Here is a 53,828-nt window from a genome sequence, read left to right as displayed (position 1 = left end):
AGCAACACGGTGAACATCGCCTGCACCGCGAGCGTCAGGCCCAAGGTGCCGGGCAGCGCCGACAGGAGGGTACGGCGGGACGCGCGCTGAAGGTCCTGCAGCGAGTCGTCGAGCAACGTGAACCGTTCGCCAGTCCGGCCGCCGGCCCGCAGCACCGGCTGGGCCTGGAGATATTCGATGACTCGCCCGGTGGCTTCCTTGTCGCGTTCGTGCCGCTCGGTATCGGTGGCGGCCACCGAGCGTGCCGTCCAGGCCATGATCGCCGCCACGACGGGTGCGGCCAGCAGCGCGGCCAGCCCCAGTTGCCAGTTGAAGGCGAGCAGCACGGCGACGATCGTCACGGGAGTCACGAGGGCGGAGATGAACGGCGCCAGCAGGTGCGCCGCCACGCCCATCGCCTGCAGGAGGCCGCGGCTGGCCATGACGGACACCTCGCCGACCCGCCCGGTGTTGTACCAGCCGATGGGCAGTCGGGCTAGGTGCTCGCCGAGCCGGTGGTACATGCCACGCAGCATGGTGGTCCCCACGCGCATACCGGATAGATCGCTGAAGTAGCGCAGAACGGCGTAGGCCGCGACCGCGGTGCCGAACGCGATCAGCCACGGCCCGGCATCGGCTGGCGTGCTGTCGAGCAGTGCCCGCAGTACCGGGACCAGCAGTGCGTAGGACAGGCCCTCGGCGATCGCGGTCGTCGTCATGAGGGCCACGGTGCGGCGCATGGCCCTGGCGTACTGGTGTCCCAGCACGCGCAGCAGCATTCGAATCATCGGGGCTGGTCTCCTTGGATCGCGGATTGGTGGGATTGCCAGAGCGCGGCGAACCTGCCGTTCTGTGCCAGCAGGTCGGCGGGCCTGCCGCGCTCGACGATCGACCCGTTCTCCAGCACCACGACGGTGTCGGCGTCGGCGACCGTCTCCAGGCGATGCGCGATGACCAGAAGGGTCCGATCACCCGCCGACGTCGCCAGGGCCCGGCGCACCGCCTGTTCGGTCCGCGGGTCGGCGAAGGCGGTCGCCTCATCCAGCACCAGAACGGGCGCGTCGGCAAGCAGCGCGCGGGCGAGCGAGATCCGCTGTGCCTCGCCACCCGAGAGCCGGGCCTCTCGGCCGATCACCGTGTCGTATCCGCGCGGCAGCTCAAGAATTCGATCATGAATGTTGGCCAGCCGGGCGGCGCGTACCACGTCGTCACGGTCGGCATGCGGTACCGCCAGCGCGATGTTGTCGGCGACCGAGGCGCGCAGCAGGCGAACGTCCTGGAAGACGAAGGAGACCGTCCGGTAGAGGTCCCGGCTGCCGATCTCGCGCAAGTCGACACCGCCCAGCCGTACCGAGCCGTGGGTCGGGTCGAAGAACCGCGGCAACAACTGGACCAGCGTGGACTTCCCGCTTCCCGACGGGCCGACGACCGCGGTGACCGTCCCGGGCTCGAGCACCAGGTCGATCCCGCGCAGCACCTCGTGACCGGCCTCGTAAGCGAAGCGGACGCCGCTCAGTTCCACCCGGTGCCCCCGTGGCGCGACCGGGTGCGCGGGCTCCGGCAGCGGCGGCACCACGAGCACGTCGCGGATCCGGCCGACCGCGCGCCGGGCGGCCTGCATGTCGTCGAAGCCATGGCCGAGGGCCGCCACCGGCGCGGTCAGGCCCAGTCCGAGCAGCAGGAAGGGCAGCAGGTCCGCGGGGGCCAGGGAACCGCCCGTGATCAGAGCCGCGCCGCCGATCAGCACGACCAGCAGCACGAACGGCGGCGACAGCGCCAGCTGCATCCCGGCGGCGACCAGGGACATGCCACGCACCCACCGGGAGAAGACGCTGACGAAATCGTCGGCGGCCGAGAGGAACTTGCGGTGGGCGCGCTCGGATCCGCCGAACACCTTGACCACCGCGATGCCCTGCACGAACTCGACGACCGAACTCGAGATCCGGCCCATCGCCGCATCGAACGCCTCCTGCTCCCGCTGCCGCGCGGGGAGCATCAGCAGCGGGACCAGCAGTATCGCCATCACCACCGGGATCAGCGTGATCAGCGTGAGCCGCCAGTCGACGGCGAACAGGTAGATCAGCGACACCAGCGGCACCACGAACGCGGCGACGAACTCACCGGGAGCGTGGGCGATGAACGGGTGCACGGCACTGACGTCCTCACCCACCACCTTGGCCAGTTCGCCGGTCCGGCGCTGGAAGAACCAGCCAATCGGCACCCGACCCAGCCGCGCGGCCAACTGCCGCCGCAACGACAGCTGCACCCGGCCGTCGAGAAGATGCCCGACGCCGGACGACGCGGCCGTGAACACCAGCCGGACCAGCAAGCCGACCGCACCCCCGATCACCACCGGCCACACATGACCGTGGTCGACCGGGCCGGGGGCCAACAGGGCACGACCCAGCTCGACGACCGCCAGCAGCGGCGCCAAACCCGCAAGAGCGCCGATCATCTGCAGGATGACAACGAGCGCGAAACGCCATCCATACGGACGCAACAGCCGCGTCATGCTCTGTCCCGTCTCGGGGTCGGCATCTGATGGCGGTGTGGACTGTTCCCTGGCCTGGGCGAAGCCGGTGGCGGTCATCGCTCGCCTTTCTTCGTCGAACTCATGGGGAGGGCGAGGATGTCCACGCCGTCCGGTGTGCGGGATGCGGGCCTATCGAGCGCGGAAGCGTGCCCGTGACCGACAGATGCTGGCGGTGACTGTCGCGGTGTGCGGACGGGTGAGGCGCGGGCGCTCGGGCCGTGACCTACGCGGCCGCGGCGATGGCGGCGGCGATGAACAGTACTTGCAGGGCGGTGCGGGCGGGCAGTGGGGTCACGGGCTTGCCGGCCAGGGTGAGGCCGCGGCGGGCGGCCGAGACGTTGGCCGGGAACATGGCGGCCATGAGCAGCGCGAGCCCGATCGCGGCCCAGGGCGCCAGGGGCGGGACCAGCAACCCGGCGGCGCCGGCCAGTTCCAGCACTCCGGTGATGGTGACCAGCAGCGCCGGATGCGGGAACACCGTGGGGATCATTGCGATGAAGTCCCGGCGCCACGAGGGCAGGAAGTGCGGCACGCCGGTGACGACGAACATCAAGGCGAGAGCTCCCCGTAGAGCGGGCTGCCAGCCGTCCAGTATGTCGATGCCGGCCAGGCCGATCAGCCGCAAGACGGCAAAACCGCCGATCAGGGCGATGAAAGGAACCATCCCTCCTCCAATCTTGTCATCGGAAAGATTGGAGGAGACTCGCTATCTTGTCAACGCCAAGATAGGGTGAGCGTGGCACGCATCGATCACGGAAAGCGCGGAGGTGAGGCAGATCAACCAGACCGCCTACCACCACGGCAACCTGCGGCGCGCCATCATCGACGCCGCTCTCGAGGCCATCACGGAATCCGGCCCGGCCGGATGGAGCCTGCGCGAGCTGGCCCGACGCGCGGGCGTCTCGCACGCTGCCCCCGCCCACCACTTCGGCGACAAGGCGGGACTGCTGACGGCCGTGGCTGCCGAGGGGTTCGAGGTGTTCGCCGACACCTTGGAGCGAGCGGCCGATGACGTGCTGGAGGTCGGAGTTGCCTATGTCCGTTTCGCCATCGGCCATCGGCCCTACTTCGAGGTGATGTTCCGGCCGGAGTTGTACCGAGTGGATGACCCCAGCCTGGAAACGGCGCGTGAGCGCGCGGCTCATGTGCTCGTCACCAGCGGCGGCAGGCTGTCGCCGAGTCCGGGGCAAGACCGCTTGACCACCATCGCCGGCTGGTCTCTGGCCCACGGCTTTGCCAGCCTGTGGCTGAGCGGCGCCCTGCCCGAAACCGCCCACAGTGATCCAGAGGCCCTGGCCCGGTCGGTGATCCGGTTCCTCTTCGGCACGACGCATTGATCAAGGGAATTGTCTCAGGTTCATCGGGACGCAACAGCAACCACGGCGTGCCGCCGAAGTGATCCACGGGTGAGCCGCCGCGACATCACGGCGATCGCGGGCCAGATGATGTGCGCCTGGTCTCGATGATCCAAAGCTCGCCGGAGCCTGGCGGCCTCTTGCGATCACGAAACAACGGTCATCGCCCTGGGATGGCCCCCGAGGTGGTGGAGGCCGGGCCCGGTCCTCAGCCGCCAACTAGCGACGCGGTCCTGTTCTCGGAAGTGTCGAGCTGGGGTTTCGCATCTGGGCCATGCATGTTCCCGGAAGCCGGGGCCGTCTCCGCTTCCGAGAACATGATCTTCTTAAGACTCCGATGACCTGCGCAGATCTGCTCACCTTGGGGCTGGGGCCGCGTTCGGGAGGAGGACGCCGACTCAGCAGGAGGACAGGATGTCCTTCATCGCGGTCTTCTCCGCCTCGGTGACCCACAGCGCGTACTTCGTCTTGACCTTGACCTGGCGGACGATGTAGGCGCACCTGTACGCCTTGCGCGGCGGCAGCCATGTCGCCGCGTCGGCGTCGCTCTTCTGACCGTTGAGCGGCCCGTCGACCGCCAGCAGGTTCAGCGGGTCGTTGGCGAACTCCTTGCGCTTGTCCTTCGTCCACTGCTGGGCGCCCTTCTGCCAGGCGTCCGACAGCGGGATCAGGTGGTCGATCTGCACGGCCGAGCTGGTGTCCTGGCCGCGCTTGAAGTGGATGGTCTTACCCGAGTACGGGTCGTCGAGGACGCCGGTCAGCACGACGCAGTCGTGCGTGCCCGCCTTGAAGGTCTCGTCGCGCAGGTCCCGCTTGAGGATGTCGTCGCGGGTGCCGCACCCGTTGTGGTCGACGTCCGCCCACGCGGGCCCGAACTTCTCCCGCTCGAACCCCGTCTTCGGCGCACGCCCCTTGACCTCGAGCTTGTCCAGATCCTTGCGCGCCCCTCCGACGTCGGCCGACGGCGCCTTCTGCGGATCGGTGTCGATGTCGGCCGCCTGTAACCCCCCGCACCCCGTCACTAGCGCCATCGAAGCCAGAGCGCCCGCCAACATCCTCTTCATTCGTAAAATTCTAGGACTAATTCGGTCAAAGCATCGACTATCCGGTCAGCCACGTATGAAGCACAGCCCATGGGACGGTCAGCGGGTGGAGGGCCGAAGAGCGCCCGCCACCCGCCTACGCTGGCCCGTCAGCTCTGGCAGGTCACCGGATAGACACCTTCCGTGGACGGCTTGTTGTGGTTCATCACTTCAAGACGGACGGTTCCACTGGTCTTCGAGTGCCGATGCCAGTAGAAGGCCTGCACCCACGCCCGGCCGCCGCCTTCGACGGTGACGGTATGGGTGGTCGTCGGGGTTCCGTCGATCACCCAGCGGTAGGTGATCTCGGTGCCTGGACTGGCCGCGAACCCGCCGTGGGCGGTCACGTACGGCGATTCGACGCAGTCGCCGTAGTAGGCCACCGGCCAGAACTCGCTGATGCGCACGACTCCGGGTGAGGGATCCACCGGCACGCATGTCCAGCTGTAGCTCTCCTCCTTGACCGGCTTGTTCTGGTTCAGCACCTCGATGCGCACCCGGCCCGTGCCGCTGCTTCTCGCGGAGCTGTACCAGAAGTCGCCGATCGACTGGACCCGGTCAGGCCTGAGCCGCTCCGTCCTGATCGGGCCCGGCTTGCCGTCGACGACGACGCGATACTTGATCTCTGTCTCGCGGTCCGTCGTGACCAGTCCGTCCGCTCTGAGACCGAAGGAACCGGTGCAGTCACCCTTGTAGAGAGGTGTGTGCAGGTAACGGAAGGTCAGCTTGGCCGTCGGGGGCTCGGCGACGCAGGTGACGGTGAACCGGCGCTCGACCGGTTCGGCGGGACCGCCTTCGGCCATGAGGCCGAGCGTGTGGCTGCCGCTCACGGCGGGGTCGAGGCTCCAGGTGGCGGAGACGTCCTGGGCTCGCGGCTGGTCACCGGCGGGGAAGTCCAGCGTCTGGCGCTGCCATGGGGCGCCGTCGAGTGTCCACCAGTAGGTGACCCTCCTCGCCGGTCCGGCGGGAAGGGCGATCCGGCCGGTGGCCTGGTAGGCGATGGGCTCGACGCAACTGCCCTCGTAGTCGCCGGGCGTGACGCTGACGATCCGCGGCTCCGGCTTCTGCGCCGGCGGCTGGGTGGGCGGAGGCGAGGACGGCGGAGGCGAGGACGGCGGGGGCGAGGACGGCGGGGGCGAGGACGGCGGGGGCGAGGACGGCGGAGGCGAGGACGGCGGGGTGGTCTTGCAGGTCACCCGGAAAGCGGCCGGCCCCGAGTCGTGGCCGCCGGGACTGAGAACATGGATGGACTTCCAGCCGCTGGTGGAACTGCCCACGCCCAGCGGCAGGACGACCTGCCTGCTGTTGCCCCCGCCTGCGGGGAAGAGCACCGATTCGGTCCTGCCCTCTCCCATGGCGCTGTCGATCCACTGGTAGTCGACCTTGGCGGGGGTGCGCGACACCTGGATGGTCGCCGTGAACGTCACCGTCGTGGGACAGGTGCCGCTGTAGGACGGCGGGCTGACATCGACGTCGGCGGCGGAGACCAGCGGCCTGCCCGGCTGGGCGGGCAGCGGGTTGGTGACGTCCCAGAGCTTCGCGGCGCCCGCGCAGGTGACGCTGAAGCGGGCCTTGGCGGACAGGGCCCGCTTGCCGAGGATCTCCACGGCCTGCCAGCCGGAGGTGGTGCGATCGAAGGTCTGACGATCCTTCACGGTGACCCTGCTGGCACCGCTGACGTGAAAACTCTTGATCGCGCCCTTGCTGCCGTCGCCGCGTACCCATCGGTAGCGAACGGCGCCCCGGCCATGGGCCGCCACGACGGCCGAGAAGCCGACCGTGGTCGGGCAGTCGCCTGACTGTTTGGCGGGGCCGGCCTTGACCTGGGTCACGGCTGTGCTGACGGCGGGAGCGGCGTGCGCGGGAGGAGCGGCCAGCAGCCCGCCGAGCATCAGGGCGCTCAGCAGCAACGCTGTCCTTTTCATGAGGATCCCTTTCTCAACTGCGTAAGGGAATCCATGATCGGGAGTGCTACTTGTGCGTCACTTGGATCTCTCTGGTATCACCCGGCACACAGGTGGTCAGGTGATGAGGAGCCCGCCGTCGACCGGCAGCGTCACGCCGGTGATGTAGGAGGAGGCGTCGCTGGCCAGGAAGATCGCCGCGGCGACCAGCTCGGAGGCGTCGCCCACCCGCTTCATCGGCACGCGGATCTCGATCATCGTCTCCAGGTAGTCCTGCTGGTAGCCCTCGGTCATCTCCGAGTGGAAGAAACCCGGCTCCAGGCAGTTGACCCTGATGCCCTTGCGACCCGTCCACTGCTGGGCCAGGTCCCTGGTCAGCCCGACGACCGCCGCCTTGGACGCGCTGTAGGCCGCCTGCGGCAGCCCCGCGGTCGTCTCGCCGAGGACGCTGCCGACGTTGATGATCGACGATCCGGGCCGCATGACCCGTCCGCACGCCTGCGCCATCCAGTACGTGCCGTGCAGGTTGATGTCGACGACCTGGCGGAACTGCTCGGGCGTCTCCCGGGTGGCGGGCACCGCGCTGCCCACGCCCGCGTTGTTGACCAGCACGTCGACGGCCCCGAAGGCGGACACGGCGGCGTCGACCAGCGCGTCGCAGTCGGCGACGACGGTCACGTCGGCCGGTACGGCCACGCACCGCCTGCCCGTCTCCTCGACCAGCCGCCGCGTGTCCTCCAGCCGGTCCTTGCGACGGGCGCCGATCACGATGTCGGCGCCCGCCTCGGCCAGCCCCCGCGCGAAAGCCACGCCCAGCCCCGAAGAGGCTCCGGTGACGATGGCGACCTTGCCCTGAAGGCTGAACCTGTCGAGCATCTAGAGTCCGTACTCCTTCACGATCCGCTCGTGGCGCTCCACCTCGACGTCGACCTCCCTGGCCAGGTCGAGCCAGGCCAGCGGGTGCACCCACCGCTCGGTGGCGTCGTCGAGCAGGGCGTCGACCTCGACGGCCGACACGTTCGGCGGCACCGCGATCCAGCCGAACACGCCGGGCAGCTGCTCACCGCTGGTCGGGTGGGCGACCCGGTAGTTCTCGTCGCTGTAGACCCACATGGGCCAGCCGCGCTCGGCCATGACCTCGGTGAACTCGGCCCAGTCCTCCTCGCTCGGCGCGGCGCCGTCGAAGAAGTAGCTGGTGTAGCCGCCCGGGCGGAGCATGCGGACCGCGGCGAACGGCGGCACGAAGTTCTGCTGCTCCTGCGGGTCCTCAGGGACGGGCTCGAGCAGCTGCGGGTCAAAGACGACCAGGTCGCCCGCGTTGTACTCCATGCCGCGCGGCTGCGGCAGGGCGAGCCTGGCGGTGGCGGGTCCTGTGCGGATGGAGAGCACCTGGCGCTGGCCGCCGTCGGGCGCGGGCAGGATGATCCTGACCAGGCCCATCTCCTCCTCGATCGGCCCCTCGCCCGGCTTGACCGGCATGCCGATCTTCTTGGCGCCGACGCGGACGGTCTCCCACTCCTCGGCCGAGGTCGCCAGCACGATCATGCGCCAGACGTCCTCGTCGGTGATGTCGTCGCCGCCGAGGGCCTCACGCAGCACCTGGGCGCCCTTGGCGTCCTGGTCGAGCTGCTGGCTGGCGCTCGCGAACGCGCGCCTGGCGTCGATGCCCGCGCCGGCCTCCAGCGCCCGCTCGGACTCGGTGACGGCCTGCTCCCACCGCTCGCGAGCGAGGTGGAGCCTGGCCAGCGCGAGGTGCTTGGCCTTGGCGGGCAGCAGCTCGGCCAGCTGCTCGAGCCGCTCGTCCTGGCGGGCCTCGACGAGGAGGTTGGTCAGGAAGTCGACGTCCTGGGCGTCGGCGGCGGCGACCTGGCCGCCGTCGACGAGCATCTTCCAGTAGATGTCGGCGCCCGTGGCGGGGTAGCCGAGGAAGCCGAGCGTGGTGGTGTGGCGGCGCGTCGCCTCGATGTCCGTGCCCGACAGCGGGGCCAGCCAGCCGACCCACTCCTCGGGGTTGGCGTTAATGCCGTCGGCGGCGTCGAAGTAGGCGACGCGCTCCTCCAGCGGGCTGCGCGCCTCGGGCGCGGTGGTCGCCGCGGCGGCGGCCCGCAGGGCGGCGACCCGCTCGGCCACGCCCTCTGCGGAGCGCAGCTCGGTCGCGGCCTGCTCGGCCAGGTCGGCCAGCAGCTCGGCCTGCCAGACGCCCTGCCTGGCGACGGCGAGGTCACCGGCGACCAGGGCGAGCTCGACGCGGGCGCGGTAGCCGCCCATCATGCCGAAGTAGTCGATCCACTGGCGCAGGACGCGCCCCAGCTGCCAGGTGTTGGTGATCTGCGCGGAGCCCGCCAGCTTCTCGACGGCCTGCGCCCACTCCGCGAAGTCACGAGGGTGGTCGCCGACGATGTCGAGGTCGGGCAGCGCGTCGACGGCCTCGGTCGTGCGCCCCAGCGTGGCGAGGATGAGCGCGCGGCGCACGCCCTCGCGGTGGGGCTTGGCGACGGGGTCGTCCGGCTTGAAGTCGGCGGCGGCCTGGATGGCGGTGAGCGCGTCGTCGGCGCGGCCGGCGGCCAGCAGGGCGCGCGAGCTCTCCGCACCGAGCTCCCAGCTGGCCACGCGGCTGACCGCACCCAGGCGCTGGATGGCGGCCTCGGCGTACGCGACGGCCTCGTCGGCGCGGCCGGCGTCGGTCAGCGCCGAGACGTACTGCGTGACCAGGCCACCGTAGGAGGGGTCGGTCGGCTCGACCGCCTCGATGGCGGGGCCGAGCAGGGCCAGGCGGTCGGCGGCGTAGCCGGGGCCGTCGGCGTTGGCCTGCGCGATCGCGAGCGCCTCGACAGCCGCGGGGGCCGAGGGGCAGTCGCGCACGTCTTCGCGCTGGGCGAAGGCCAGGAGCTCCTCCGCGTCGCCGATCGCGACCGCGCCCTGCGCCCTGTCGCCGACGCGGCCGATCAGGTGCCAGTAGCGGGCGTAGAACTCGAGCCATGGCAGGCCGAGACTCTCCGCCTGCTGCGCGATGGCCGGGGCCATCACGTCGAGCTGCGGGTATCGACCCTCGTAGGCCTGAGCCGGCAGGTCGCCAAGCGCCATGGCGAACGGGGCGTTACCCGCCTCGGAAAGCTGCTGCTGGGTTTCGCCGACCCAGGCCCAGATGTCCACGTCCATGGGCAGTCAGTCTGCCAGGTCAATGGACGTGCCCCAAACGCATCAAGGTGATGAGCTCGTCGCGTTCCGCTTCGGTGAGCACGGCGAAGGCGGGTGCCATCAGCTCGTCGGTCAGCTCCTCCGCCTGCCGCCTGCGCGCCACCGTCTCCTCTGGAATGGCGTCGTACGGCTCGGGCCAGGTGAAGAAGCGCGCCATGTCCACGCCGGACGAGAGGCCGAGGGGCGTGCCCTCGTGGTCGGCGGCGAGCATCGCGGTCAGCGGGTCGAGCCCCATCGACAGGATCGCGATCGCGTGCAGGCCGCCGCGCAGCTCCCTGACCACGTGCATGAGCTGGGTGGCCCTGGCCACGGGATCGTCGGGCAGCGGTACGGCCCGCCAGCCGGCGAACAGCGGCGAGCCGAGCACGGAGGCGGCGCCCGCTACCTTCTCCAGGAGGTCGGCGATGCGGTCGCAGCCCTCTACGGCGCCGAGCTTGCGGTGGCCCCACGCGTGGCAGGCGGTGGTGTAGAGCTCGACGGCCTCCTCGACGGCGAGCTTGCGTCCGCCCTCCCAGCTCTCGCGGACGTGGTCCGGAGGGAAGAAGACGGCCACCGAGATGACGACGTCGGCGTCCACCTCGCCGAGGACGCCGCATCTGCCTCTGAAGTAGAGTTCGCGCGGGCCCAGCCCGGTTCGCGCGCACAGCTCCTTGGCCTCGCGGGAGACCATGAAGCCGCCGCCCAGCCTGCCGATCGTGCCCTTGACCGCCGCCGCGGTGCTCTTGGAGTCGACCATGCGGCCAGCATCGCCCACCAGAACATCATTCTGCAAGGGGTCTGGATGCCCGGGGAGGACGACCCGGTTTCCCGGGGATCAGATCGTCAGCTCTCCCGACGCGATGATCACCGCTGGCCCCGCCAGGTAGCTGGTCCGCTCGTCGAGGGTGACCGTCAGGATCCCGCCCGGCACCTCCACCGTCCACGTGCCCGTGGTCTCGCCCGCCAGGTGCGCCGCCGCGACCGCCGTGGCGACCGCGCCCGTGCCGCACGACCGGGTCTCGCCGGAGCCCCGCTCGTAGACCCGCATCAGCGCCCGGTGGGGCCCGACCGCGTTCAGCAGCTCGATGTTGACCCCGTTGGGAAAGACCGCGGGGTCGAAGGCGGGCTGGTGGGTGAGGTCGAGGTGCGCGACGGGGTCGCCGATGGCGCACGCCAGGTGCGGGTTGCCCATGTCGACGTGCAGGCCCGTGTACTCCTGGCCGCTCACCGTGGTGGTGCTCGACCCGAGCACGACGGGCTTGCCCATGTCGACGGTCACGTCTCCGTCGGCGGCCAGCCGTACGAGCTTGGGCCCTCCCCTGGTGGCCACGGCGAACTCGCCCGGCTCGGCCAGGCCCGCGTCGACCAGATAGCGGGCGAAGACGCGCAAGCCGTTGCCGCACATCTCGGCGAGGCTGCCGTCGGCGTTGCGGTAGTCCATGAACCACTCGGCGCGGTCGGCCTGGTCGGCGACCTCCTGGCTGAGCTTGGTCCTGACCACGTGGAGCACGCCGTCCGCGCCGATGCCCGCCCTGCGGTCGCACACCGCGGCCACCGTGGCGGGTGACAGGTCGAGCTCGCCGTCGGGATCGGGGAGGATGACGAAGTCGTTCTCGGTGCTGTGCCCCTTGAGAAATCTCATGACTCAACCCTATCCAGGGCCTGCCGTAGCAGGTCCGGTGCGTCGAAGGGCAGCCAGACCACCCTGGGGTCGCGGCGGAACCACGACTCCTGGCGCCTGGCGAACCTGCGCGTGGCCCTGACCGTCTCCTCGAAGGCCTGCTCCTCGCTCCACTCCCCGTCCAGGAAGCGCAGGACCTGCGCGTAGCCCAGAGCCCTGCTCGCCGTACGGCCCTCCGCCAGGCCGAGCGGGAGCAGCCCGCGCACCTCGTCGACCAGCCCCGCCTCCCACATGCGCCGGACGCGCAGCTCGATGCGCTCGTCGAGCACGGGCCGCGGCACCTCGACCCCGAGCTGGACGCTGGGGTAGACGGCGTCATAGGAGGGCATGTTGGCCGAGAAGGGGCGCCCCGTGAGCTCGATGACCTCAAGGGCGCGCACGATCCTGCGCCCGTTGCTCGGCAGGATGGCCGCGGCCGCGGTGGGGTCCTTCTCGCGCAGCCGCGCGTGCAGCACCCCTGATCCCCGCTCGGCCAGCTCGGCCTCGAGGCCGGCCCTGATGGCGGCGTCCGTGCCGGGGAACTCCAGGTCGTCCAGCGCCGCCCTGACGTACAGGCCGGAGCCGCCCACCAGGATGGGCACGTCGATGGCGTCCATCAGCGGCCTGACCAGCCGCTGGTACTCGGCGACGCTCGCCGTGACCGTGACATCCCATATGTCCAGAAGGTGGTGTTTGACCCCACGACGCTCGGCTTCATCCAGTTTCGCCGTACCGATGTCCATTCCTCGGTAAAGCTGCATGGAGTCGGTGTTGATGCATTCCCCGCCCAGCCGGAGCGCCAGATCCACGGCGAGATCGGACTTTCCGGCCGCGGTCGGTCCGACGACGGCGATCACTGGCTGTTTCCCCACACGGATAAGTGTGACAAGCCGATGGGTATGAACGGTCCGCAGTATCGGCACACGAATCGGGGGAAAGTATGTCGATCTTCGACAAGGTCAAGGAGATGCTGGGCGAAAAACACAAGAACGTCCCTGAGCAGGGCGGGCCAGCGGCCGACGACACCACAGCTCAGGCCGGCGAGGTGATGAGCGAGTTCAAGAACAAGGCCGAGGAAGCGGCCAAGAGTGGCATCGACGCGGCCGCCCAGAGCGTCGACGAGTCCACAGGAGGCAAGTTCACCGACCAGATCAACCAGGGGGCGGAAAAAGCGAAGGACATCGCCGACAGGATCGACGGCGAGCAGGGTTGACACCGGGTGCGAGTGCGGGGCGGGCCCGTGAGCCCGTCCCGCTTGGAGCCTCCGCCTAGAGGTCGAGGAGCGTCGGCTGCAGGTAGCCCTCGTGGGTGAGCAGCCATCGTTTGGTCTCGACGCCCTCTCCCCCGCTGAACCCGCCGAGCCCGTTGCCCGCCACCACCCGGTGGCACGGCACCACGATCGGGATGGGGTTGGCTCCCATGATCGATCCGATGCCCCGCGCGGGAACCCTGGACTCCGCCTTGCGCGCGAGCTCGCCGTAGGTGACGACCGTGCCGAAGGGCACCTTGTGCAGCGTCTGGAGCACCTGCCGAGGAGTCGGGGGGATGAACCGCCAGTCGATGGGCGTCTCGAACACGCGGCGCCGTCCCGCGAAATATTCGGTCAACTCGGACACGACGCCGGCCGTACGATCCGGGTCATGAACTTCGACCAGGTCCTTCAGGCGCGGCCTGGAACCCCAGCCGGCGGCGACCAGCCCCGCCTCCGTGACGGCCAGCGTGAACCTGCCGACAGGCGTCGCAACCTCGGCGAACGCGACGGTGACCGGCTCGGTGCTCGTCTGGGAGGTCATCGTGTCCTCTCGTGAACTCGTGGTGCTGGGCACATCCAGCGCGGTACCTACCAGACACCGTAACCACAACGGGTATTTTCTGCGCTGGGACGGTCAGGGCCTGCTTTTCGACCCCGGTGAGGGCACGCAACGGCAGATGGTGCACGCGGGTCTCAGCGCGCACGACGTCCACTGGATCTGCGTCACCCACTTCCACGGCGACCACTGCCTCGGCGTGCCGGGCGTGGTGCAGCGCATCGCCCGCGACAAGGTCAGGCATCCGGTGCGCGCGGTCTTCCCCGGCTCAGGCGAGGTCTACTGGCGCAGGCTCAGGCACGCCGCCGCCTTCGCCGACACCGACAGGATCAGCGAGCATCCCGTCACGGGTGAGGCGGCCGAGGTGGGGCCACTGATCGCCCGGCGGCTGTCGCACCCCGTCGAGTCGTACGGCTACCGCCTCCAGGAGCCGGAAGGCCGCCGCATGCTGCCCGACAGGCTCAAGGCGTTCGGCATCAAGGGCCCGGAGATCGCCCTGCTCCAGCGGAACGGCTCGGTGCGCGGCATCACGCTCGATCAGTGCAGCGCGCCGCGTCCGGGGCAGGCCGTGGCCTTCATCATGGACACCAGGCTCTGCGACCCGGTGTTCGAGCTGGCCGACGGCGTGGACCTGCTGGTGATCGAGTCGACGTTCCTGTCGTCGGAGGCGACGCTGGCCAAGGAGTACGGCCACCTGACCGCCTTCGACGCGGGAGTCGTCGCCGCCCGCGCACGCGTCAGGCGGTTGGTGCTGACTCACTTCTCCGAGCGGTACGGCGTCGCGGAGGAGCCCGCGTTCCTTGAGGAGGTGCGGCGCAGCTACGACGGCGAGGTGGTGCTGGCCCGCGACTTCACGACCGTCCCCGTGCCCAAGCGGCGCTGAGCGTTGGGCAGGACGTCCAACCAGGTCACGCAGCGCCAGCACCACTCCAGCGGTCCCTGGCGGAAGGCCTTCAGCCACAGCGCGCTGAAGGCCCACTGGGCCGCGAGCGTTCCCGCCGCAGCAGGAACAGCCCTGGAATCAGCCCGAGGCCCCCGCCTCAGGTCCAGGTCGCCACGAAGTAGCCCACTCCGTAGGGCGAGGTGCTCTCCAGCAGCTCGGCCCGCAGCCCCGCGCTCCCTGCCGCGCCCGCCAGCACCTGGAACGCGGCCCTGCCGCCGACCCAGAGCTCTGCCGCCTCCTCGGGGTCGAGCGCGGCCAGCGCGCCCGCGTCACCCTCCGCCAGCGCCCGTGCGACCCCTTCGTTGTACGGCGGGGCCGCCGGGTCGAGGTAGCCGGGCGCCTTCTCGGTGAGACGGGCCGAGCCGTCGCCCATGACCAGCAGCGCCGTGCGCCCGTCGGCGACGAGCCGCTCCCCCAGGCGCAGGCACTCGTCCGTGCCCGCGTCGAACGCGACCTCGTGGAAGGCGGCCCTCCCGCCCGCCCGGTCGCCCAGCAGCCATCGCCCGATCGTCAGCGACAGCGGCAGGACGGGGTCGCCTTCGCCTGCCCTGACGTCGACTCCCCACGGGCGCAGCGTGCCCGCGGGTCGCCCGCCGTACGGCCTGGTGGTCTCGCCGCCGCCCACGACGACCAGGCTGTCGTGCTCCACGGCGAGCATCGCCTCGACCGCGGCCGCGCAGGCGGCGCGCAGGTCGTCGAGCTCGGGCGCGGCGGCCCCGGCGAGCGCGGGCACGAGCAGGGGCGGATGCGGGCACACGGCCGCGGCGACAAGCACGCGCCCAGGCTAACCGAGCCGCGGCTGTAGCCGGCTGAGCAGATCGTGCAGGACCTCACGCTCGTGCGCGTCGAGCGGCCCGAGGATCTCCTCCTGTACGGCTCGCGCGGTGACGTCGAGGTCGGCGAGCGCCGCCCTGCCGCCAGGGGTCAGGCTGACCACGACCCTGCGCCTGTCGGCCTGGTCGCGGGCGCGCTCGGCGTAACCGGCGGCCGCCAGCTCGTCGACGACCTTGACCACGTCGCTCGGGTCGATGGTCAACCGGGTGGCCAGGTCGCGTTGGGCGTGCGGGCCGAAGTCGGCGAGCGCGGCGAGCACCGCCATGTGCCACAGCTTCAGCCCCTGCTCGGCCAGCCGCCCGGCGAGGCGGCCTCGCGCGGACTTCCCCACTCTGGACAACAGGTACGTCGTGAGGGCGAGCAGGCTCGGCGGTATTTCCTCCATGTCTGGCTATTGTAGGGTTTCGACCAATGATGGGGAGACACCTATGATTGGAGTGAACCCATGGACGTGATGCATCCGAGGCTGCTGGTCGACGACTTCGCCGCCTGCTACCGCTTCTACGCGGCCGTGCTGCCCTCGCTGACGGGGGCGCACCTGGCCCGCGGTGACGAGGCGGGGCCGTACGCGAGCTGGGACGTCGGGTCGGAGGGGGTGCTGTCGCTGTTCTCGGCGGCGGTGATGGCCGCCGCCGTACCGGTCGGCCCCGCGACAGGGGGTGGCGCGTTGCTGGTGAGCAGGGTCGACGACGTCGACGCCGCATACGCGCTGTGCGTCGCCCACGGCGGCCGCCCTGTCGCGCCGCCCGAGGACCGGCCCGCATGGGGTCAGGGCCTGCGCACCGCCCACGTGCGCGATCCCGAGGGGAACCTGCTGGAGCTGCAGTCCTACTGATACGGGTCCCGACCCGCCGCGACGGCGGCGAACAGGGTCTTGGCGTAGGCGTGGGCCGCCTTGTGCAGTCCGTGGCCGTAGCTGACCCTGGCGACGCCGAGCGCGGCCAGATCGGCCAGCGAGGGGCAGCCAGGACGGAAGTACACGTTGATCGGGAGCTCGGCGGCCAGCGTCCCGATCTCCCCCGCGTCGGCCAGGCCGATCGGGTAGACGCAGTCCGCGCCCGCCTCCAGGTAGCGACGCCCCCTGCTCAAGGCGTCGGCGGCGCCCCCGCCTCCCGCGATGTAGGTGTCGACGCGGGCGTTGACCACCAGGTCGTCGCCCGCCGCCGCCTTCATCGCGGCCAGGTAGTCGGCCTGCTCCCCTGGGTCGACCAGCACGTCGCCGCGGGAGTCCTCCAGGTTGCAGCCGACCGCGCCCGACTCGGCCAGGCGCTCGGCCAGCTCGGCGGGCAAGAGCCCGTAACCGCGCTCGACATCGGCGGTCACGGGGACGCCGACCGCCCTGGCGATCCTGGCGATGGCCGCGAACATCTCCCCGGCAGGCGTCCGCTCGCCGTCCTCGTAGCCGAGCACCGCCGCCATCGCCGCGCTGCCCGTGGCCACGACGGGGAAGCCCGCCTCCTCCACCGCCTTGGCCGAGGCGGCGTCCCAGGCGTTGGGCAGGACCAGCGGGCTTCCCTTGACGTGGAGGGAGCGTAGGAGGGCGGCTCTGTCGGTCGTCATGCCGTGGACCCTACGCATGCCCCCACCGGGACTGAAGGGCCAATTCACGGCAAAACGCTTGAGCCACCCGCCCGCCCTGACGCCTGTTCCTGACGCCGGCTCAGCAACCGTCCTTGGCGCATTGACCGGCGACGGAACCCGCCGGGCCGTCGGCAGGGCCGGTCTCCGCCGGCTTCTCCTGCTTGCCGTTGCCGCTCTGGGAGCCGGGCTTGTCCTTCGAGCCGGTGTTCTGCGTGCCCTTCGAGCCGTCACCGTTGCTCGCGGGGCCCGCCGAACCGGAGTCGGGCTCGCCGCTCTCCTCGGGCAGCGTGGCGTCACCCTCGGCGGACTCGCCGCTCTGCTCGGGCATCGTGGCGTCGCCCTCCGCCGAATCGCCCGAGTCACCGAGATCCTCGCCAGGACCTTCGGTGTCCTCCGACGGCCCTGCCTCATCGGTGGGCTGCGATACCGGAGCGCCCTGGCCGCCGCCACCGCCGTCCGTGCCGAGCACCGCGAACCCGACCCCGCCGGCCGCCAGGAGGGCGACGAGGGCGGAGGCGGCGACGACGAGGCTCTTCCTGCTCTTCTTCGGTCGTGGATCGTCGCCAGGCCCGGAAAGGATCTCTGGACGATCCTGGTCAGGCTGGCCCGTCGGGGAGGGGACGTGCCCGTGCATGAGAAAACTCCCTGCGGTCGTATCGGGGGGAAACGCGATGGCTTCCGCGGGTGATGGACCACACTAACCGCAGGAGTGGAATGCCTGCGCATCAATCACGAAGGAATCACGACTTGTCTACTCTTGGTCCCATACGCCCAGGCTGGCGAGCGAGGGCGGTTCCCGTGACGGGCGTGGTCGCCGTCCTCGGTACCGCTGGACTGGGTGTTTTCCTGGCGTTTTCTGGGGATTCCGGTGATCGTTCCGAGGCGGCGGAGCCTGCCGCGATAAGGCCGCTTACCGCTATTCCCACCATTCCCGAAATATCAACTTCTGTGGCTGCCCGCTCCTCCGCGATCTCCTGGGTACGGCCGGTGCCCGCGCCGCCGTGCGGTGCCGCTTCTGACAGCGGGTGGCAGATCGCGGGAGGGCTCCGCGACGGCCAGCCACCGCACACCGAGGGACCCCGCACCGACGAAGCGCACATCGGCGGGCCGCACACCCAGAGGCCGCAAATCGATCGGCCGCGCACTGGCGAGCCGCGCGCTGGCGAGCCGCCTTCTGACGAGCCCCGCACCGGTGAGCCTCAGGGCGGTGGCGAGTCGGGGGCCCGCGTCGCGGTGGCGACCCCGAGAAGCGAGCCCCGCCCACCCGCCGTCGCGCCGCCCTCGCCCGCTCCCCCACGCGCCCAGCCCGACCCCTGCGCCACGTTCCACGACCTGCGGCGCGACTACTGCTACCAACTGCTCAACAACCTGACCCGCTGAGCGTCCCGAAATCGAACCCTCTCCCCCGAGGCTGGATCTGACGACCTAGAGCCGACGCCGTGTGCCCCAAAGCCGGGGCGGTCCCACGGATCTGGGGCCGGTGCACGGGGCCTGAGCCGGGGGCTCCGCATCCCGGGTCGCGTAGGCCTGGAGGGAGACTCCGGGGGCCTCGAGCCAGGTGGCGCGGACACGGCGACGACCCCCGCGATGGGAGACCGCCGGGGTCGTCGTGCGAGGGTCGTGCGAGGTGCCGTCGCGGGGGACGGAGTGCGGGCCGGATCAGGAGGTGACGGCGCAGCCCGAGGGTTCGACGGGGAGGGGCGCGGGCCTGCCGATGGTCGGCATGCCGAGCGACACCCCCTTCGGCTTGGCGGGAGCGCCCTGACGAGCTTCCCAGGCGTCGCCCGCACGGGTGCGGCGCAGGCCGAGGGCGTGGTCGGCGACCAGGTGGTGCGGGGCGGCGTAGGTCACCTCGACCCTCACCATGTCACCGGGCCTCGGTGTCTCCTCGCCCACCGCGAAGTGCACGAGCCTGTTGTCGGGAGCCCGGCCCGAAAGGCGCCTGGTGGCCTCGTCCTTGCGGCCCTCGCCCTCGGCGACCAGCACTTCGAGCGTGCGGCCCACCTGCGTCTTGTTCTCCTCCCACGAGATCTCCTCCTGGAGGGCGATCAGGCGCTCGTAGCGCTCCTGCACGACCTCCTTCGGCACCTGGTCGGGCATCGTGGCCGCGGGGGTGCCTGGGCGGATGGAGTACTGGAAGGTGAAGGCGTTGGCGAAGCGGCTCTGCCGTACGACGTCGAGGGTGGCCTGGAAGTCCTCCTCGGTCTCGCCGGGGAAGCCGACGATGATGTCGGTGGAGATGGCCGCGTCGGGCATGGCGGCGCGGACCCGCTCGATGATCCCGAGGTAGCGCTCGGCCCTGTAGGAGCGGCGCATCGCCTTCAGCACCCGGTCCGAGCCCGACTGCAGCGGCATGTGGAGCTGGTGCATGACGTTGGGCGTCTCGGCCATGGCGGCGATGACGTCGTCGGTGAAGGCGGCGGGGTGCGGGGAGGTGAAGCGGACCCGCTCGAGACCTTCGATGTCGCCGCAGGCGCGCAGCAGCTTGCCGAAGGCGAGCCGGTCGCCGAACTCGACGCCGTAGGTGTTGACGTTCTGGCCGAGCAGCGTGACCTCGAGCACGCCCTGCTCCACCAGGGTGCTGACCTCGGCCAGCACGTCACCGGGCCGCCTGTCCTTCTCCTTGCCGCGCAGCGAGGGCACGATGCAGAAGGTGCAGGTGTTGTTGCAGCCGACCGAGACCGACACCCACGCCGCGTACGGCGACTCGCGCTTGGTGGGCAGCGTCGAGGGGAAGACCTCGAGCGACTCCTTCAGCTCCACCTGCGCCTCGCCCGCGATGCGGGCCCGCTCGAGCAGCACGGGCAGCGACCCGATGTTGTGGGTGCCGAACACCACGTCGACCCACGGCGCCTTACGGACGATTTCGCCCTGGTCCTTCTGCGCCAGACAGCCGCCGACGGCGATCTGCATATCGGGGTTCTTCACCTTGGCGGGCCGCAGGTGGCCGAGGTTGCCGTAAAGGCGGTTGTCAGCGTTCTCGCGAACGGCGCACGTGTTGAACACGACCACGTCGGCGTCCTGGCCGTCGAGGGCGGGAACATAACCGGCGTCCTCCAGCAGGCCGGAAAGCCGCTCGGAGTCGTGCACGTTCATTTGGCACCCGTAGGTGCGCACCTGATAAGTCCGGGTCACAGTCATGGCACTTCCAAGCGTAGGCGTTCCTCCGTAACACTTGTGCCGGGGGCGAAAATGAAGGTGCCGTGATCGGATCGGTACCACCTGGTTAGCCCACGGTGCATCCGGCCCCTCTACCTTGTCATCCATGACGGAGAACTCGACTCCGCTGGTCAAGCTGGAGAATGTCCAAAAGCACTTCGGGGCGCTGCATGTCCTGAAGGACATCAATCTGACCGTTTCCCGCGGTGAGGTCCTGGTCGTGATCGGCCCTTCGGGCGGTGGCAAGTCCACGCTCTGCAGGACGATCAACCGCCTGGAGACCATCGACGGCGGTCAGATCGTCTTCGACGGCACTCCGCTTCCAGCCGAGGGCAAGGCGCTGGCAGGGCTGCGCTCCGAGGTCGGCATGGTCTTCCAGTCGTTCAACCTGTTCGCCCACAAGACGATTCGCGAGAACGTCACGCTCGGGCCGATCAAGGTGCGCGGCATCTCCAAGGAGAAGGCCGATTCGCGGGCGATGGAGCTGCTGGAGCGCGTCGGCATCGCCGCTCAGGCGGACAAGTACCCCGCCCAGCTGTCCGGCGGTCAACAGCAGCGCGTGGCCATCGCCAGAGCGCTCGCGATGGACCCCAAGATGATCCTGTTCGACGAGCCCACCTCCGCGCTGGACCCCGAGATGGTCCAGGAGGTGCTCGACGTCATGATCGGGCTGGCTCACGACGGGATGACCATGGTGGTGGTCACGCACGAGATGGGCTTCGCCCGCAGGGCGGCCAACAGGGTGGTGTTCATGGCCGAAGGCCAGATCGTCGAGGAGGCCACCCCCGACGAGTTCTTCACCAACGCCCAGACCGATCGGGCCAAGGATTTCCTCTCCAAGATTCTTACGCACTAGAAGAGGTGTCACACATGCGTATCCAACGTGCGGGAGCCGCCATCGCGGCCGCGGGCGTCCTTGTAGGGAGCCTGGCGGCCTGTGGGGGCGACAAAACCTACTCAAGCGTGGTTGAGAAGGCCCAGGACGGTGCGACCGTTGTGGTCGGCACCAAGTGGGACCAGCCGAGCCTGGGTTTGAAGAAGGGCGCCGAGCCCGAGGGTTTCGACGTTGACGTCGCCAAGGCCGTTCTCAAGGAGATGAACGGCGGCAAGGACGTCAAGATCCAGTGGAAGGAGTCGGCGTCGTCCAACCGCGAGCCCTTCCTCGCGAACGGCACGGTCGACATCGTCTTCGCCACCTACTCCATCACCGAGGCGCGCAAGCAGAAGGTGACCTTCGGCGGGCCGTACGTCGTCGCCCACCAGGACGTGATGGTCCGCGGCAACGACGCAGCGATCACCAAGCCCGAGGACCTGACCGGCAAGCGCATCTGCAAGGCGGCCGGATCCAACTCCTACAAGCGGATCACCGACCCGCCGCCGGACGGCAAGCTCGACCTCGACGCCACGACCGTCGACGCCGCCAACTACTCCGAGTGCGTCCAGAAGCTGCAGGGCAGCAACCTCGACGCCGTCACCACCGACGACCTGATCCTGGCCGGCTTCGCCAAGCAGGCGCAGGCCTCCGGTGGCAACTTCAAGGTGCTCGGCCAGCCGTTCACCGACGAGAAGTACGGCATCGGCCTCAAGAAGGGCGACACCAAGAGCTGCGAGGCCGTCAACGCGGCCGTGGCCAAGGTGTGGGCCAACGGGACCATGAAGACGCTGCTCGACAAGTGGTTCGGCGGCATCCAGGGCCTCAAGCTGTCGTCGGAAGCCCCGAAGGCCGAGGGCTGCGCGTAGCCAGACCGACGGCGACAGACCGGACGCGGCGGCCGGGTAGCCCTGGCCGCCGCTGTCATACCAACGGTGGAGCACTGTGGACGAACTAATTCAATATGCCCCTGACCTGGCTCGGGGGTTCCTGGAGAACGTCAAGCTCTCCCTTGTGGGCGTGGTGTGCTCGCTCATCCTTGGCACGGTGCTGGTGGCGATGCGCGTGTCACCGACCCCGGTGTTGCGCGCGGCCGGCACGATCTACGTCAACGTCGTGCGGAACACCCCGCTGACCCTGGTGCTGGCGTTCTCCGCGCTGGGCCTCAGCGACACGCTCGGCCTGGCCTTCTCCAGCGTGCCGAGGACCAACTCCTTCTGGCTCGTCGCGATGGGCCTGTCTTGCTACACGGCGGCGTTCGTGTGCGAGGCGCTGCGCGCGGGCATCAACACGGTCCCGCTCGGGCAGGCCGAGGCGGCCAGGGCGATCGGGCTGACGTTCTTCCAGTCGCTCACGCTGATCATCCTGCCGCAGGCCTTCCGCGCGGTCGTGGCACCGCTCGGCAGCGTGATGATCGCGATGATCAAGAACACCACGGTCGCGACGGCCGGCGGATTCCTCGCCGACGCGGCGGCGGTGATGAAGGAGACCTTCGACACCACGGGCGCGTCGATCCCGATCTTCCTGGGCATCGTCGTGGCGTTCATGGCCGTGACCCTGCCCGTCGGCTTCTTCACGGGCTGGCTCGCCCGTCGGTTGGCGGTGGCCCGATGAACACCTCTGTTCTGTTCGACGTGCCGGGGCCGCGGGCCAGGATCCGCAACGGCATCCTGACCGTCATCGGTGTGATCCTGGTGGCGGCCGTGCTCTACGGCATCTACGCGGGCTTCGACGCCAAGAACCAGTGGGACGGCCGCATCTGGGAGCCCTTCCTAAGGGCCGAGACGTGGAAGGTCTACATCCTCGAAGGCCTGAAGGGCACGCTGGTGGCGGCGGCCGTGGCGGCCGTGCTGGCCATGGTCTTCGGCGCGGTGTTCGGCCTGGCCAGGCTCTCCGACCACAAGTGGATCAGGATCCCCGCGGGTGTGGTGGTCGAGGGCTTCCGCGCCATCCCGCTGCTGCTGCTGATCTTCTTCATCTTCTACCTGGCTCCCACGATCTTCGGCGGCGGCGACTACGCCTTCATCGCCGTCGTCTCCGGCCTGATGCTCTACAACGGCTCGGTGCTGGCCGAGGTGGTCAGGGCCGGCGTGCTGGCCGTGCCCAAGGGGCAGTCGGAGGCGGCGTACTCGATCGGCATGCGCAAGAACCAGGTCATGCGACTGGTCCTCCTGCCACAGGGAGTCACGGCCATGATGCCGGCGATCGTCAGCCAGCTCGTCGTCCTGCTCAAGGACACCGCGCTCGGTTACATCATCGCCTACGTCGACCTGCTCAACACCGGGTTCAAGATCCTGCCCGCGGTGTTCTTCGGCTCGCTGATCCCCGCCGCGATCGTCATCGGCATCATCTACATCAGCCTCAACGTGGCGCTGAGCACGTTGGCCAACTGGCTGGAGAAGCGCAGCAGGCGCAGCCGCAAGACCGCGGCGCCGCCGGTCGTCCCGCCCGGCGCGGCCGTCCTCGGCGGACCCACCCCCGTGGTGCCCGGCGCGGAGGGCGTGTCCACGATGTAGTAACGGCCACGAGAGGCGTCGTTTTCCGGCAGGATGCGGCTATGCCTCTCTGGCCTTCTCCCATCTCCACCACCGACGTCGCGAGCTCGGGCCTGCGCCTGGCGTGGCCCACCGTCTCAGGCGACGAGGTCTGGTGGACCGAGGACCGGCCCGACGAGGGCGGCCGCACCACGATCGTCCACCGGGCGGCCGACGGCACGCGCACCGAGCTGTTGGCCGCCCCGTGGAACGCCCGCAGCAGGGTCCACGAGTACGGCGGGCAGCCGTACCTCGTGACCCCTCGTGGTGTGGTCTTCGTCAACCTCACCGACCAGCGCCTCTACCTGGTGACCTCGGGCGAGCCCGAGCCGCTCACCCCTGACGACGGCTCCCGCTACGCCGACCTCCACCTCGGCGACGACCGGCTGTGGTGCGTGCGCGAACGCCACGACGGCAAGGTCACCCGCGCGATCGTCTCCGTCCCCCTCGACGGCGGGGCGGCCGAAGAGCTGGTGACCGGCAACGACTTCTACGCCAGCCCCACGCTCTCCCCCGACGGCCTGCACCTGGCCTACATCTGCTGGAACCACCCGCGCATGCCGTGGAACGGGACCGAGCTGCGCATCACCCGCCTGTCCGACGGCAACTCCTGGACCGTCAAGGGCGGAACCAGCGAGTCGGTGCTCGCGCCAGCGTGGAAGGACGACAGCCACCTCTACCTGGTCTCCGACTGGTCGGGCTGGTGGAACCTCTACCAGATCGGCATCTACGGCACCTCCTCCCAGGCGCTCCACCCCGCCGAGGAGGAGTTCGGGTCGCCGCTGTGGCAGCTGGGCGGCAGGCCGTACCTCGTGATGGCCGACGGGCGGCTCGCGGTGCTCCACGGGCAGGGTGACTTGCGCCTGGGCCTGCTCGACCCGGAGACCGGCGAGCTGCGCGACCTCGACGTGCCTTACTCGGGGTGGGACCCGGCCCTGTCCGCCGACGGCACGATCCTGGCAGGCGTGGCGTACGGCGGAGCGATCCCGCGCTCGGTGGCCAGGATCGACACGGTGACCGGCAGGGTCGAGGGGCTGCGACGCGACATCGCCGAACTGCCCGACGTCGCCTACCTGCCCACACCCGAGCCCGTCGAGTTCACCGGCAGGTTCGGGCGGCGGGTGCACGCCTTCCTCTACCGACCGCTCCACGCCGAAGGCCCCGCCTCCTACGTGGTGTTCGTCCACGGCGGGCCGACCGCCCACAGCGGGTCCGCGCTCGACCTGGAGAAGGCGTTCTTCACCTCGCGAGGCATCGGCGTGATCGACGTCAACTACGGCGGGTCCACCGGGTACGGCAGGGCCTACCGCGACCGGCTGCGCGGGCAGTGGGGCGTCGTCGACGTCGAGGACACCGTCGCCGCCGCCGAATGGCTCGTCACCGAGGGTCTCGCCGACCCGGCGCGCGTCGCCGTACGAGGGGGTAGCGCGGGCGGCTGGACGGTGATGGCGGCCTGCTGCAGGTCGAACGTGTTCGCGGGCGGCGTGTCCTACTTCGGGGTGAGCGCGCTGGCCCCGCTCAACGCCCACACGCACGACTTCGAGTCGCGCTACACCGAGTGGCTGGTGGGGCCGGAGGATCCCGCGCTGTACGCCACCCGGGAGCCGCTCGCGCTGGCGGACGGGGTGTCGTGCCCGATGCTGCTGCTCCAGGGGCTGGACGACCCGGTGGTGCCGCCCTCGCAGTCGTCGGCGTTCGCGGACGCGCTGTCGGAGCGGGGGGTGCCGTGCACGTATCTCGCGTTCGAGGGAGAATCGCACGGTTTCCGCCGCACGGAGACACGAACGGCGGCACTGGCGGCCGAACTGTCGTTCTACCAGCAGATCTTCACCATGGCATAGCCCGAAGTCCCCGCCCCGGCACCCGACGGCTGCTTGCACGGGTCGGTTGTCATCTTCGAGAGACGTTCACCCGCGTGGAGGGAAAGCCACCTGATCACCCCCGGCGGTCGTCTCCCACACGTCGGGAAAGCCACCTGATCATCCCCGGGCGACGGTCGCCTTCGACGAACGTTCACCGATGAGTCGGGAGAGCCCCGCGCGGTCTCGAAGAACCCGGCCAACATGCCCGACGTGACGGCGGGAACCGAAGTCCCGCTGGAGCACGCGTGGTAGGACAGGCGGTCACCGGTGACCCCGGTGGCCTCTCCCGTGCCTTGCCGTACAGGAAAAGAAACGCCGCTAGCGAGCGAACTCGGTCGCGCGGGACTCGCGGACCACGGTGATGCGGATCTGGCCAGGGTAGGTGAGCTCCTCCTCCACCTGCTTGGCCACGTCGCGTGCGATCACCTGCGCCTGGATGTCGTCGATCGCGTCCGGCTTCACCATGACGCGGATCTCACGCCCCGCCTGCATGGCGAACACCTTGTCCACCCCCTCGAACGAGGTGGCGATCTCCTCCAGCCGCTCCAGCCGCTTCACATACGCTTCCAGCGACTCGCGCCGCGCCCCTGGCCTCGACCCGCTGATCGCGTCGGCCGCCTGGGTGAGCACCGCCTCCACGGTCCGCACCTCGACCTCGTTGTGGTGCGCCTCGATCGCGTGGACGACGTCCTCGTGCTCGCCGTACCGCCGGGCGATCTCCGCGCCGATCAGCGCGTGGCTGCCCTCCACCTCGTGTGTCAGCGCCTTGCCGATGTCGTGCAGCAACGCGCACCTCTTCATCAGCGGTTGGTTCATCTTGAGCTCGGCGGCCATGATCCCGGCGATGTGCGCGGACTCGATCAGGTGCTTGAGGACGTTCTGCCCGTAGCTCGTGCGATAGCGCAACTGGCCCAGCAGCAGCGTCAGCTCCGGGTGCATGTCGGTGATCCCGAGCTCCACCAGCGCGTCCTCGCCCGCCCGCGCGCAGAGGTCCTGCACCTCCTGGCGGCTGCGGTCGTGGGCCTCCTCGATGCGCTGCGGGTGGATCCGCCCGTCGAGCACGAGCTTCTCCAACGTCAGCCGCGCCGTCTCCCTCCGCACCGGGTCGAAACAGGACAGCAGCACCGCCTCAGGCGTGTCATCGATGATCAGGTTGACCCCGGTCGTCGACTCGAACGCCCTGATGTTGCGTCCCTCACGACCGATGATCCGGCCCTTCATCTCATCACCGGGCAGGTGCAGCACGCTGACCACGGACTCCGCCGTCTGCTCGGCCGCGACCCGCTGCACGGCCAGCGTCACGATCTTGGTGGCGCGCTTCTCGCCTTCCTTGCGCGCCTCGCCCTCGATCTCCCTGATGATCAGCGCCGCTTCGCGCTTGGCCTGGTTCTCGATCTCCCTGACCAGCTCGTTCTTCGCCTGCTCGGCCGTCAGCCCGGCCACGCGCTCGAGGATGGCCCTGCGCTCGTTCTCGACCTGCAGCAGCTCCTCGCGCCGGTCCGCCAACTCGGTCTCGGTCTCGGCCAGCTTCCTGCCGCGCTCGGCCTGCCTGCGCGCCTCCTCGTCGAGCCGCTGCTCCCGCTCGCCCAGACGGTTCTCTCTCCGCTCCAGGTCGGCCCGCAGCTCCTTCAGCTCGGTCTTGAGGATGCGGCTCTCCTCCTCGACCTCCTGCCGCATCTGCGCGGCCGTCTCGGCCGCCACCTCGGATCTCCGCAGGATCTCAACGGCGTCGGACTGGGCCTTGTCCCTGATCTGTACGGCTTCGCGGCGCGCTTCCTCCAGCTCCGCGTGTACTTCGGCCAGCTCGCCAGGGGATGGTTTGGACACCTTGGGCGGTGCCAGGGCGGCAGTACGGCGCAGAAGTATGACAAACGCGACGATCATCACGCATGCCAGCACGAGCACCGCAACCGCCAGCACCACGACAGGCGTCTCCATGTGCGCCCCGCCCTCCTCGCGTCACAAATTTCCAAACGCCTCAGGAGGGGTCACGTGCACGGCACGGATCGCCCCATCGGTGTCTCCACCAGGACAAATATCAAGCCAAGGCGGACCCGGCATCGACTTGGACAGCCGACACCTTGCCGCTCATGGTCAATCGAGCTCGCTCGTCCGTAGTTCACCGGTATGGCAATCCGCACTGCGCGGAGTAACTCCTCACTGCCGTCGAGGTTATGCGTCGAAGAGGTAACGGGCAAGCAAAGACGTGCTGTCAAGCGTGTCCCACTACCGAATCGAGCACATACCGCACGATCTTGCCTGGAATGGCCGACATGCCGTCATTTACCCAGCTAATCCGCATCTGACGCGCGCCAGGAGCCCTGATCTCAGCAGCTCTTACCGGCTCATTACCCGCCCGCCACACCTGTCCGAATCCGGCCTGCGTACGCGCCGATTCGGCCATCATCCAGCCCGATCATTTCGGACAACCTGCGACCTTCCTCACCGGCCCGCGCAGCACCGAGGTGGATCATGCGGAGCCCACCCTCGACCGCCCCTTCTTCGGCCGTAACCCTCCACATCACCCCATCCGGCAACCAATCGCCGACCACGCGCACGTCTGCGAACCTTCTCCCGACGACAATGCGTCAACCACGCCCGGCCGACCCCCACCTTGGCCTGGGGCCGTCCTCCATCCTGACCCGTGGAAGTCGTCCCCCACCGTGCTAAGGAAAGTCGTCCTCCTCTACGGCGACGCCCTCGTTCTCCAGCGCCTCGCGGACCACCCGGTAGGCCACTCCGGCCCCGTACCCCTTCCTTGCCAGCATCCCTGCCAGCCGCCGGGTACGAGCCTGCGGATCGAGCCCACGGGTCGAGGCGAGCCTGCGTTCCACCAGCCTGCGTGCCGTCTCGGCCTCCTGGTCGGTGTCGACGCGTTCGACAGCCTCGCTGACGGTGTCGCTGTCCACCCCCCGGTGCCGCAACTCCGCCGCGAGCGCCCGGCGCGCCAGCCCCCGCCCGTGGTGCCGCGAGTCCACCCACGCCTCGGCGAACGCCTCGTCGTTGATCAGCCCCAGCTCGGTGAACCGGTCCAGCACGGCGTCCGCCGCTTCCCTGGGGACGTCGCGCTTCCGCAGCGCCTCGGCGAGCTGCGCTCTCGTCTTCGGCGCCATCGTGAGCAACCTCAGGCAGATGGCACGCGCGACCGACTCAGCGTCCGCCTCGGGACCGGAACCAGCCACGGACCCCTCTTGCGGCCCATCGGCCCATCCCGCCGAACGCGGCCTCCCTGCCCCTCGCCGCGACCCGCCACCGCGCCGCCTACCCTGGCTCCCGCGCCGCCGTTCGTCAGGCTCATCCCCCGACGCACGACTGCCCAGACCTGGGCCGCCTCCCTGCTCGCCGGTACCGCCTCCCGACTCCTGATGCCGCTGACCAGCCTGCTGATCACGCGTGGTGTCCTGGCGCCGTTCTCCAGCCCATTGGCCTCGATCCTGAGGAACGTCGTCCCCTTGGGCTGGGTCCCGAGGGATCTCCTGGTGGTCACGGTCGCGGGAGACGTCCTGTTGGTCTCGGTCCCGAGGGACGTCCTGCTGCCGGTCACCAACTCGTCGGCTTTGGGATCCGTCCTGGTGTCCTTCTCCAGTTTCGCGGTTTCGGGAAACAACCTTCGGCCACCCCACGGAGGCCCCGGATCCGCTCACCCCTCGGGAGCCGGATTTCCCAGAGGAGGCGGAACGCTCGTCACGAGGAGACTGCGCCGGCCATGCGGCATCAGGCGCCGGGTCGGCCGCGTACTCTTCTCTGGCCCACGCGGGTGCCTCGCCCACGGAGTCGAAGCCGTCACGCCCGCGGGAACGGGCAGCGCCCCACCCGCCGGATGACGACGCCCCAGCCTCGGACGAGAAAGTGTCGCCTCGAGTGGATCGGGTCCCTGAACCGCTGTCAGGCCAGCCGGACTCCCGGTTGCGGCGCGAACCCTTGCGGGAGCGCGAAGTCCTGCGGCGCCCCGACGAGCCGTCATCCCCTGAGCCGAGCCCCCGGTTGCGGTGGTCGCCGTCGTCTCCGGACTCCAGCCCCCCGTACGGCCTGCCACCGTCGTCACCTGAGTCCAGCCACTCGTATGAGCGGCTCCCGTCATCACCCGAACCGAGCCCTCCATCGGGAACGGCCCACTCACCCGACGACGAGCGTGTACGGGATCGACGCTTCGGGCGGGACTCCCGCTGCGCGACATCCGGCCACGCGCCCCAGTCGTGCGCTGCCCCTGGGGAGTCGGCCTCATCTGCAGTCCGCCCGGCCTGCCTCTTACGGGACCGACCCGTGGACGACACCTGGTGATCGGGGTCGACCGACGCGCTCGCGTTTCCACGAATGTCGTCCACGGTGCCGGGAGACGGCTCCCGCGAAGACACGCTCCGGGTGCTGTCCCCGCTTCCTGGGGACGGCTCCCGCGGAGACACGGCCCCCTCAACGCCCTGCACGAAAGCGGGCCCCTGCGGGGACGCGGTTTCCTCGTTGTCCTCGGGAAAGGCGATCCCTGCACTGCTCGACTGCGCGAAGTCGAGTCCTTCACCGCTTGGCCGCGCGGAGTCGGCCCCCTCATCCGGCACGCGTGCGGCTGCCTTCTGCGGAGGCTCGTCGTGGGGGCGGTCCTGGTCGGCGGGGAGGTGGTCGACAGGGTCGGCCTTGCCGGTGGGCGACCACGCCGGGCCGGTGCCCGCGAACGGCCAGGCGGGGGCGGGGTCGTCCTCCGGAGCTGGTCTCGCGGTGCGACGCGATCGGGTGGAGCGAGGTGCGGCGAGGTCGGCGACGCCATCGGGGATCTGGCCCCAGGCGCCCGAATGGGAACTGTTCGTATCCCAGGCGTTCGAGTCGGAACCGGTTGTGTCCCAGGCTCCGGAGCTCCATGTCCCGGTACCCGGGCCCCAGCCATCAGACTCCCCGCTCTCGCCCGGGCCCCAGCCGTCGGACTGCTGCCCACGGTCGCCCGGGCCCCAGCCGTCGGACTGTGTGCTGTTCCCCGGGCCCCAGCCGTCGGCATTCCGCGCGCCCCAAGGGTCAGAGTCTTGCGTAGTCCAGCCGTCAGGCGCTCGGACGTCGGCGCCCCATCCGTTGGATCCCTGGTCGCCGGTACTCCAGCCGCCAGAGGAGGGATCGCTGACGGCGGCCTGGTCGCTCCAGGAGCGGTCGGTGGCGTCTCCGTCGTTCCGGGCCTGGTCCGCCGCCGTCGGGGCGTCCTCGGGTCGGGTGATGGCAGCCCCGTCGCCGAGATTCCGGCTGCCCCCGGGGTGAGTGGAAGAGTCCCCGAGGGAGCCGCGTGCAGCCTCGGGGGCGGGGGTGTCGGGACCCTGGCCTTCCCGCGGGAGGGCCGTGGGGTCAGGCGGGGGCGGCTCCGGGGTGGAGCCGGGTGGCCGCTGGTCAGGGTCCGACGACATGCTCATGACTCAAGCCGGATCAGACGTCACCAGGCTTGGGCGCGGAAGCCTTGGAGCCGCGGCCCGAGGTGGCGGGGGCCGGAGGGGCTGCGGGAGCGGCGGCGGCCTCGGCGGGAGCGTCGACGCGCGGGCCCACGCCCAGCTTCTCCTTGATCTTCTTCTCGATCTCGTTGGCCACGTCGGGGTGGTTGCGCAGGAAGTTACGCGCGTTCTCCTTGCCCTGGCCGAGCTGGTCGCCCTCGTAGGTGTACCAGGCGCCCGACTTGCGGACGAAGCCGTGCTCCACGCCCATGTCGATGAGGCCGCCCTCGCGGGAGATGCCCACGCCGTACAGGATGTCGAAGTCGGCGACGCGGAAGGGCGGCGCCATCTTGTTCTTGACGACCTTGACGCGGGTACGGTTGCCGACCGCCTCCGTGCCGTCCTTCAGCGTCTCGATGCGGCGGATGTCGAGGCGAACCGAGGCGTAGAACTTCAGCGCCTTACCACCGGTCGTGGTCTCGGGCGAGCCGAACATGACGCCGATCTTCTCGCGGAGCTGGTTGATGAAGATCGCGGTGGTGCCCGTGTTGTTGAGCGCGCCCGCGACCTTGCGCAGCGCCTGGGACATCAGGCGGGCCTGGAGACCGACGTGGCTGTCGCCCATCTCGCCCTCGATTTCGGCCTTGGGCACCAGGGCCGCGACCGAGTCGATGACGATGATGTCGACGGCGCCCGAGCGGATCAGCATGTCGGTGATCTCGAGCGCCTGCTCACCCGTGTCGGGCTGGGAGACGAGCAGGGCGTCGGTGTCGACGCCGAGCTTCTTGGCGTATTCGGGGTCGAGGGCGTGCTCGGCGTCGATGAACGCCGCGATGCCGCCGGCCCGCTGCGCGTTGGCCACCGCGTGCAGCGCCACCGTGGTCTTACCGCTGGACTCGGGACCGTAGACCTCGACGATGCGGCCCCTGGGGAAGCCGCCGATGCCGAGCGCGACGTCGAGCGCGATCGAACCGGTCGGAGTCACCTCGATGGGAGCCCTGGCGTCATCGCCGAGGCGCATGACGGAGCCCTTGCCGAACTGCCGCTCGATCTGTGCGAGGGCAGTCTCAAGGGCCTTCTCGCGGTCGTTGATAGCCATGGGAACTCCCCGGAGGGTCGTGGTCTGGTCGGTCGAGTGAAAGCTACGCGGTGGGACCGACAATTTTCCGCCGACCCGAGGAAGCCGCGGTTCGGCGCTTCTCATGGTAGCCGAACGGCTGTTCGATCGCGCCCCGAACACGCCAACCGTCCCACGAAGCCCGGCCGACATTCCCTGACAATACGCCGGGCCTGTTGCCATGGCGCTGACCTGGGGAGATCCTGGGAAAAAGGTCGAGAGGCGGCGACGTGACGAGCACGTACACCGGGCAGCGGCGTACCCACCTGGAGGCGCTCGCGGCGTTGCTCCCCGACTGCGGGCTCGTCGGGCGCATGGTCGGCGGGGACGACCCCGTGCTGTGGGTGTGGCACCCGCGCACGGGCCGTCAGACCATCATCTTCGCCACTCCGTCGACGACCGCGTGGGTCTTCCTGTGGTCGCCCGGTGGCCAGGGGCACGCCGACGATCTCGCCGGTACGGCGGAGGCGCTCCACACCTCACTGACCGAAGCCCCTTGGCCCACGACCCCGGAGCCCCTGACCGACGAAGGAGCTCCGTAGCCACCGAACCCGGAGCTCTCTAGCCGACGAACGCCGCCCGCAGGCCCGCCACGGTGGACCCCAGGCCGTCGGCGGCGGCCCGGTCGAGAGCCGCCGTGAGCGTCTCCTCATAGGTGTCGCCGGCCCCCTTCTTCCGTTCCCTGCCGGCCTCGGTGATCACGGTGTAGACACCACGGCGGTCGTTGGCGCACAGGTCGCGACGGGTCAGACCGGCCGCCTCGAGCCGCCCCACCAGGCGGGTGACCGAGCTCTGGTTGAGCCCGAGCAGGTCGGCCAGCTCCTGCATGCGCAGTTCGCCGTCCGTGGCCGTGGACAGATGACACAACGCCCTGTACTCCGACAGACCGAGACCGTGTCGCTGCAACGCGGTCGCCAGCTCGTGCTCCACCCTGGCGTGCAGCCGTACCACCCCGACCCACATGTCGTCGTCGAGCGTCGTCATCTGCTCCTCCTTCTGCGTTGACATCCACTCTATATGTATGCACAGAATATGCATGCACAAGCAAGCAAATGAAGGAGACAGCCCCCATGGCATGGATCTACCTGCTCGTGGCCGCCGTGTTCGAGGTGGTCTTCGCCCTCAGCACCAACGCCACCGAAGGCTTCACCCAGCTCGGCCCCTCGTTGCTCACCATCGCCGCCGCGGCAGGCGGGATCTTCTTCCTCAGCCTGGCGCTCAAGACGCTGGACGTCGGCGTGGGCTACACCGTGTGGACCGGTATCGGCTCCGTCGGCACCGTCGTGTTCGGCACCTTGATCTTCGGCGAGGCGATGACGCTCGGCAAGGCCCTGGCGTTCGTGCTGATCATCGGCGGCGTCCTCGGCCTCAAGCTGGCCGACCGCCTCACCCCCTCCACCACCCCCGCCTGAGGAGTCACCACCATGGCCTGGATCTACCTGTCCATCGCGATCGTCTTCGAGATCGGCTTCGCGCTCGGCACCAACGCCACCCAGGGCTTCACCCGCCTGTGGCCCTCTGTCTTCACCCTGCTGGCCGCCGCGGGCGGCATCTTCACCCTCAGCCTCGCGCTCAAGACCCTCGACGTCGGCGTCGGCTACACCATCTGGACCGGCATCGGCTCGATCGGCACCGTCATCCTCGGCGCTCTCATCTACAAGGAGAAGATCACCGTGCCCAAGCTGGTCTCCTTCGCCGCGATCATCGGCGGCGTCGTCCTGCTCAAGCTCGCCGCAGGTGTCTGAGCACGAAGGCGACCCGTTCCTCCACAGGGACGCGAGGTAGTTCGACCAGCTCGTAGCCGTAATCGAGGTAGGCCGAGGACACGGACGCGTAGGTCCGCTCGGCCTCCTCGCGCGTCTGCTTCCGCTCGGTGTCGTTCTCGTAGATCTCGGGCCACGGGGGGGCGACGAAGACCGTGCGGTGGTAGCGGAACCTCCTGGCCGCGGCGTCGACGTGAGCGGGCACCTGGCGGCCCTCCAGGCGCAGGTAGCCCGCGACGTCGGGCACTCCCCTGTCGAAGACGACCGTCCCCTCCCTGCCCTCGGCGAGGCGGTAGGAGCGCAGTTCCCAGCTCAGCATGAGCTCGGCGAACAGCTCGACGTCCTTCCACGGCAGCGCCGAGCCGCCGATCGCCACCTGGTGCTGGATGATCGCCCGTCCCGCCTCCTCCGAGGCGTGCAGGCCCAGGCGGTCGATCAAGGTGCTCTTGCCCGAGCCTGGACCTCCGGTGAAGACGACGAGCCGCGGGCCTGCCGTACAGCAGGAGCAGGTGTGCACCGTTCCCCCCGAGCGGTCGGGTCAGCGAAGACGGCCGTTGACGTTCTCCACCTGGCACACCGCGCGCCAGACCTCCTTGGCGCTCTCACCCTGCGCGAGGGCCTGCTCGACGGTGCGGCCGCCCAGCGGGGCGAGCACGTAGTCCCTGGCCCACGACTCGGCGTAGGCGTCGCCGAAGTGGGCGCGCATCCGTCTCCAGAACTCCGTCAGGCGCATGCACCCCAGTATGGAACCGGCTCCAGAGTGGGTAGAACCTACCGCATGGCGAAATCCCCCAAAACGGCGCCTAAGCCGTCAGCCACCGCCAGATCACATCGAGAGCGTCGCCGCAGCCTGCTCCTCCAGCAGCGGCTCGCCGTACAGAAGGAGAAGGTCGAACGTGCCGAGCGGCACGGCCACCTGAGACGCGAACCCCGTGAAGGCGCACCGCGTACCCGCAGGGCGTCACGGAGATAGGCGGTTACAACACCCGCGAGCCGTACATCTCTCCCAGATGGTCGGCGAGCAGCTCCAATCGGGCGCCGTCGGGGTCCTTGAAGTAGATGGAGGCGCCGCTCTCGATCTGGTGCGGCACGCCGGCCATCTCCAGCTTGCCGCGCAACCGTTCCCACGTCGCGGGGTCCACGGAGATCGCGATGTGGTGCAGCCCGCCGAGGACTTCCTGGTACGGCCCGAGGTCGAGCCCCGGGAAGTCGAAGAAGGCCAGCAGGTTGCCGTTGCCGATGTCGAAGAAGAAGTGGCTGGAGCCCTTGTAGTCGCGGTTCTCGAAGATCTCGGTGAGGGGGAATTCCAGGAGCTCCTGATAGAAGCGGATCGTTCGCTCCACATCGGAGGAGAGCAGCGCGAAGTGGTGCAGGCCGCGTGCGCTGCTCGATGGACGGTGCGGCAGGAGGTACTCCCGCTTGATGCGCTCGCGGTCAGCCTCGATGGCCGGGTAGTCGATGGTCACGTCGCTCACCTCTCCCGCTCTATGTCCCCGGGATTCCCGTCTCAATCGCGCATGGTGGCGACAATCTCCTTCACGATCTCCATCGTGGTGCCGGGGTGCAGGAAAGCGAAACGGGCGACGGTTTCGCCTTCCCAGCCGGTCGGGGTGACGAATCCGATCTGTCCGGCCAGCAGCCTCTCGGACCACGCGTAGTAGTCCTGAGCCGTCCATCCGGGACGGCGGAAGAGCACGGCGGACAGTTCGGGCTCGCGGATGAGCTCGAGGTGGTCGCTCTCCTTGATCAGCTCGGCGGTCGCCCTCGCCAGGCCGAGCCCGCGCTCGATCGCCTCGGTGTAGGCGTCGGTGCCGTTGACCGCGAGCGAGAACCACAGCGGCAGGCCCCGGGCGCGCCTGGTCAGGTGGTAGGCGTAGTCGGTGGGGTTCCACTCGCCGCCGTCGGTGTGCAGGACGTCCAGATAAGAGGCGTCCTGTGTGTGTACGGCACGCGCCAGGCCGGGGTTGCGGTAGATGAGCGCGGCGCAGTCGAACGGGGCGAACAGCCACTTGTGCGGGTCGACCACGAACGAGTCGGCGTGTTCGATGCCTTCGTAGCGGTGCCGTACGGAAGGGGCGAACAGGCCCGCGCCGCCGTACGCGCCGTCGACGTGGAACCACAGGCCACGCTCGCGCGCCACCTCCGCGACACCCTTGAGGTCGTCGACGATGCCCGCGTTCGTGGTGCCCGAGGTGGCGACGACGCCGATGACGTTCTCCTGGCCTTCGAGCGCCTTCCTCAGCGACTCGCCCGTGAGGCGGTGGTCCTCCGAGGGCACGACGAGCGCCTCGACGCCGATGATGCGCAGGGTGTTGGAGATCGAGGAGTGCGCCTGGTCGCTCACGGCGATCTTCGCGTTCGGCACGTTGGCCGTGTCCCTGGCCACGACCAGGGCGGACAGGTTGGCTGCGCTGCCTCCGGAGACGAAGCAGCCGCCCGCCGTCTCGGGCAGGCCCGCGTAGTCGGCGATGAGGCGCAGGACCTGGTTCTCCGCCGCGATGGCGCCCGAGGCCTCCAGCCAGCTGATGCCCTGCAGCGAGGCGCAGGAGACGACCATGTCGAACAGCAGCGCGGCCTTGGTGGGGGCCGCGGGGATGAAGGACAGGAAGCGGTTGCTGTCGGCGGAGATGACCGCGCGCGAGAGCTGCTGGTCGTAGACGTCCAGCACCTTGGCGGGGTCGGCGCCTTCGGGGGTGATGAGCCCGGCGAGCGCGGCATCCAGCTTGTCCTTCTCGCCCGGGTGGTCGAGGGGGACGGGGTCCAGGGCGAGGCGCTGCCTCATGTAGTCGAAGACCAGGGTGGTGAGGCGCTCGTCGTAGCTATGCACGCATGCAGTATGCGGATAAAAACGAAAAAAAGGGAAATAGCGGGCAATGATCTTTAAAATCTCCTGTCCGGTACGGCCCAGCGGCCGTACATCGGCGAGGCCATCTCGGCGTCGTACCCCTCGCTGACCTCCCCCAATGTGGTTTTGTCGGTGCCGGAAGGCACCATGGTGGGGTGACTGCCCTCGACCACTTCAGCAGGGTGACCCGTGACTGGTTCACCGGGGCCTTCGCGGCGCCCACACCCGCCCAGCTGGGGGCGTGGGAGTCCATCGCGCGCGGCGACAACACGCTGGTCGTCGCGCCCACGGGTTCGGGCAAGACGCTCGCCGCGTTCCTGTGGTCGCTCGACAGGCTCGCCGCCGAGCCGCCCGTCGCCGCCGCCTCGGGCAAGGAGGCGAAGCGGACCTGCAAGGTGCTCTACGTCTCGCCGCTCAAGGCGCTCGCCGTCGACGTGGAGCGCAACCTGCGGGCCCCGCTGGCAGGGCTGAAGCAGACCGCGCGGCGCCTCGGCCTCGCCGTACCCGAGATCTCGGTGGCGATCCGCTCGGGCGACACCTCGGCCGAGGACCGCAGGCGGTTCGCCGCCAAGCCGTCCGACATTCTCATCACGACGCCCGAATCGCTGTTCCTGCTGCTCACCAGCCAGGCCAGGGAGGCGCTGCGCGGCGTGCAGACGGTGATCGTCGACGAGGTGCATGCGGTGGCCGCCACCAAGCGCGGCGCGCATCTCGCGCTCAGCCTGGAACGGCTCGACGCGCTCCTCGACAGGCCCGCCCAGCGCATCGGGCTGTCGGCGACCGTGCGCCCCGTGAGCGAGGTGGCCGCCTTCCTCGGCGGCGCGAGGCCCGCGACCGTGGTCCAGCCGCCCTCCGACAAGCGCATCGAGGTGGAGGTCGTCGTCCCGATCGAGGACATGACGGAGCTCGACGCGCAGCCGGTGTCCGACCCCGACGCGTTCGTGCAGGAGCCCGCGCGCAGGTCGATCTGGCCGCACGTGGAGGACCGGCTGTTCGATCTGATCGAGGCCCACAGCTCCACGATCGTCTTCGCCAACTCGCGCCGGCTGGCCGAGCGCCTGTGCACGCGGCTCAACGAGCTGGCCTACGAACGCCGGCAGGACACGGAACCTATCGACCTGTCGATATGGGAGACCGCGCCCGAAGAGTCCCCTGTCACCCGACCACCGGCGGAGATGATGGCGCAGGCGGGGGCGAGCAAGGGCGCGATCCCCGAGATCGTGCGCGCCCACCACGGCTCGGTGTCCAAGGAGGAACGCGCGCAGATCGAGGAGGCGCTGAAGTCGGGCAGGCTGCCCGCCGTGGTCGCCACCTCCAGCCTGGAGCTGGGCATCGACATGGGCGCCGTCGACCTGGTGGCCTGCGTGGAGGCGCCGCCGAGCGTGGCCAGCGGCCTGCAGCGGATCGGCAGGGCAGGGCACCAGGTGGGCGCGGTGTCCAAGGGCGTGATCTTCCCCAAGTACCGCGGCGACCTGATCCAGACGGCGGTCGTGGCCGAGAGGATGCGCAGCGGTCAGATCGAGGAGATGCGCTATCCGCGCAACCCGCTCGACGTGCTCGCCCAGCAGATCGTGGCGATGACGGCGCTCGACGACTGGACGGTCGAGGAGCTCGAAGAGGTGGTCAAGCGGGCGGCGCCCTACTCCACGCTCCCGAGGAGCGCGCTGGAGGCGACGCTCGACATGCTCGCGGGCCGCTACCCGAGCGAGGAGTTCGCCGAGCTGCGCCCCCGGCTGGTGTGGGACAGGGTGACCGGCGTGCTGCAGGGGCGTCCTGGCGCGCAGCGGCTCGCGGTCACCAACGGCGGCACCATCCCCGACCGAGGGTTGTTCGGCGTCTTCCTGGTCGGTGAGAAGGGCTCCAGGGTCGGCGAGCTCGACGAGGAGATGGTCTACGAGTCGCGGGCCGGCGACGTGTTCGTGCTCGGCGCGACCTCGTGGCGGATCGAGGACATCACGGCCGACAGGGTGCTGGTCTCGCCCGCGCCCGGCCAGCCGGGCAAGCTGCCGTTCTGGCACGGCGACGCCCCAGGTCGGCCCGCCGAGCTGGGCAGGGCCATCGGAGCCTTCCTGCGGGAGCTGTCCGCCTCCGGCACCACCACTTCCGGCCCTACGTCTTCCGGTACGGCTGGCGCCCGCGGCTCGGGGGGCGCGGCGGAGGCGTCCGCGGACGGCGTGTCTCCCCTGGATGGCGTGGTCGAGCGGATGCGGGCGGCAGGGCTCGACGAGTGGGCGGCGGGCAACCTGCTCGCCTACCTGGAGGAACAGCGCGAGGCGACGGGTTACGTGCCCGACGACCGCACCCTGCTGGTCGAGCGCTTCCATGACGAACTGGGCGACTGGCGAGTGGTGATCCACTCCCCGTACGGCGCGCGCGTCCACGCCCCGTGGGCGCTGGCCATCAACCGGCGGCTGCGCGAGCGCTACGGCGTCGACGTGCAGGCCGTCCACTCCGACGACGGCATCGTGCTGCGCATCCCCGACACGCTGGCCGAGCCGCCGAGCGACGTGGCCGCCTTCGACGCCGAGGAGATCGAGCAGATCGTCACCGAGGAGCTGGGCGGTTCTGCGCTGTTCGCCTCGCGCTTCAGGGAGTGCGCGGGGCGGTCGTTGCTGCTGCCCCGCCGTACGCCGGGCAAGCGAACCCCGCTGTGGCAGCAGCGCCAGCGGGCCGCGCACCTGCTCGGGGTCGCGTCGCAGTACGCGAGCTTCCCCGTGGTGCTGGAGACGATGCGCGAGTGCCTGCAGGACGTCTTCGACGTGCCGGGGCTCGTGCGGCTGATGCGTGACATCGCGGCGCGGCGGGTGCGAGTGGTGGAGGTGGAGACCTCGCAGGCCTCGCCGTTCGCGGCGTCGCTGCTGTTCCACTACATCGGCGCGTTCATGTACGAGGGCGACGCCCCGCTGGCCGAGCGGCGGGCGCAGGCGCTCGCGCTCGACACCTCACTGCTGGCGGAGCTGCTCGGCCAGGCCGACCTGCGCGAGCTGCTCGATCCCGACGTGATCGCCGATGCCGAACGGGAGCTGGCCAGGCTCGACAGGCCGCTGCGTGACGCCGAGGATCTCGCCGACCTGCTGCGCTCGCACGGGCCGCTGCTGGCGGCCGATGTGAGCGTGCGCGGCGGGGACCCCGCGTGGCTGTCCGACCTGGAGCGGGCGCGCCGGGCGATCAGCGTGCGGATCGCGGGTGAGGAGCAGTGGGCGGCGATCGAGGACGCGGCCAGGCTGCGTGACGCGCTCGGCGTGCCGCTGCCCGTGGGCGTGCCGCACGCCTTCCTCGAGCCCGTCGCCGACCCGCTCGGCGACCTCGTGGCCAGGCACGCGCGCACCCGCACACCCTTCCACGCCGGTACGGCGGCGGCCAGGTTCGGGCTCGGCGTCGCGGTGGTCACCGACGCGCTGCGCCGTCTGGCCGCGCAGGGGCGGGTGGTCAGCGGCGAGTTCAGGCCCGGCGGACGCGGTGAGGAGTGGTGCGACGCCGGCGTGCTGCGGATGCTCAGACGCAGGTCGCTGGCACGGCTGCGCAAGGAGGTCGAGCCGGTGCCGCCGGAGACGCTCGCGCGGTTCGCGCCGAGCTGGCACGGCATCTCGGGCCGCCCCGCCTCCTCCGGCAGGGGAGGTTCCGCCGGCGGCGGCGCGATCGGCGCGGCCAGGTCGATGGACGCCCTGGTCAACGCCATCGAGCAGCTCCAGGGTGCCGCGGTGCCCGCATCCTCGCTCGAGACGCTGGTGCTGCCCTCGCGGGTGCCCGGCTACCACCCCGCGCTCCTCGACGAGCTCACCTCCTCGGGCGAGGTCATCTGGGCAGGGCAGGGGTCGCTGCCCGGTGGCGACGGCTGGGTGTCGCTCTACTTCGCCGACACCGCCCCGCTGCTGCTCGCCCCACCCGCCGAGATCACCATGACGCCCCTGCACGAGCAGGTCCTCGACGTCCTCGGCGGCGGTGGCGCCTTGTTCTTCCGCGGACTGTCCGACCGGGTGGGGTCGCTCGACGACCTCACGCTGACCGCCGCGCTGTGGGACCTCGTCTGGTCGGGCAGGGTGTCCGGCGACACGCTCGCGCCGCTCAGGGCGACGCTCGGCTCGGGGCGGCCCGCGCACCGGCCCGCGACCACGCGGCGACGGCGGGCGGTGCTGCCTTCGCGAAGCGGGTCTCCGCTGGTCGGCGGCCGGTGGTGGCTGCTGCCCTCGCCGTCGCCGGATACCACGCAGCGGGCGCACGCGCAGGCGGAGGTCCTGCTCGAACGGCACGGCGTGGTGACGCGCGGCGCGGTGATGGCCGAGCGGCTGCCTGGCGGGTTCGCGGCTGTTTACCAGGTGTTGCGGGCATTCGAGGAGAGCGGGCGCTGCCGTCGGGGCTACTTCGTCGAGGGGCTCGGCGGGGCGCAGTTCGCCCTGCCCGGGGCCGTCGACCGGATGCGCGCCCTTTCACCGGACGCCTCCGGCAGGCCCGGCTTCTCCGGCGGGTCCGGAGACGTTGGGCTGGGAGGCGGTGAGCCCGGTGTCTCTGGCGGGTCGGCGTCGTCCGGCGGGCTCGGCTTTCCAGGGGGGTCGGCGTCTTCCGGCGAGGAGGCTGGCGGCATGCCAGGGGTTGCCGGTGGGTCGGGGGTTGCCGGTGGATCCGGGGTTCCCGGTAGGTCGGCGTCTTCCGGGGGGCCGGGGGTCGCCCGTGGGTCCGGGGTCGCCGGTGGGTCGGCGTCTTCCGATGGGTCGGGGGTTGCCGATAGGTCGGGGCCATTCGGCGGCTCGGGTCCTTCGGCTTCGCGCGGGCTCGGTGCGGGGTTGGGGCAGCGCGCGGTGGTGCTGGCGGCGGCCGACCCGGCCAACCCGTACGGCGCAGCGCTCCCCTGGCCCACGCATCCAGGCGACGTCGGGCACAAGCCTGGTCGCAAGGCGGGCGCGCTGGTCGTGCTCGTCGACGGGCATCTGGTGCTGTACGTCGAGAGGGGCGGCAAGACGCTCCTGTCGTTCGCCGACGACGGACGGCTGCAGCCTGCGGTCGACGCGTTGGCGCTGGCCGTACGGGATGGGGCGCTCGGGAAGCTCACGGTGGAGCGGGCCGACGGCGGGTCGATCAACGAGTCGCCGCTGGCGGCGGCGCTGGAGGCGGCCGGTTTCCACCCCACTCCCCGCGGCCTCCGTCTCCGCGCCTGACCCCGACCGACAACCGCTCACATCCCTGGTTCGGTCGGCAACCTCGCGTGCGCATAGTTCGGTCGGCAACCTCGCACGGGCTTGATCTGACCGGCCAATACCGGCACCCCGTCCTGTCATCTGGCCCGAACTCGGACCCGTTCCGATACCGAAGCAGGTTGAGAGGGTCTTCGAACCCCATGACGATCGCGGACTCGCGCAGCAAGGGCATGTCCGCGCGCCCGCGATCGACGCTGGTGAGGGCTACTCGCTCTGCGTGGAATCCGGCCAGTACGGGACCGACTGCTGGGCGGCGGACATGATGGCCGCGCCGTCCAGGTTGACGATGCTCAGCTCGATTCCGCCGACGGGCCACTCCACGCCGAGTTCGAAGCTCTCCTGGGGTGGCAAGGGCCAAAGCCACAGTCCTATGGTGATGACGCTTGCATCTTCGTCACCGCTGCGTATCGACACGCCGCCGAGCTGCCAGGTAAGTCGCGGGCCCGGTGGCGGATCCTGTGGGAGCTGTGTTCTGTCAAAACGCTGCCCGACGGTGGTGGCCTTGGTGCCGTCGGCGAAGCGCACGCCGAACCGCAGCAGGTTGTCCGGTATCCGGCCTGCGCTCACCCCGGTGATCATGTGGGGATACACGGATAGTTGGAGGGCCTGGAAGTCATCGGGGGACAGAGTGTGCCGCCTCATGACGATGTCCACGTTCGTCAGGCAGCCGGTTCTGAACGCCTTGATCGTCGGCAAGGTGATGGCGACATTTGGGTTGCGGGCCAGAACCAGACCGCTGACCATCACCGTGCCCATCTCTTCCGCCGGCGGAGCGTCCCAAGCCGGCAGCCCAGGCTGGGGTGGGCGAGTCGATTCTTCCTGCGCCGAGGGGGGCTCGAAGAACATAACCACACCGTACGTAAACTTCTGTGGTTGCGCGGTCGGCGGATCACGAAGGTGGTCGTATGACGGGGGAACGAACGTCGCAGCCTTTGGTCGCGACGCTCGGCAACGGGCCCGCCGTTCCCGGCCTGGAGAAGATCGCGTGGAGTTGGTCCACCGTCTCGGGCCCGTACCCGACGGCACCCACCGGCACCCGGCCGTCGAGCGCCTCGATCACCCGTGCCGTCCACACCGGCCCGAAGGCTCCGCACAACTCGATCAGTTGTGCGCCTTCGTCGGCGAGCCGCCGCGCGACGGCCGGCGCCTGCTCGGCCGACTGGACGGCGACCAGCCGCGTGCGGCATCCATCGGTGTCTACCGTCGCCCAGTGTCCTTCGGGACTGACTCCGGGCGCCGTGTAGACGAAACCCCAATGCGCGAGCGCCATGTCGATCACTCTCCTCGTATCTGTGCGGCTCCCTGACACAGCCAAATCCCTCAAGGGACGCGCTGTCCACGAGGAAAGGCCTCCGCCACGGGAGGAAACGCCTCACGCAGCAGGTCGGAGACGAGATCGCAGGGGCTGAAGGCGAGAACATGGCGCACCCGCAGCGGCTCGCCGGCCAGGGGCACCCAGCGTGTGCCCGCCATCGCCGCCCAGGCGGGACGCAGCGCGATGAGGTCGCCGCCATGGCGCAGCTCTGCCGCGAACAGGGCCTCGCGGGCGGCGCGCTCCCTGATGCGGGCCGGCACCCACCCCGCCACCTGGCACGCCGCGAGGACATCGTCGTAGTACCCGGGGGCGAGGGCGCGGTCGAACCACAGGAGCTCCTGGCCGTCGAGGTCGGCCATGGCGACGGCCCGGCGGCCCGCCAGCGGATGGGGCTCGGCCACCAGGACGCCGAGCGGGGCGTCGCCGGAGCACCCGTCGTCCCGCGGCGGCGTCGCGTGCGGCCCGCTCCGCCTGATCGGCGGCCTCCAACAGGGCCACGGCCCCACTGACTCGGCGCTGAGCAACGAGCTCAACCACCCGCGCATGCTGGAAAGCCTGACGATGGGCTACGCCTATCACGTGCAGCAGTTGGCCGGCATTCTCCGCGAGGAGTACCGCGCCGGGGCGAAGCTGTCGAAGAAGCAGCGATGGGCCCTGAGCGCGAAGGTCTCCCTACAGAACCTCTGTCTCACCGGGGCCTTCCTCGGCAGCGTCTGGGACTCTCTCGCCCATACCAAGGCCTACGGTCCCAAGCTCATCATCGACTGGAAGTCGGTGGAGGGTGATCACAAGGGGCAGGGCAAGGCCAAGAACCGGGTCTACTGGGAGCAGCGCGGCTTCGACACCATGCGGCCCGGGGCGTGCAACACCTTCACCGCGCCCGCGGCAAGGGTCGCCTAGGGCGGCTTCCGCGACCACGCCCTCCAGCAGGGCCTCGAAGACGCCGGCGTCCCTCCGTGTTGCTGGGGATCGCGGTACGGCAACGCGTTGTGGATTGCCTGACGACGCATGGCGACCCAACGAATCGGACCTCGCGAAGACGGCGTGAAGGGAAGTGCCGCTCGGTCCGGGGGACGGGCTACGGTGATCGGCATGGTGTGGACTGCGGCGGAAATTCCCGACCTGTCGGGAAAGACGGCGATCGTGACGGGAGCCAACAGCGGCCTCGGCATGATCACGGCGGGCGAGCTGGCGAGGCGTGGTGCCACCACCGTGCTGGCCTGCAGGGACACGGGGAAGGGCGAGAGCGCGAAGAAACGCATGCTCCAGGCCGCGCCCAAGGGCGGGATCGAGGTGCGGCGGCTGGACCTGGCTGATCTGTCCTCGGTGCGGGAGTTCGCGGCCGGTATCACCGGCAAGGTCGACATCCTGGTCAACAACGCGGGCGTGATGGCACTGCCGTACAGGAAGACGGCCGACGGGTTCGAGATGCAGTTCGGCACCAACCATCTCGGGCACTTCGCGCTGACCGGGTTGCTGCTGCCGCGCCTGCGCGACGGCAGGGTGGTGACGGTGAGCAGCCTGACACACGTGGCGGGGCGCATGAGGTTCGATGACCTCAACAGCGAGCTCAGCTACCACAAGTGGCTGGCCTACGGGCAGTCGAAGCTGGCCAACCTGCTGTTCGCTTACGAGCTGCAGCGGCGGGCGGGTGGCCGGGTGACCAGCGTGGCGGCGCATCCGGGCTACGCGTCCACGAACCTGCAGGCGGCGGGACCTCGCATGGCGGGCAACCGGTTCATGGAGGTGGGTCAGAAGCTCACCAACGCGCTTTTCGCGCAGAGCGCCGGGCGGGGAGCGCTGCCGGTGCTGTACGCGGCGACGGTTCAGGGCCTGCCGGGCGCGAGTTTCGTGGGGCCTGGAGGGCCGTTCGAGGTGTGGGGGTACCCCAGGATCGTCGACTCCTCGCCGGCGTCGAAGGATCTGAACGCCGCGGCGAAGTTGTGGGAAGTCTCGGAAGAACTCACAAATGTTCACTTCGATATGAACGGGTAGGGCACACCGCCCGCTTGGGCCGTTTTGTTCTTGCCGCGGTCCGCGACAGGTCCGGGCTCGCGTCGCCGGTCACCCGGGGACTGCGGGTGGCCGGCTACAACCACAACGCGGTCTGGCGGATCGACACGATCATCGGTGCCTATGCGGTGACGCCGTCCGACACCGCGATGGGACCGAGCGGACGGCGCTGTCCGCCAGGCAGCGGGGTGAGCGGTCTCAGGTCTGGTTGGGCATGTTCGCCCTGTCACTGCCGGGCCTGGTCATACGGCGGGCCTGACGTGCCTCGGATCAGGTGGTGGTCCTGGCGGCGACCGTCTCCATGCCCAGCAGGTCGTCGGGCAGCGCGTCGGGCACCTCGGTGTCGAAGTGGGCCAGCCGCCGTATCCGCAGCGCCCCCACCACCACCAGGACCATGGCGACCGCGCACACCAGGTAGAGGAAGGCGATCCCTCTCCCCTCGCCCACGCCGATCACCGCGCCGACCGTGGACGCCAGCACGCCGCCGGGCGCCAGCATCGGGTCGAACAGCGCCGCGCCCATCGGCGCGACCAGCCCCATCCCGATGGGCAGCGTCGACCAGGCGACGAGGGTGTTCAGCGCGAACACCCGCCCGTGGTACCTGTACGGCACCTTGATCTGGACGATCAGCGAGTAGATCCCGTTCATGAGCGTCAGGAAGTACGTGATCGCGAACGCCCCTATGCCGACCAGCGCCACCGAGGGGGCGAGCCCGGTGACGACGCTCCCGGCCGCGATGGCCAGCGTGGTCATCAGCACGCCCCTGAACCTGCGCTTGGGCGGGCCGCCCCAGACGGCCATGGTCAGTCCGCCGAGCAGCACGCCGAGCCCGGTCACCACGGAGACCACGCTCACGTCGCGCAGGGTGGCGAAGGTGAGGACCAGCGGCGAGACCAGCAGCAGGAGCGGCGACAGGAAGATGTTCAGCACCGCGAACCAGCCGAGCATGGCGCGCAGGCCGTGCGCGTGCCAGGTGTAGGCGAAGCCCTTGCGGATCTCGGTGGACAGCGGCTCGCGCGGCCGCCACGGCAGCGTGTCGGGGAATCGGACGAGCAGCACGACCAGTACGGCGAAGGTGTAGCTGGCCACGTCGAGGGCGACGATGCCGCCGAGCCCGATCCACGCCAGGAGGCCCGCGGCGATGAGCGGGACGACGAGCTGGGCGACGCCGTTGGTCATCTGGGTGATGCCGACGGCGTGCCCGAGGTAGCGCTTGGGCACGAGCTGCGGAACCGCCGAGGAGTAGGCCAGGCGCTGGAAGCTGGTGGCGACGGACAGGGCGACGATCAGCGCGTAGATCTGCCAGAGCCGGAGATCGCCGAAGAAGATCAGTACGGCGAGCACGCCCTGGACTGCGGCCGCGCACACGTCGGAGAGCAGCAGCACCCGCCTGCGGTCGCCCCTGTCGACGATCGCTCCGGCCAGCGGCGAGATGAGCAGCCCCGCCAGATTGAGCACGGCCAGGATGGAGAACTGGGCGATGGATCCCGAATCGACCAGAACCGTGATCGGCAGCGCCCAGCCGGTGAGCGCCGAGCCGATCATCGAGATCTGCTGCCCCGCGGCGATGGTCAGGAAGCGCCGCATGCTGGGCTCCGGCGACGCGGAGGCGGACGCGGGGGTGGAGGCAGGCTGGTCGGGTGTGGAGACGGCGTGCACCCACCACGAGGAGGACCGGTCGGTGGGTTCGAGCCGCCGGTGGATGCGCAGGACGGCGGCCAGCTCGGCGGCGCGGTAGCGGAGGAAGTAGTGGCCGCCCTCGTCCAGGACGGCCAGCGCCGTGGTGTCGCTGAGGAAGCCCCACTCGCGGTATCGCTCCTCGTAGTAGTCGGTGGCCGGGTCGCGCTCGCCGATCACCGAGATGATCGGGGCGCGCAGCTTGGGCCTGTCCCGCTCGTGGAAGAGCTCGGTGAAGTACTTCTCCGCCGCCTTCGAGTCGTGGCGCATCGTCCTGATGATGCGGTCGGCGACGCCTGGTTCGAGCTCCTCCAGGTCCACGCCGCGCGCCTTGAGCCGGTTGATGTCGGTCTGGGAGGAGCTGAGCCGGTCCATGAGTCCGAACCGCCGCCACCCGCGCGGCCTGGCGAAGGGGAAGATCGCCCCGATGTAGAGCGCCTCCAGCGTACGGCCCGCCGCCTCGACCCGCCTGGCCAGCTCGACGGCCAGCGCCGCGCCCACCCCGCAGTGGCCGTAGATCACCAGCGGGCCCTCGATGCGCAGGATCTCCTCGGTGGTCCTGGCTGCCAGCTCCTCGAACTCCATCGCCTCCTCGTCGAGACCGATGTCGTGCCCGGGGATCGCCAGGGCGTAGAGGGCCTGGTCGGAGGGGAGCGCGTCGGCCAGCGGCTGGTAGACGATCGCGCTGCCCGAGCCGTACGGCACGCATACGTAGGTGACGGAGGCGGTGCGCGGGCTCGTCAGCCGTTGCAGCAGCGGGCGCGGCAGGTCGGCCGCCGTCTCCAGGAAGGCCGCGATCTCGCGGACCGTCCTGTAGGTGAACAGGTCCACAAGTCCCAGCGGGCCGACGCCCGCCTTGCGCAGCCTGGCCACGACCTGGATGGCCAGCAGCGAGTGTCCGCCCAGGTCGAAGAAGTCGTCGTCGACGCCCACGCGTTCGGCCTCGAGGACCTCGGCCCACACGCCGGCGATGACCTGCTCGGCGGGCGTCGACGGCGGGACGTAGGCGACGTCCGACGTCAGGACGGGCTCGGGCAGCGCCTTGCGGTCGAGCTTGCCGTTGGGGGTGAGCGGCAGCGCGTCGAGCCACATGAACAGCGACGGCAGCATGTACTCGGGCAGGAAGCCGCGGATCGCGGCCCTCACCTGCGCGGGCTCGGACGGCCCGCCGACCAGGTAGGCGACGAGCTTGTCCGCGTGGACGACCACCACGGCCTCGCTCGCGCCCGCCTTCTCGCGCAGCGCGGTCTCGATCTCGCCCAGTTCGATGCGCAGGCCGCGCAGCTTGACCTGGTTGTCGAGGCGGCCGAGGAACTCGATGGTGCCGTCGGGCAGCCAGCGGGCAGCGTCGCCCGTCCGGTACCGCCCGTCGACGAAGCGGGCGGCGGTCAGCTCGGGGCGGTCGTGGTAGCCGAGCGCGACGCCGACGCCGCCGATGTGCAGCTCGCCGGGCACGCCGACGGGCACGGGCACGCCGTGCCGGTCGAGGACGTGCAGCGTGATGTTCTGGATGGGCGAGCCGATCGGTACGGTGGCCCGCCCCTCCAGCCCTTCGAGCGTGCACTGCCATGACGACACGTCGATGGCCGCCTCGGTCGGGCCGTACAGGTTGTGCAGCTCGGCCGGCAGCGCGCGCAGGCAGCGGGTGGCCAGGTCGACGGGCAGCTCCTCACCGCTGCAGATGATCGTGCGCAGCGAGGTGCAGGTGGCCACGCCCTCCTCGGCGAGGAACACCGCCAGCATGGAGGGCACGAAGTGCAGCGTGGTGACGCGCTCGGCGTTGATGAGGTCGCGCAGGTAGGCGGGGTCCTTGTGGCCGCCGGGCGCCGCCAGGACGAGGCGGGCTCCCGCGATCAGCGGCCAGAAGAACTCCCACACCGAGACGTCGAATCCGGCCGGGGTCTTCTGCAGCACCACGTCGTCGGCGGTGAGCCGGTAGCGCTTCTGCATCCAGTCGAGGCGGTTGACGATGCCGTGGTGGCCGTTGGGCACGCCCTTCGGTTTGCCCGTCGAGCCCGAGGTGTAGATCATGTACGCCGCCTCGCCCTGGGCGGCCTCCGGCGCGGACGTGGGCCGGTCGGCCCAGATCTCCTGCTCGTCGAGCGGCAGGATGGTCGCGCCGCCCGAGGCCAGCAGGGGCGCCAGGTGGGTCTGGGTGAGCACGTACGGCGCGGCGGCGTCGGCGAGCATGAACGCCAGGCGGTCTTCCGGGTACTCGGGGTCGAGCGGCACGTAGGCGGCGCCCGACTTGAGGATGCCGAGCAGGCCGACGACCAGGTCGAGCGAGCGTTCGGCGCAGATGGCCACCAGCGGGCCCGCGCCGAGGCCGGTGAGCCTGTCGGCCACCTGATCGGCGCGCTGGTCCAGCTCGCGGTAGGTCAGCGACCGGCCGTCGAAGGTGACGGCCGGCGCGTCGGGCGTCCGCGCCACCTGCTCCTCGACCAGGCCGTGCAGCGTCTGATGGGCGGGATAGTCCGCCTCCGTGGCGTTCCACGCGGCGATCTCGGAGATGTCGCCCAAGGACAGGCGACTGACCGGCAGGTCGGGCGTGTCCACGGCGGCGCGCACCAGCGCCGCGAAGTGCCCGGCGATCCGCGCGACGGTGTCCGCCGTGAAGAGCGTGGTCTTGTAGGTGAAGGCGCACGCCAGCCCGTCACCGGCCGGTACGACGTACAGCTCCAGGTCGTACCTGGACGAGCCTGGGCGCAGCGGGAAGTCGTCCTCCCCCGCCGCCAGGTCGTGCATCGAGAACAGCGTGTCGACCAGCGGCTGCCTGCTCGGGTCGCGCGGCACGCCGAGCTCGTCGACCAGCGTGGCGAACGGCAGTTCCTGGTGGTCGAGCGCGTCGACCACCACGTCCTTGGTCCTGTCGAGCAGGTCGGCGAAGTTCGGATCGTCGTCGAGGGTGGCGCGCAGCACGAGCGTGTTGACGAACATGCCGACCACGTCGTCGAGCTCGGGGCGCGTCCTGCCCGCCACGGGGGTGGCGACGGCCACGTCGTCCTGTGCCGACAGGCGGGCCAGCAGCACGTGGAAGGCAGCGAGCAGCGCCATGAACGGCGTCGCGCCGTGCCGCCTGGCCAGCTCCGCGACCCGCTCGGTCAGCGCGGCGTCCAGCTCGTGCACGTGGGTGGCGCCGTCGAATCGCTGCGTGGCCGGTCGCGCGCGGTCGACGGGCAGCTCGGCGCGCGGCAGCCCGTCGAGCTGGGCCCGCCAGTAGTCGAGTTCGCGCTCGAACGGCCGCTCGCGCAGCCACAGCGCGACATCGCCGAACCTGACGGCTGGCGCGTCGGGGCTCTCGCCCCTGTAGAGCGCCAGCAGGTCGCGCATGAGGAGCTGCGCGGACTGCCCGTCGGCCACGATGTGGTGCGCGAGCAGGGTGAGCACGTGGTGGCGCTCGCCGAGCGTCACCACGTGCACCGTGAGCAGCGGCCCTTCGGCCAGGTCGAGCGGTACGGCGGCGGCCGCGTCGATCAGCGCGACGACGTCGTCGTCATCGGCGGCGCGCTCCAGCGTGAGCGGGACCTCGGCGGCGTCGACCACGTGGACGGCGGGCGTCCCCTCCTCGCTCGTCGGGAACCTGAGCCTCAGGCTCTCGTGCCGTCTCGGCAACTCGTCGAGCACGGCGCGCAGCCTGTCCTCGTCGAGCGGTTCGCGCAGCCGTACCGCGAGAGTGATCGTGTAGGTGGCGGTGCCGGGCGACAGGTGCTCCATGAACCACAGCGGCTCCTGGGCGGGGGCCAGCGGCGGCCGGGTGCCCTCGGGGCGGCGTGGGATGGCCTGGGCGGACTGCCTGCCCTGCAGCCTGCGCCGCAGCAACTCTCTCTTGGCGCCTGACAGGTCGACGACGGACATCAGCTCAGCCCTTCGACGGCGGCTTTGAGTGCGGTCATGAAGAGGGCGGCGTCCCTGCCATTGATCAGGCGGTGGTCGTAGGCCAGCCCGATGTCTGCCACGGTGCCTTCCTGCGGGGCGGTCACGGCCAGCGCGCACGCGGTCCCGGGAAAGACGAACGGGATCGCGAGGACGACCCCGCCGTCGGTGTGCAGCGTGACGACGAAGTTGGCGCCGGTGAGGTCCGGCTCCTTGAAGTCGCCGGTGGTGGCCGCCAGCCGGTGCCGCATGAGCGCGGACGCGATCTCCTTGGTGGTACGGCGGGCCGCGTCGTGGATCACCGGCACGTAGAGTCCCTCGCCCAGGTCGACGGTGACGCCGATGTCGGGGGCGCGCGACAGCCGGGCGGTCGTGCCGTCGAGGGCGGCGAAGAAGAGCGGGAAACTCCCGTGGAGGCCCGCGACCGCCTGGACGAAGATCTCCGCCAGGCCGACGGGCCGCCTGACGGCTTTCGTCTGGGCGGCCGCGTGGCCGAGCGCCGCCGCCAGGTCCATGCGGACGGCCAGGTAGGCGGCGGGGATCGTCTGGTGCGACAGCTCCACGGCCCTGGCGACCGCGCGCTGGACCTTGGGCAGCTCGTGGACGAGGCCGAGCAGGCGTTCCACGTCGGTCTTCCTGACCAGCTCGAGGCCGAGCGCGTGGATCCGCTCCATGGGGACGCCGAGCTCGTCGATGAGCCGCCGGGCTGGGGCGGTGACCAGGGGGCCGGACTGGGCCACCTCCGTGGCGTCCGGTGGACTCGTGACGATCGCGGGGCCGGCCTCGTCGGTGATCCGGGCGATGACCTCGTCGGGGCGGCACCACGCGCCAGCGCGCACCACGTGCCTGAGGACTCCCGAGGTGTCGGCCGGCAGTTCCTCCGCCGCCTTCGAGGTCTCCACCACCGCGACCATGTCGTCCTCGTGGACGGAGGCGCCGTCCGCCACCAGCCACTCGACCAGCAGGTACTCAGTGTCGTTGTTGTTCAGCTTGGGCACGCGCAGCTCAGTCACGGAGTGTCCCCCTGATCACGCGATGGATCGCGGACTCCGACACGAGCACCGCGTCCTCCAGGTGCGCGGCGGTCGGGATGACGGAGTCGGCGGAGTGGACGAGGGTGACGGGCCCGGCCAGGCGCCCCCAGTGCCGCTGGTGGACCTGGTGGGCGACCTCGGCGCCCCAGGTCCCGCCCGCGCTGCTCTCCTCGACGACGAAGACGTGCCGCGCGTACGGCACGGCCACCTCGAACGGGTACAGGCGCGAGGGCACCAGCAGCGTGCAGACGATCTCCTCCTCGAGCAGGAGCGAGCGCATCGCGGCCAGCGCCCTGTGCGCGGTCCCGCCGGTCGCGACGATCACGCAGTCGGGCTCGTCGTCCAGGAACACCCTGGCCACGCCGTCCGCGACCGACAGGGAGAAGGGCGCGAGCACGGCGTGCATGGGCCGCGTGTAGAGGACCTTGTCCTCGAACAGCACGCACGGCTCCTCGCGGCCCAGCATGTCGGTGAACACCGCGAGGTTGTCGTGGAAGGGCGACACCTCGTAGAGCGAGAGGCCGGGGATGCCCACGAAGTGCTTCTGCACGCTCTGGCTGTGCGTCGGGCCGTAGCCCCTGCCGCCCCCGACGGGGCAGCGCACCACCATGCGCATGGGGACGCGGGAGCCGTACATGGAGACGGACTTGGCGGCGAAGTTCATGATCTGGTCGAAGGCGAGCGCCGCGAAGTCGCCGAACATGATCTCGACGATCGCCGCGTCGCCGGACAGCGCGAGGCCCGCGGCGACGCCGGTGATGGCGTTCTCGCTGATCGGCGTGGAAAGGACGCGGTCGGGGAAGCGGGTGGACAGCCCTCTGGTGATCTTGAAGGCCCCGCCGTAGGGGTCGGCGACGTCCTCGCCCAGCAGGTACAGGTCGTTCGTGGCCGCCATCACCTCGTGGAGCGCGGCGTTGAGGTTCTCCGAGACCCTCACGCCGCCTCCCACCTGGACGGCGGGCGGGCCATGACGTCGGCCGCGACCGACTCGACGCGCGCCTCGGCCTCGGCCTCGAGTTCTTCGAGGCGCGGGGAGAGGAGCTTGTCCCGCCAGTCCACGCCTATGGCGTGCGCGGGCCTGGTGTCGTCGCCCTTGCTGTGCGGTCCGAGCCGGTGCGTGACGAACTCGGCCACGGCGGGCCTGCCCTCCCGCACCCCCGCCACCAGCGGCGCGAGCAGGTCCCTGATGCCGTCGACGTCGGCGCCCTCGACCAGCGCGTGCGCGATGCCGAACGCCGCCGCGCGGCCCTCGATCGTGCCCGCCAGGTTCGCGGACGTGGGCGTCGACTGGGCGATGCCGTTGTTCTCGACGACCACCAGCAGCGGCAGCCGCCAGAGCGCGGCCAGGTTCAGCGCCTCGTAGACCGATCCCTCGCCGAACGTGCCGTCGCCGATGTAGGCGCAGGCCAGGCGGCCTGGCTCGGCGCGCTTGAGATGCAGCGCGACTCCGGCCGCCACCGGCAGGCTCTCGCCCTGGACGCCCGTGGACAGGTAGCGGTCGCGGCGGATGTGCTGGCTGCCGCCCACGCCCGAGCACACCGCGCCCTCGCGCCCCATGATCTCGGCGAGCAGGCCTCCGGGGTCGTCGAAGCGGGCCAGGTAGTGGCCGTGGCCGCGGTGGTTGCTGAAGACGTGGTCGGCGGGGTGGAGCAATCCCTCCACGGCGACCGGGACGTACTCCTGGCCGAGGCAGGTGTGGGTGGTGCCGTTGAGCAGGCCCCTGCCGAACAGGTCGAGGAGCTTGCGCTCGAAGGCGCGGATCAGGAGCATCCGCGAGAGGTCCGCGTCGATCACTGCCTGATCACTCCGAGGACCCCCGCGATGGTGGGGTTGTCGAAGAAGTCGTCCAGCTCGATCTCGATGTTCAGCCGCTTGCGCATGCGGGCGATGATCTGGGTGATGGTCAGCGAGTGGCCGCCGAGGTCGAAGATGTCGTCGTACGGCTCGACCGGCGACAGCTGGAGGACCTCCTCCCAGATCGCGGTGATCCCCGCGAGCAGGGGATCGTCGGCGGACCCCGAGTTGGGCGACATTTCGGAAATGTCGCCTGCTGAGCCCGAGAAACCGGGCGACTCCGCGACCCTCGGGGAAGGCTGGGGTGTGACCGCCGTGCGGGACGCGGCGGGCAGCGGGATCGACGGGTCGGCCGCCACCTTCTCCAGCCACGCGCGCAGGTCGGCGACGATCGGCTCGGGGTCGGGCAGCTCGGCGGCGTCGTAGCGCAGGCTCGCCGCCACCCCCGCGGGCCCGTCGAGGAGCTGGAGCTGGAAGGCCCCCCTGACGGCCCCGTTGAAGGCGAGCCAGTCCACCCGCTCGTC

49 protein-coding genes (1 of these 49 running past the window's edge) are annotated in these 53,828 nt (G+C 70.2%); 16 read left to right on the top strand and 33 right to left on the bottom strand.

What is annotated here, in order from left to right:
* From AB0B45_RS42145 to AB0B45_RS42135, 3 genes are all read right to left on the bottom strand, one after another.
* Positions 1–767: ABC transporter transmembrane domain-containing protein (locus tag AB0B45_RS42145; RefSeq protein ID WP_358143084.1), on the bottom strand; the 767-nt coding region annotated here is incomplete at its 3' end.
* A complete protein-coding gene (locus AB0B45_RS42140; RefSeq protein WP_358143082.1) occupies positions 764–2,569 on the bottom strand; it encodes an ABC transporter ATP-binding protein in 1,806 nt (601 codons plus the stop codon). The genes AB0B45_RS42140 and AB0B45_RS42145, both read right to left, overlap by 4 nt.
* Positions 2,570–2,735: 166 nt before the next feature.
* On the bottom strand, positions 2,736–3,176 hold the full coding sequence (locus AB0B45_RS42135; RefSeq protein WP_358143080.1) for a DoxX family protein: 441 nt from the start codon (positions 3,174–3,176) through the stop codon (positions 2,736–2,738).
* Between the two features lie 103 nt (positions 3,177–3,279).
* Here AB0B45_RS42135 and AB0B45_RS42130 point away from each other — a divergent pair, with 103 nt between their 5' ends.
* Positions 3,280–3,849, top strand: coding sequence for a TetR/AcrR family transcriptional regulator (locus AB0B45_RS42130; protein ID WP_358143078.1), 570 nt, complete (start codon positions 3,280–3,282; stop codon positions 3,847–3,849).
* Between the two features lie 416 nt (positions 3,850–4,265).
* Here the strand turns inward: AB0B45_RS42130 and AB0B45_RS42125 are convergent, their stop codons facing one another.
* The 7 genes from AB0B45_RS42125 to miaA form a co-directional block, all read right to left on the bottom strand.
* Entirely contained in the window at positions 4,266–4,931 is a 666-nt protein-coding gene (locus AB0B45_RS42125; RefSeq protein WP_358143076.1) for an HNH endonuclease family protein, read from the bottom strand.
* A gap of 128 nt (positions 4,932–5,059) precedes the next feature.
* Positions 5,060–6,874 (bottom strand): hypothetical protein, encoded by a 1,815-nt coding sequence (locus tag AB0B45_RS42120; protein WP_358143074.1) that lies wholly within the window; start codon positions 6,872–6,874, stop codon positions 5,060–5,062.
* A 96-nt stretch (positions 6,875–6,970) separates the two neighbouring features.
* The gene (locus AB0B45_RS42115) at positions 6,971–7,729 is read right to left on the bottom strand and encodes a glucose 1-dehydrogenase (RefSeq protein WP_358143072.1); all 759 of its coding nucleotides are present in this window, start codon (positions 7,727–7,729) and stop codon (positions 6,971–6,973) included.
* Positions 7,730–10,012 (bottom strand): tetratricopeptide repeat protein, encoded by a 2,283-nt coding sequence (locus AB0B45_RS42110; protein ID WP_358143070.1) that lies wholly within the window; start codon positions 10,010–10,012, stop codon positions 7,730–7,732.
* A gap of 19 nt (positions 10,013–10,031) precedes the next feature.
* Positions 10,032–10,787 carry a hypothetical protein gene (locus AB0B45_RS42105; protein WP_358143068.1) on the bottom strand — a complete coding sequence of 252 codons (756 nt, stop codon included), beginning with the start codon at positions 10,785–10,787 and terminating at the stop codon, positions 10,032–10,034.
* Positions 10,788–10,865: 78 nt separating this feature from the next.
* Positions 10,866–11,672, bottom strand: a complete 807-nt coding sequence (dapF, locus tag AB0B45_RS42100; protein WP_358143066.1) for a diaminopimelate epimerase — start codon at positions 11,670–11,672, stop codon at positions 10,866–10,868.
* The gene (miaA, locus tag AB0B45_RS42095; protein WP_358143065.1) at positions 11,669–12,562 is read right to left on the bottom strand and encodes a tRNA (adenosine(37)-N6)-dimethylallyltransferase MiaA; all 894 of its coding nucleotides are present in this window, start codon (positions 12,560–12,562) and stop codon (positions 11,669–11,671) included. The genes dapF and miaA overlap by 4 nt, the downstream gene beginning before the upstream one ends.
* A gap of 68 nt (positions 12,563–12,630) precedes the next feature.
* Here miaA and AB0B45_RS42090 point away from each other — a divergent pair, with 68 nt between their 5' ends.
* Entirely contained in the window at positions 12,631–12,903 is a 273-nt protein-coding gene (locus AB0B45_RS42090) for an antitoxin (RefSeq protein WP_358143063.1), read from the top strand.
* Positions 12,904–12,958: 55 nt separating this feature from the next.
* Here the strand turns inward: AB0B45_RS42090 and AB0B45_RS42085 are convergent, their stop codons facing one another.
* Positions 12,959–13,483: a methylated-DNA--[protein]-cysteine S-methyltransferase gene (locus AB0B45_RS42085; RefSeq protein ID WP_358143061.1), complete on the bottom strand. Its 525-nt coding sequence runs from the start codon at positions 13,481–13,483 to the stop codon at positions 12,959–12,961.
* Position 13,484: 1 nt separating this feature from the next.
* Here AB0B45_RS42085 and AB0B45_RS42080 point away from each other — a divergent pair, with 1 nt between their 5' ends.
* On the top strand, positions 13,485–14,381 hold the full coding sequence (locus tag AB0B45_RS42080; protein WP_358143059.1) for a ribonuclease Z: 897 nt from the start codon (positions 13,485–13,487) through the stop codon (positions 14,379–14,381).
* Here AB0B45_RS42080 and AB0B45_RS42075 read toward each other — a convergent pair.
* The 3 genes from AB0B45_RS42075 to AB0B45_RS42065 all read right to left on the bottom strand — a co-directional run bounded on the left by AB0B45_RS42075 (position 14,318) and on the right by AB0B45_RS42065 (position 15,660).
* Entirely contained in the window at positions 14,318–14,461 is a 144-nt protein-coding gene (locus AB0B45_RS42075; protein ID WP_358143094.1) for a DUF418 domain-containing protein, read from the bottom strand. The genes AB0B45_RS42080 and AB0B45_RS42075 overlap by 64 nt on opposite strands.
* 77 nt (positions 14,462–14,538) lie before the next feature.
* A complete protein-coding gene (locus AB0B45_RS42070) occupies positions 14,539–15,216 on the bottom strand; it encodes a hypothetical protein (RefSeq protein ID WP_358143057.1) in 678 nt (225 codons plus the stop codon).
* 9 nt (positions 15,217–15,225) lie between these two features.
* Positions 15,226–15,660: a MarR family winged helix-turn-helix transcriptional regulator gene (locus tag AB0B45_RS42065; RefSeq protein WP_358143055.1), complete on the bottom strand. Its 435-nt coding sequence runs from the start codon at positions 15,658–15,660 to the stop codon at positions 15,226–15,228.
* Between the two features lie 60 nt (positions 15,661–15,720).
* Here AB0B45_RS42065 and AB0B45_RS42060 point away from each other — a divergent pair, with 60 nt between their 5' ends.
* Positions 15,721–16,110: a VOC family protein gene (locus tag AB0B45_RS42060; RefSeq protein ID WP_358143053.1), complete on the top strand. Its 390-nt coding sequence runs from the start codon at positions 15,721–15,723 to the stop codon at positions 16,108–16,110.
* Here the strand turns inward: AB0B45_RS42060 and AB0B45_RS42055 are convergent.
* Together AB0B45_RS42055 and AB0B45_RS42050 are read right to left on the bottom strand one after the other, a co-directional pair.
* On the bottom strand, positions 16,104–16,835 hold the full coding sequence (locus AB0B45_RS42055) for an isocitrate lyase/phosphoenolpyruvate mutase family protein (protein WP_358143051.1): 732 nt from the start codon (positions 16,833–16,835) through the stop codon (positions 16,104–16,106). The genes AB0B45_RS42060 and AB0B45_RS42055 overlap by 7 nt on opposite strands.
* A 100-nt stretch (positions 16,836–16,935) precedes the next feature.
* A complete protein-coding gene (locus tag AB0B45_RS42050) occupies positions 16,936–17,490 on the bottom strand; it encodes a hypothetical protein (RefSeq protein ID WP_358143049.1) in 555 nt (184 codons plus the stop codon).
* A gap of 599 nt (positions 17,491–18,089) precedes the next feature.
* Here AB0B45_RS42050 and AB0B45_RS42045 point away from each other — a divergent pair.
* Positions 18,090–18,236, top strand: coding sequence for a hypothetical protein (locus AB0B45_RS42045; RefSeq protein ID WP_358143047.1), 147 nt, complete (start codon positions 18,090–18,092; stop codon positions 18,234–18,236).
* A 279-nt stretch (positions 18,237–18,515) separates the two neighbouring features.
* On the opposite strand, the gene miaB is transcribed toward AB0B45_RS42045, so the two are convergent.
* A complete protein-coding gene (gene miaB, locus AB0B45_RS42040; RefSeq protein WP_358143045.1) occupies positions 18,516–19,997 on the bottom strand; it encodes a tRNA (N6-isopentenyl adenosine(37)-C2)-methylthiotransferase MiaB in 1,482 nt (493 codons plus the stop codon).
* 145 nt (positions 19,998–20,142) lie between these two features.
* Between miaB and AB0B45_RS42035 the strand changes: the two genes are divergently transcribed.
* The 5 genes from AB0B45_RS42035 (at position 20,143) to AB0B45_RS42015 (ending at position 25,261) form a co-directional block, all read left to right on the top strand.
* Positions 20,143–20,871: an amino acid ABC transporter ATP-binding protein gene (locus AB0B45_RS42035; RefSeq protein ID WP_358143092.1), complete on the top strand. Its 729-nt coding sequence runs from the start codon at positions 20,143–20,145 to the stop codon at positions 20,869–20,871.
* A gap of 14 nt (positions 20,872–20,885) precedes the next feature.
* Positions 20,886–21,755, top strand: coding sequence for a glutamate ABC transporter substrate-binding protein (locus tag AB0B45_RS42030; RefSeq protein WP_358143043.1), 870 nt, complete (start codon positions 20,886–20,888; stop codon positions 21,753–21,755).
* A gap of 76 nt (positions 21,756–21,831) precedes the next feature.
* On the top strand, positions 21,832–22,500 hold the full coding sequence (locus AB0B45_RS42025; protein WP_358143041.1) for an amino acid ABC transporter permease: 669 nt from the start codon (positions 21,832–21,834) through the stop codon (positions 22,498–22,500).
* Entirely contained in the window at positions 22,497–23,402 is a 906-nt protein-coding gene (locus tag AB0B45_RS42020; protein WP_358143039.1) for an amino acid ABC transporter permease, read from the top strand. Before AB0B45_RS42025 ends, AB0B45_RS42020 begins: the two co-directional genes overlap by 4 nt.
* Before the next feature lie 41 nt (positions 23,403–23,443).
* Positions 23,444–25,261 (top strand): prolyl oligopeptidase family serine peptidase, encoded by a 1,818-nt coding sequence (locus tag AB0B45_RS42015; protein ID WP_358143037.1) that lies wholly within the window; start codon positions 23,444–23,446, stop codon positions 25,259–25,261.
* Between the two features lie 339 nt (positions 25,262–25,600).
* Here the strand turns inward: AB0B45_RS42015 and rny are convergent, their stop codons facing one another.
* From rny to recA, 3 genes are all read right to left on the bottom strand, one after another.
* Positions 25,601–27,220 carry a ribonuclease Y gene (rny, locus tag AB0B45_RS42010; RefSeq protein WP_358143035.1) on the bottom strand — a complete coding sequence of 540 codons (1,620 nt, stop codon included), beginning with the start codon at positions 27,218–27,220 and terminating at the stop codon, positions 25,601–25,603.
* 728 nt (positions 27,221–27,948) lie between these two features.
* Complete coding sequence (gene recX, locus AB0B45_RS42005; protein WP_358143090.1) at positions 27,949–30,660, bottom strand: recombination regulator RecX; 2,712 nt, start codon at positions 30,658–30,660, stop codon at positions 27,949–27,951.
* 19 nt (positions 30,661–30,679) lie between these two features.
* Complete coding sequence (gene recA, locus AB0B45_RS42000) at positions 30,680–31,780, bottom strand: recombinase RecA (RefSeq protein WP_358143033.1); 1,101 nt, start codon at positions 31,778–31,780, stop codon at positions 30,680–30,682.
* Positions 31,781–32,028: 248 nt separating this feature from the next.
* Between recA and AB0B45_RS41995 the strand changes: the two genes are divergently transcribed.
* Positions 32,029–32,340: a hypothetical protein gene (locus AB0B45_RS41995; protein WP_358143031.1), complete on the top strand. Its 312-nt coding sequence runs from the start codon at positions 32,029–32,031 to the stop codon at positions 32,338–32,340.
* Between the two features lie 19 nt (positions 32,341–32,359).
* On the opposite strand, the gene AB0B45_RS41990 is transcribed toward AB0B45_RS41995, so the two are convergent.
* Positions 32,360–32,782 carry a MarR family transcriptional regulator gene (locus tag AB0B45_RS41990; RefSeq protein WP_358143029.1) on the bottom strand — a complete coding sequence of 141 codons (423 nt, stop codon included), beginning with the start codon at positions 32,780–32,782 and terminating at the stop codon, positions 32,360–32,362.
* 86 nt (positions 32,783–32,868) lie between these two features.
* On the opposite strand from AB0B45_RS41990, the gene AB0B45_RS41985 reads away from it, so the two are divergent.
* Together AB0B45_RS41985 and AB0B45_RS41980 are read left to right on the top strand one after the other, a co-directional pair.
* Entirely contained in the window at positions 32,869–33,210 is a 342-nt protein-coding gene (locus AB0B45_RS41985) for a multidrug efflux SMR transporter (protein WP_358143027.1), read from the top strand.
* 12 nt (positions 33,211–33,222) lie between these two features.
* Positions 33,223–33,543: a multidrug efflux SMR transporter gene (locus AB0B45_RS41980; protein ID WP_358143025.1), complete on the top strand. Its 321-nt coding sequence runs from the start codon at positions 33,223–33,225 to the stop codon at positions 33,541–33,543.
* Here AB0B45_RS41980 and AB0B45_RS41975 read toward each other — a convergent pair.
* The 4 genes from AB0B45_RS41975 to AB0B45_RS41960 all read right to left on the bottom strand — a co-directional run bounded on the left by AB0B45_RS41975 (position 33,521) and on the right by AB0B45_RS41960 (position 36,388).
* Positions 33,521–34,078, bottom strand: a complete 558-nt coding sequence (locus AB0B45_RS41975; protein ID WP_358143023.1) for an AAA family ATPase — start codon at positions 34,076–34,078, stop codon at positions 33,521–33,523. The genes AB0B45_RS41980 and AB0B45_RS41975 overlap by 23 nt on opposite strands.
* A 21-nt stretch (positions 34,079–34,099) precedes the next feature.
* Positions 34,100–34,294, bottom strand: coding sequence for a DUF3046 domain-containing protein (locus AB0B45_RS41970; protein WP_358143021.1), 195 nt, complete (start codon positions 34,292–34,294; stop codon positions 34,100–34,102).
* Between the two features lie 244 nt (positions 34,295–34,538).
* On the bottom strand, positions 34,539–35,027 hold the full coding sequence (locus tag AB0B45_RS41965) for a VOC family protein (RefSeq protein WP_358143019.1): 489 nt from the start codon (positions 35,025–35,027) through the stop codon (positions 34,539–34,541).
* Positions 35,028–35,068: 41 nt separating this feature from the next.
* Entirely contained in the window at positions 35,069–36,388 is a 1,320-nt protein-coding gene (locus AB0B45_RS41960) for an aminotransferase class I/II-fold pyridoxal phosphate-dependent enzyme (RefSeq protein WP_358143017.1), read from the bottom strand.
* A gap of 173 nt (positions 36,389–36,561) precedes the next feature.
* On the opposite strand from AB0B45_RS41960, the gene AB0B45_RS41955 reads away from it, so the two are divergent.
* Entirely contained in the window at positions 36,562–41,559 is a 4,998-nt protein-coding gene (locus tag AB0B45_RS41955) for an ATP-dependent helicase (RefSeq protein WP_358143015.1), read from the top strand.
* Positions 41,560–41,802: 243 nt separating this feature from the next.
* Here the strand turns inward: AB0B45_RS41955 and AB0B45_RS41950 are convergent, their stop codons facing one another.
* The 3 genes from AB0B45_RS41950 to AB0B45_RS41940 are packed head-to-tail and all read right to left on the bottom strand — an operon-like array spanning position 41,803 to position 43,458.
* Positions 41,803–42,444 (bottom strand): hypothetical protein, encoded by a 642-nt coding sequence (locus AB0B45_RS41950; RefSeq protein ID WP_358143013.1) that lies wholly within the window; start codon positions 42,442–42,444, stop codon positions 41,803–41,805.
* Between the two features lie 43 nt (positions 42,445–42,487).
* Positions 42,488–42,868: a DUF6506 family protein gene (locus tag AB0B45_RS41945; protein ID WP_358143088.1), complete on the bottom strand. Its 381-nt coding sequence runs from the start codon at positions 42,866–42,868 to the stop codon at positions 42,488–42,490.
* A 50-nt stretch (positions 42,869–42,918) separates the two neighbouring features.
* Complete coding sequence (locus tag AB0B45_RS41940) at positions 42,919–43,458, bottom strand: LysR substrate-binding domain-containing protein (RefSeq protein WP_358143011.1); 540 nt, start codon at positions 43,456–43,458, stop codon at positions 42,919–42,921.
* Between AB0B45_RS41940 and AB0B45_RS41935 the strand changes: the two genes are divergently transcribed.
* Positions 43,457–43,813 (top strand): hypothetical protein, encoded by a 357-nt coding sequence (locus AB0B45_RS41935; RefSeq protein WP_358143009.1) that lies wholly within the window; start codon positions 43,457–43,459, stop codon positions 43,811–43,813. The genes AB0B45_RS41940 and AB0B45_RS41935 overlap by 2 nt on opposite strands.
* A gap of 192 nt (positions 43,814–44,005) precedes the next feature.
* On the top strand, positions 44,006–44,908 hold the full coding sequence (locus AB0B45_RS41930; RefSeq protein ID WP_358143007.1) for an oxidoreductase: 903 nt from the start codon (positions 44,006–44,008) through the stop codon (positions 44,906–44,908).
* A 288-nt stretch (positions 44,909–45,196) separates the two neighbouring features.
* Here AB0B45_RS41930 and AB0B45_RS41925 read toward each other — a convergent pair whose 3' ends face one another.
* The 5 genes in view from AB0B45_RS41925 to AB0B45_RS41905 are tightly spaced (each overlapping or abutting the next) and all read right to left on the bottom strand, a layout consistent with a single transcriptional unit that may run on beyond the window.
* Complete coding sequence (locus AB0B45_RS41925) at positions 45,197–50,458, bottom strand: amino acid adenylation domain-containing protein (protein WP_358143005.1); 5,262 nt, start codon at positions 50,456–50,458, stop codon at positions 45,197–45,199.
* Positions 50,458–51,489 carry a 2-oxo acid dehydrogenase subunit E2 gene (locus tag AB0B45_RS41920; protein WP_358143003.1) on the bottom strand — a complete coding sequence of 344 codons (1,032 nt, stop codon included), beginning with the start codon at positions 51,487–51,489 and terminating at the stop codon, positions 50,458–50,460. The genes AB0B45_RS41925 and AB0B45_RS41920 overlap by 1 nt, the downstream gene beginning before the upstream one ends.
* A complete protein-coding gene (locus tag AB0B45_RS41915) occupies positions 51,482–52,447 on the bottom strand; it encodes a transketolase C-terminal domain-containing protein (RefSeq protein WP_358143001.1) in 966 nt (321 codons plus the stop codon). Before AB0B45_RS41915 ends, AB0B45_RS41920 begins: the two co-directional genes overlap by 8 nt.
* Positions 52,444–53,304, bottom strand: coding sequence for a thiamine pyrophosphate-dependent dehydrogenase E1 component subunit alpha (locus AB0B45_RS41910; protein WP_358142999.1), 861 nt, complete (start codon positions 53,302–53,304; stop codon positions 52,444–52,446). Before AB0B45_RS41910 ends, AB0B45_RS41915 begins: the two co-directional genes overlap by 4 nt.
* Positions 53,301–53,828: the 3' end of a condensation domain-containing protein gene (locus AB0B45_RS41905; RefSeq protein ID WP_358142998.1), read on the bottom strand. 894 nt of this gene lie beyond the right edge of the window; the window shows 528 of its 1,422 coding nt (coding positions 895–1,422); its start codon lies beyond the right edge, outside the window — the gene reads right to left on this strand; its stop codon occupies positions 53,301–53,303. The genes AB0B45_RS41910 and AB0B45_RS41905 overlap by 4 nt, the downstream gene beginning before the upstream one ends.

Source organism: Nonomuraea sp. NPDC049152, assembly GCF_040648355.1.
In the GTDB taxonomy this organism is placed as follows: Bacteria; Actinomycetota; Actinomycetes; order Streptosporangiales; family Streptosporangiaceae; genus Nonomuraea.
This window is presented reverse-complemented; position numbering and strand designations above follow the sequence as displayed.

Bases quoted from the DNA above. Each gene is read 5' to 3' on its own strand.
- AB0B45_RS42015 (WP_358143037.1), top strand. From the start codon at position 23,444: ATGCCTCTCTGGCCTTCTCCCATCTCCACCACCGACGTCGCGAGCTCG.
- AB0B45_RS41990 (WP_358143029.1), bottom strand. From the start codon at position 32,782: ATGACGACGCTCGACGACGACATGTGGGTCGGGGTGGTACGGCTGCAC.
- AB0B45_RS42140 (WP_358143082.1), bottom strand. From the start codon at position 2,569: ATGACCGCCACCGGCTTCGCCCAGGCCAGGGAACAGTCCACACCGCCA.
- AB0B45_RS42090 (WP_358143063.1), top strand. From the start codon at position 12,631: ATGTCGATCTTCGACAAGGTCAAGGAGATGCTGGGCGAAAAACACAAG.
- AB0B45_RS42110 (WP_358143070.1), bottom strand. From the start codon at position 10,012: ATGGACGTGGACATCTGGGCCTGGGTCGGCGAAACCCAGCAGCAGCTT.
- AB0B45_RS42055 (WP_358143051.1), bottom strand. From the start codon at position 16,835: ATGACGACCGACAGAGCCGCCCTCCTACGCTCCCTCCACGTCAAGGGA.
- recA (WP_358143033.1), bottom strand. From the start codon at position 31,780: ATGGCTATCAACGACCGCGAGAAGGCCCTTGAGACTGCCCTCGCACAG.
- AB0B45_RS42115 (WP_358143072.1), bottom strand. From the start codon at position 7,729: ATGCTCGACAGGTTCAGCCTTCAGGGCAAGGTCGCCATCGTCACCGGA.
- AB0B45_RS41925 (WP_358143005.1), bottom strand. From the start codon at position 50,458: ATGTCCGTCGTCGACCTGTCAGGCGCCAAGAGAGAGTTGCTGCGGCGC.
- AB0B45_RS42065 (WP_358143055.1), bottom strand. From the start codon at position 15,660: ATGGAGGAAATACCGCCGAGCCTGCTCGCCCTCACGACGTACCTGTTG.
- dapF (WP_358143066.1), bottom strand. From the start codon at position 11,672: ATGAGATTTCTCAAGGGGCACAGCACCGAGAACGACTTCGTCATCCTC.
- AB0B45_RS41935 (WP_358143009.1), top strand. From the start codon at position 43,457: ATGCTGGAAAGCCTGACGATGGGCTACGCCTATCACGTGCAGCAGTTG.
- AB0B45_RS41940 (WP_358143011.1), bottom strand. From the start codon at position 43,458: ATGCGCGGGTGGTTGAGCTCGTTGCTCAGCGCCGAGTCAGTGGGGCCG.
- recX (WP_358143090.1), bottom strand. From the start codon at position 30,660: ATGTCGTCGGACCCTGACCAGCGGCCACCCGGCTCCACCCCGGAGCCG.
- AB0B45_RS42120 (WP_358143074.1), bottom strand. From the start codon at position 6,874: ATGAAAAGGACAGCGTTGCTGCTGAGCGCCCTGATGCTCGGCGGGCTG.
- AB0B45_RS42125 (WP_358143076.1), bottom strand. From the start codon at position 4,931: ATGAAGAGGATGTTGGCGGGCGCTCTGGCTTCGATGGCGCTAGTGACG.
- rny (WP_358143035.1), bottom strand. From the start codon at position 27,220: ATGGAGACGCCTGTCGTGGTGCTGGCGGTTGCGGTGCTCGTGCTGGCA.
- AB0B45_RS41985 (WP_358143027.1), top strand. From the start codon at position 32,869: ATGGCATGGATCTACCTGCTCGTGGCCGCCGTGTTCGAGGTGGTCTTC.
- AB0B45_RS41945 (WP_358143088.1), bottom strand. From the start codon at position 42,868: ATGGCGCTCGCGCATTGGGGTTTCGTCTACACGGCGCCCGGAGTCAGT.
- AB0B45_RS41970 (WP_358143021.1), bottom strand. From the start codon at position 34,294: ATGCGCCTGACGGAGTTCTGGAGACGGATGCGCGCCCACTTCGGCGAC.
- AB0B45_RS41980 (WP_358143025.1), top strand. From the start codon at position 33,223: ATGGCCTGGATCTACCTGTCCATCGCGATCGTCTTCGAGATCGGCTTC.
- AB0B45_RS42050 (WP_358143049.1), bottom strand. From the start codon at position 17,490: ATGCACGGGCACGTCCCCTCCCCGACGGGCCAGCCTGACCAGGATCGT.
- AB0B45_RS42030 (WP_358143043.1), top strand. From the start codon at position 20,886: ATGCGTATCCAACGTGCGGGAGCCGCCATCGCGGCCGCGGGCGTCCTT.
- AB0B45_RS42020 (WP_358143039.1), top strand. From the start codon at position 22,497: ATGAACACCTCTGTTCTGTTCGACGTGCCGGGGCCGCGGGCCAGGATC.
- miaB (WP_358143045.1), bottom strand. From the start codon at position 19,997: ATGACTGTGACCCGGACTTATCAGGTGCGCACCTACGGGTGCCAAATG.
- AB0B45_RS42105 (WP_358143068.1), bottom strand. From the start codon at position 10,787: ATGGTCGACTCCAAGAGCACCGCGGCGGCGGTCAAGGGCACGATCGGC.
- AB0B45_RS42135 (WP_358143080.1), bottom strand. From the start codon at position 3,176: ATGGTTCCTTTCATCGCCCTGATCGGCGGTTTTGCCGTCTTGCGGCTG.
- AB0B45_RS41930 (WP_358143007.1), top strand. From the start codon at position 44,006: ATGGTGTGGACTGCGGCGGAAATTCCCGACCTGTCGGGAAAGACGGCG.
- AB0B45_RS42085 (WP_358143061.1), bottom strand. From the start codon at position 13,483: ATGACCTCCCAGACGAGCACCGAGCCGGTCACCGTCGCGTTCGCCGAG.
- AB0B45_RS41950 (WP_358143013.1), bottom strand. From the start codon at position 42,444: ATGTTCTTCGAGCCCCCCTCGGCGCAGGAAGAATCGACTCGCCCACCC.
- AB0B45_RS42060 (WP_358143053.1), top strand. From the start codon at position 15,721: ATGGACGTGATGCATCCGAGGCTGCTGGTCGACGACTTCGCCGCCTGC.